The organism is Streptomyces sp. SYP-A7185 (genome assembly GCF_046103685.1).
Taxonomy (GTDB): domain Bacteria; phylum Actinomycetota; class Actinomycetes; order Streptomycetales; family Streptomycetaceae; genus Streptomyces.
This window is the reverse complement of record NZ_CP122310.1, coordinates 3314725-3370780: the sequence shown is the minus strand read 5'-3', so window position 1 is coordinate 3370780 and position 56056 is coordinate 3314725. Positions and strand designations below refer to the sequence as shown.

At 70.5% G+C, this 56056-nt stretch carries 53 protein-coding genes, 1 tRNA gene and 2 pseudogenes (2 of these 56 running past the window's edge); 22 read left to right on the top strand and 34 right to left on the bottom strand.

Annotation, left to right across the window (positions count from 1 at the left end; genetic code table 11):
* Positions 1-965, bottom strand: partial view of an aldose epimerase family protein gene (locus QBL25_RS14865; RefSeq protein ID WP_409057511.1) — the 5' portion only. The gene continues 22 nt to the left of window position 1, outside the view; the window shows 965 of its 987 coding nt (coding positions 1-965); the start codon lies at positions 963-965; its stop codon lies off the left edge, out of view.
* 37 nt (positions 966-1002) lie between these two features.
* A complete protein-coding gene (locus QBL25_RS14860) occupies positions 1003-1917 on the bottom strand; it encodes an SGNH/GDSL hydrolase family protein (RefSeq protein ID WP_409057510.1) in 915 nt (304 codons plus the stop codon).
* Between the two features lie 300 nt (positions 1918-2217).
* Between QBL25_RS14860 and QBL25_RS14855 the strand changes: the two genes are divergently transcribed.
* Positions 2218-2712, top strand: coding sequence for a DUF3145 domain-containing protein (locus QBL25_RS14855; RefSeq protein ID WP_361827740.1), 495 nt, complete (start codon positions 2218-2220; stop codon positions 2710-2712).
* Between the two features lie 108 nt (positions 2713-2820).
* On the opposite strand, the gene fabF is transcribed toward QBL25_RS14855, so the two are convergent.
* The 5 genes from fabF to fasR form a co-directional block, all read right to left on the bottom strand.
* Positions 2821-4083, bottom strand: a complete 1263-nt coding sequence (gene fabF / locus QBL25_RS14850) for a beta-ketoacyl-ACP synthase II (protein ID WP_409057509.1) — start codon at positions 4081-4083, stop codon at positions 2821-2823.
* Between the two features lie 70 nt (positions 4084-4153).
* The gene (locus QBL25_RS14845; RefSeq protein ID WP_160504853.1) at positions 4154-4402 is read right to left on the bottom strand and encodes an acyl carrier protein; all 249 of its coding nucleotides are present in this window, start codon (positions 4400-4402) and stop codon (positions 4154-4156) included.
* Between the two features lie 96 nt (positions 4403-4498).
* Complete coding sequence (locus QBL25_RS14840) at positions 4499-5530, bottom strand: ketoacyl-ACP synthase III (RefSeq protein ID WP_409057508.1); 1032 nt, start codon at positions 5528-5530, stop codon at positions 4499-4501.
* A 17-nt stretch (positions 5531-5547) separates the two neighbouring features.
* A complete protein-coding gene (locus QBL25_RS14835; protein ID WP_409057507.1) occupies positions 5548-6495 on the bottom strand; it encodes an ACP S-malonyltransferase in 948 nt (315 codons plus the stop codon).
* Positions 6496-6584: 89 nt separating this feature from the next.
* Positions 6585-7724 carry a fatty acid biosynthesis transcriptional regulator FasR gene (gene fasR / locus QBL25_RS14830; protein ID WP_409062657.1) on the bottom strand — a complete coding sequence of 380 codons (1140 nt, stop codon included), beginning with the start codon at positions 7722-7724 and terminating at the stop codon, positions 6585-6587.
* A gap of 185 nt (positions 7725-7909) precedes the next feature.
* Between fasR and QBL25_RS14825 the strand changes: the two genes are divergently transcribed.
* Positions 7910-8587 carry a pirin family protein gene (locus tag QBL25_RS14825; protein ID WP_409057506.1) on the top strand — a complete coding sequence of 226 codons (678 nt, stop codon included), beginning with the start codon at positions 7910-7912 and terminating at the stop codon, positions 8585-8587.
* Between the two features lie 293 nt (positions 8588-8880).
* On the opposite strand, the gene QBL25_RS14820 is transcribed toward QBL25_RS14825, so the two are convergent.
* Together QBL25_RS14820 and QBL25_RS14815 are read right to left on the bottom strand one after the other, a co-directional pair.
* The gene (locus QBL25_RS14820; protein ID WP_409057505.1) at positions 8881-9696 is read right to left on the bottom strand and encodes a serine hydrolase domain-containing protein; all 816 of its coding nucleotides are present in this window, start codon (positions 9694-9696) and stop codon (positions 8881-8883) included.
* 19 nt (positions 9697-9715) lie between these two features.
* Positions 9716-10249: a GNAT family N-acetyltransferase gene (locus tag QBL25_RS14815; protein ID WP_409057504.1), complete on the bottom strand. Its 534-nt coding sequence runs from the start codon at positions 10247-10249 to the stop codon at positions 9716-9718.
* A 311-nt stretch (positions 10250-10560) separates the two neighbouring features.
* Here QBL25_RS14815 and QBL25_RS14810 point away from each other — a divergent pair, with 311 nt between their 5' ends.
* On the top strand, positions 10561-11004 hold the full coding sequence (locus tag QBL25_RS14810; protein WP_409062656.1) for a MerR family transcriptional regulator: 444 nt from the start codon (positions 10561-10563) through the stop codon (positions 11002-11004).
* A 5-nt stretch (positions 11005-11009) separates the two neighbouring features.
* Positions 11010-12083 (top strand): aldo/keto reductase, encoded by a 1074-nt coding sequence (locus tag QBL25_RS14805; RefSeq protein ID WP_409057503.1) that lies wholly within the window; start codon positions 11010-11012, stop codon positions 12081-12083.
* Between the two features lie 272 nt (positions 12084-12355).
* Here QBL25_RS14805 and QBL25_RS14800 read toward each other — a convergent pair whose 3' ends face one another.
* The 7 genes from QBL25_RS14800 to QBL25_RS14770 form a co-directional block, all read right to left on the bottom strand.
* Positions 12356-13585, bottom strand: coding sequence for an acyltransferase family protein (locus QBL25_RS14800; RefSeq protein WP_409057502.1), 1230 nt, complete (start codon positions 13583-13585; stop codon positions 12356-12358).
* Positions 13582-14808, bottom strand: a complete 1227-nt coding sequence (locus tag QBL25_RS14795) for an alpha/beta hydrolase (RefSeq protein WP_409057501.1) — start codon at positions 14806-14808, stop codon at positions 13582-13584. The genes QBL25_RS14800 and QBL25_RS14795 overlap by 4 nt, the downstream gene beginning before the upstream one ends.
* Before the next feature lie 180 nt (positions 14809-14988).
* Positions 14989-15660, bottom strand: coding sequence for a response regulator (locus QBL25_RS14790; RefSeq protein WP_409057500.1), 672 nt, complete (start codon positions 15658-15660; stop codon positions 14989-14991).
* Positions 15657-17021, bottom strand: coding sequence for a sensor histidine kinase (locus QBL25_RS14785; protein ID WP_409057499.1), 1365 nt, complete (start codon positions 17019-17021; stop codon positions 15657-15659). The genes QBL25_RS14790 and QBL25_RS14785 overlap by 4 nt, the downstream gene beginning before the upstream one ends.
* A 189-nt stretch (positions 17022-17210) precedes the next feature.
* Positions 17211-18083, bottom strand: a complete 873-nt coding sequence (locus QBL25_RS14780) for a DUF4429 domain-containing protein (RefSeq protein ID WP_409057498.1) — start codon at positions 18081-18083, stop codon at positions 17211-17213.
* Between the two features lie 75 nt (positions 18084-18158).
* The gene (locus QBL25_RS14775; protein WP_409057497.1) at positions 18159-19370 is read right to left on the bottom strand and encodes an alpha/beta hydrolase; all 1212 of its coding nucleotides are present in this window, start codon (positions 19368-19370) and stop codon (positions 18159-18161) included.
* Positions 19371-19730: 360 nt separating this feature from the next.
* The gene (locus QBL25_RS14770) at positions 19731-20435 is read right to left on the bottom strand and encodes a TetR/AcrR family transcriptional regulator (protein ID WP_409057496.1); all 705 of its coding nucleotides are present in this window, start codon (positions 20433-20435) and stop codon (positions 19731-19733) included.
* Positions 20436-20551: 116 nt separating this feature from the next.
* On the opposite strand from QBL25_RS14770, the gene QBL25_RS14765 reads away from it, so the two are divergent.
* Positions 20552-22159, top strand: a complete 1608-nt coding sequence (locus tag QBL25_RS14765) for an MFS transporter (protein WP_409057495.1) — start codon at positions 20552-20554, stop codon at positions 22157-22159.
* 272 nt (positions 22160-22431) lie between these two features.
* Positions 22432-22860, top strand: a complete 429-nt coding sequence (locus QBL25_RS14760) for a peptidase inhibitor family I36 protein (RefSeq protein ID WP_409062655.1) — start codon at positions 22432-22434, stop codon at positions 22858-22860.
* Here the strand turns inward: QBL25_RS14760 and QBL25_RS14755 are convergent.
* Together QBL25_RS14755 and aceE are read right to left on the bottom strand one after the other, a co-directional pair.
* Positions 22841-23743: an ion channel gene (locus tag QBL25_RS14755; RefSeq protein ID WP_409057494.1), complete on the bottom strand. Its 903-nt coding sequence runs from the start codon at positions 23741-23743 to the stop codon at positions 22841-22843. The two genes, QBL25_RS14760 and QBL25_RS14755, sit on opposite strands and share 20 nt — an antisense overlap.
* A 213-nt stretch (positions 23744-23956) precedes the next feature.
* Positions 23957-26689 (bottom strand): pyruvate dehydrogenase (acetyl-transferring), homodimeric type, encoded by a 2733-nt coding sequence (gene aceE / locus QBL25_RS14750; RefSeq protein WP_409057493.1) that lies wholly within the window; start codon positions 26687-26689, stop codon positions 23957-23959.
* Between the two features lie 413 nt (positions 26690-27102).
* Between aceE and QBL25_RS14745 the strand changes: the two genes are divergently transcribed.
* The 6 genes from QBL25_RS14745 to QBL25_RS14720 all read left to right on the top strand — a co-directional run bounded on the left by QBL25_RS14745 (position 27103) and on the right by QBL25_RS14720 (position 31781).
* On the top strand, positions 27103-27540 hold the full coding sequence (locus QBL25_RS14745) for a DUF3052 domain-containing protein (protein ID WP_361189495.1): 438 nt from the start codon (positions 27103-27105) through the stop codon (positions 27538-27540).
* Between the two features lie 243 nt (positions 27541-27783).
* Positions 27784-28251 carry a peroxiredoxin gene (locus tag QBL25_RS14740; RefSeq protein WP_409057492.1) on the top strand — a complete coding sequence of 156 codons (468 nt, stop codon included), beginning with the start codon at positions 27784-27786 and terminating at the stop codon, positions 28249-28251.
* A gap of 153 nt (positions 28252-28404) precedes the next feature.
* Positions 28405-28980 carry a TerD family protein gene (locus QBL25_RS14735; protein WP_361827689.1) on the top strand — a complete coding sequence of 192 codons (576 nt, stop codon included), beginning with the start codon at positions 28405-28407 and terminating at the stop codon, positions 28978-28980.
* Between the two features lie 145 nt (positions 28981-29125).
* On the top strand, positions 29126-29701 hold the full coding sequence (locus QBL25_RS14730; RefSeq protein ID WP_409062654.1) for a TerD family protein: 576 nt from the start codon (positions 29126-29128) through the stop codon (positions 29699-29701).
* Positions 29702-29765: 64 nt separating this feature from the next.
* Positions 29766-30920, top strand: a complete 1155-nt coding sequence (locus tag QBL25_RS14725) for a DUF475 domain-containing protein (protein ID WP_409057491.1) — start codon at positions 29766-29768, stop codon at positions 30918-30920.
* Positions 30921-31037: 117 nt separating this feature from the next.
* Positions 31038-31781 carry a Tellurium resistance gene (locus tag QBL25_RS14720; protein ID WP_409062653.1) on the top strand — a complete coding sequence of 248 codons (744 nt, stop codon included), beginning with the start codon at positions 31038-31040 and terminating at the stop codon, positions 31779-31781.
* A 44-nt stretch (positions 31782-31825) separates the two neighbouring features.
* On the opposite strand, the gene QBL25_RS14715 is transcribed toward QBL25_RS14720, so the two are convergent.
* On the bottom strand, positions 31826-32746 hold the full coding sequence (locus QBL25_RS14715) for a TerD family protein (protein ID WP_409057490.1): 921 nt from the start codon (positions 32744-32746) through the stop codon (positions 31826-31828).
* Between the two features lie 181 nt (positions 32747-32927).
* On the opposite strand from QBL25_RS14715, the gene QBL25_RS14710 reads away from it, so the two are divergent.
* The 4 genes from QBL25_RS14710 (at position 32928) to QBL25_RS14695 (ending at position 38057) form a co-directional block, all read left to right on the top strand.
* On the top strand, positions 32928-34094 hold the full coding sequence (locus QBL25_RS14710) for an HpcH/HpaI aldolase/citrate lyase family protein (protein ID WP_409057489.1): 1167 nt from the start codon (positions 32928-32930) through the stop codon (positions 34092-34094).
* Between the two features lie 68 nt (positions 34095-34162).
* Entirely contained in the window at positions 34163-36814 is a 2652-nt protein-coding gene (locus QBL25_RS14705) for a phosphoribosyltransferase (RefSeq protein WP_409057488.1), read from the top strand.
* A 20-nt stretch (positions 36815-36834) separates the two neighbouring features.
* A complete protein-coding gene (locus QBL25_RS14700) occupies positions 36835-37701 on the top strand; it encodes an HAD family hydrolase (RefSeq protein ID WP_409057487.1) in 867 nt (288 codons plus the stop codon).
* Positions 37702-37838: 137 nt separating this feature from the next.
* On the top strand, positions 37839-38057 hold the full coding sequence (locus QBL25_RS14695; RefSeq protein WP_409057486.1) for an FmdB family zinc ribbon protein: 219 nt from the start codon (positions 37839-37841) through the stop codon (positions 38055-38057).
* 49 nt (positions 38058-38106) lie between these two features.
* On the opposite strand, the gene QBL25_RS14690 is transcribed toward QBL25_RS14695, so the two are convergent.
* The 4 genes and pseudogenes from QBL25_RS14690 to QBL25_RS14675 all read right to left on the bottom strand — a co-directional run bounded on the left by QBL25_RS14690 (position 38107) and on the right by QBL25_RS14675 (position 42214).
* Complete coding sequence (locus tag QBL25_RS14690) at positions 38107-39096, bottom strand: sugar kinase (RefSeq protein ID WP_409057485.1); 990 nt, start codon at positions 39094-39096, stop codon at positions 38107-38109.
* Between the two features lie 158 nt (positions 39097-39254).
* Positions 39255-39911: pseudogene (locus QBL25_RS14685) on the bottom strand (bifunctional 4-hydroxy-2-oxoglutarate aldolase/2-dehydro-3-deoxy-phosphogluconate aldolase); the annotation flags it as partial.
* A 58-nt stretch (positions 39912-39969) separates the two neighbouring features.
* Positions 39970-40680 carry a DUF4383 domain-containing protein gene (locus QBL25_RS14680; RefSeq protein WP_409057484.1) on the bottom strand — a complete coding sequence of 237 codons (711 nt, stop codon included), beginning with the start codon at positions 40678-40680 and terminating at the stop codon, positions 39970-39972.
* A gap of 178 nt (positions 40681-40858) precedes the next feature.
* Positions 40859-42214, bottom strand: coding sequence for a hypothetical protein (locus tag QBL25_RS14675; protein ID WP_409062652.1), 1356 nt, complete (start codon positions 42212-42214; stop codon positions 40859-40861).
* Positions 42215-42765: 551 nt separating this feature from the next.
* Between QBL25_RS14675 and QBL25_RS14670 the strand changes: the two genes are divergently transcribed.
* Positions 42766-42837 (top strand) — tRNA-Val (locus QBL25_RS14670).
* A gap of 117 nt (positions 42838-42954) precedes the next feature.
* Here the strand turns inward: QBL25_RS14670 and QBL25_RS14665 are convergent.
* A complete protein-coding gene (locus tag QBL25_RS14665) occupies positions 42955-43461 on the bottom strand; it encodes a two-component system response regulator (protein WP_409057483.1) in 507 nt (168 codons plus the stop codon).
* A gap of 368 nt (positions 43462-43829) precedes the next feature.
* On the opposite strand from QBL25_RS14665, the gene QBL25_RS14660 reads away from it, so the two are divergent.
* Positions 43830-44123 carry a hypothetical protein gene (locus QBL25_RS14660; protein ID WP_409057482.1) on the top strand — a complete coding sequence of 98 codons (294 nt, stop codon included), beginning with the start codon at positions 43830-43832 and terminating at the stop codon, positions 44121-44123.
* A 185-nt stretch (positions 44124-44308) separates the two neighbouring features.
* On the opposite strand, the gene QBL25_RS14655 is transcribed toward QBL25_RS14660, so the two are convergent.
* The 5 genes from QBL25_RS14655 to QBL25_RS14635 all read right to left on the bottom strand — a co-directional run bounded on the left by QBL25_RS14655 (position 44309) and on the right by QBL25_RS14635 (position 46629).
* Positions 44309-44695 carry a peptidase inhibitor family I36 protein gene (locus QBL25_RS14655; RefSeq protein ID WP_409057481.1) on the bottom strand — a complete coding sequence of 129 codons (387 nt, stop codon included), beginning with the start codon at positions 44693-44695 and terminating at the stop codon, positions 44309-44311.
* Complete coding sequence (locus QBL25_RS14650) at positions 44695-45381, bottom strand: hypothetical protein (RefSeq protein WP_409057480.1); 687 nt, start codon at positions 45379-45381, stop codon at positions 44695-44697. The genes QBL25_RS14655 and QBL25_RS14650 overlap by 1 nt, the downstream gene beginning before the upstream one ends.
* A 9-nt stretch (positions 45382-45390) precedes the next feature.
* Entirely contained in the window at positions 45391-45777 is a 387-nt protein-coding gene (locus QBL25_RS14645) for a hypothetical protein (protein WP_409057479.1), read from the bottom strand.
* Positions 45778-45932: 155 nt separating this feature from the next.
* Positions 45933-46241 carry a hypothetical protein gene (locus tag QBL25_RS14640; protein WP_409057478.1) on the bottom strand — a complete coding sequence of 103 codons (309 nt, stop codon included), beginning with the start codon at positions 46239-46241 and terminating at the stop codon, positions 45933-45935.
* A 40-nt stretch (positions 46242-46281) separates the two neighbouring features.
* Positions 46282-46629, bottom strand: coding sequence for a hypothetical protein (locus QBL25_RS14635; protein ID WP_409057477.1), 348 nt, complete (start codon positions 46627-46629; stop codon positions 46282-46284).
* Positions 46630-46815: 186 nt separating this feature from the next.
* Between QBL25_RS14635 and QBL25_RS14630 the strand changes: the two are divergent.
* A pseudogene (locus QBL25_RS14630) lies at positions 46816-47040 on the top strand (DUF2277 domain-containing protein); the annotation flags it as partial.
* A 92-nt stretch (positions 47041-47132) separates the two neighbouring features.
* Here the strand turns inward: QBL25_RS14630 and QBL25_RS14625 are convergent.
* Positions 47133-47753: a DedA family protein gene (locus QBL25_RS14625; RefSeq protein ID WP_409057476.1), complete on the bottom strand. Its 621-nt coding sequence runs from the start codon at positions 47751-47753 to the stop codon at positions 47133-47135.
* Between the two features lie 256 nt (positions 47754-48009).
* Between QBL25_RS14625 and QBL25_RS14620 the strand changes: the two genes are divergently transcribed.
* Positions 48010-48564 carry a superoxide dismutase family protein gene (locus QBL25_RS14620; protein ID WP_409057475.1) on the top strand — a complete coding sequence of 185 codons (555 nt, stop codon included), beginning with the start codon at positions 48010-48012 and terminating at the stop codon, positions 48562-48564.
* 222 nt (positions 48565-48786) lie between these two features.
* Here the strand turns inward: QBL25_RS14620 and QBL25_RS14615 are convergent, their stop codons facing one another.
* From QBL25_RS14615 to QBL25_RS14600, 4 genes are all read right to left on the bottom strand, one after another.
* The gene (locus tag QBL25_RS14615; protein WP_409057474.1) at positions 48787-49233 is read right to left on the bottom strand and encodes a DoxX family protein; all 447 of its coding nucleotides are present in this window, start codon (positions 49231-49233) and stop codon (positions 48787-48789) included.
* Positions 49234-49295: 62 nt separating this feature from the next.
* Positions 49296-51245, bottom strand: coding sequence for an FAD/NAD(P)-binding protein (locus QBL25_RS14610; RefSeq protein WP_409062651.1), 1950 nt, complete (start codon positions 51243-51245; stop codon positions 49296-49298).
* Positions 51246-51855: 610 nt separating this feature from the next.
* Positions 51856-53604 (bottom strand): alkaline phosphatase D family protein, encoded by a 1749-nt coding sequence (locus QBL25_RS14605; protein ID WP_409057473.1) that lies wholly within the window; start codon positions 53602-53604, stop codon positions 51856-51858.
* Positions 53605-53720: 116 nt separating this feature from the next.
* Entirely contained in the window at positions 53721-54368 is a 648-nt protein-coding gene (locus tag QBL25_RS14600; RefSeq protein WP_409057472.1) for an HNH endonuclease family protein, read from the bottom strand.
* Positions 54369-54951: 583 nt separating this feature from the next.
* On the opposite strand from QBL25_RS14600, the gene QBL25_RS14595 reads away from it, so the two are divergent.
* Positions 54952-55530, top strand: a complete 579-nt coding sequence (locus QBL25_RS14595) for a TMEM165/GDT1 family protein (RefSeq protein WP_409057471.1) — start codon at positions 54952-54954, stop codon at positions 55528-55530.
* A gap of 273 nt (positions 55531-55803) precedes the next feature.
* Positions 55804-56056: the 5' end (the start) of an HAD-IA family hydrolase gene (locus QBL25_RS14590; RefSeq protein WP_409057470.1), read on the top strand. The gene runs 413 nt beyond the window's last position; 253 of the gene's 666 nt are visible here — the first part of the coding sequence; the start codon lies at positions 55804-55806; its stop codon lies off the right edge, out of view.

The following is a 56056-nucleotide window of genomic DNA, read 5'->3' as shown; positions in this document are numbered from 1 at the left end:
ACCGTCTCCGACGTGTACACCCCGTCCGGCCGCAGTACCGTGCCCGGGAACTGCGGCCGGTTGGGGGAGTCGGGGAAGTGCTGCGTCTCCAGCGCGATCCCGTCCCCGGCGGCGAACGGCAGCGGCTCCTCGAAGTGGTCCGCCGTGTACAGCTGGAGGCCCGGCTCCGTCGTCGCCACGGTCAGCACGCGCCCGGACGGAGGATCGCTCAGCTCCGCCACCTCGGCGGGCAGAGCGGTCACCCCCTTGTCGAGCACGTAGTTGTGGTCGATCCCGCCCCCGACCTTCCGCGCGTCCCGGAAGTCGAACCGCGTCCCGTCGACGTCCTCGTACGCCCCCGTGGGAATCTGCACCCCGTCCGTCGGCGTGATGCGCTCCGCCGCGATCCGCAGCTCGTGCCCGGCCGCGCTGCCGCTGCCGGCCCCGGCGAGGTTCCAGTACGTGTGGTTGGTGAGGTTCACGACCGTCGGGGCGTCGGTCGTCGCCTCGTACGCGATCCGCAGCGCGCCCGAGGCGTCCAGCTCGTACGTCACCGACACCGCGAGCCGCCCCGGATAGCCCTCCTCGCCGTCCGGGCTCACCCGGGAGAGCCGCACGCCGTGCTCGGTCTCCGTCGCCTCCCACACCCGCTTGTCGAAGCCGGCCGTGCCGCCGTGCAGCGCGTTGGGACCGTTGTTCCGCGCCAGGCGGTACTCCGTGCCGTCGAGCGTGAACCCGCCGCCCGCGATCCGGTTCGCGTACCGGCCCACCAGCGCCCCGAAGTACGGCCCGGGGTGATCGAGGTAGTCCTGGAGGGCGTCGAAGCCCAGGGCCACCGGCTCGCACCGCCCCGAACGGTCGGGAACTTCCGCCGACTGGATGATCCCGCCGTACGTCAGGACGCGTACCCGCACCCCGCCCCTTTCCAGGGTCCAGCGATGGACGGGGGTGCCGTCGGGGAGTGTCCCGAAGAGTTCACTGCGCATGATCGCGACCCTACGCCGGGCCGCCGCGCCGCCGGGCTCAGGCCCCGGGATCCTTGGGATTCTTGGCCTTCACCTGCCGGTAGGCCAACTCGGCCAGCCGCGACTGGCCGTCCTTGCTGGGGTGGAACCAGTCCCAGTGGCTCAACTGGTCGCCGTCGAAGCGGTAGTCGAAGACCGCGCCGCCGTCGTACCGGCAGCGCAGATCCTTGGCGCACACGTCCTCGAGCACGTCGTTGTACGCGACCACGCGGTTCTGCACGCTCTCCCGCCGCTGGGTCGCCGCCGCGTCGCGCGCGTCCGGGTCCGCCAGCATCGAGGCGCAGATGCCCAGCTTCCAGATCTGCTTGCCCAGCGGGTTGGTGCGCCCCTGCGACCAGAGCCGCTTCAGGTCCGGCACGGAGGTGACGTACACCTGGGTCTTGGGCAGCTCGCGCCGCAGCGTGCGCATCGCGTCCTGGAACTGGGCGCGGAACTCCGCGACCGACGTCATGGAGTCCGCCGAGGGGCGGCACGCGTCGTTCGCGCCCGCCATCACCGTGATCAGCTCGGGCCGCTTGGCCGCGGCCTGCTCGACCTGCCCGGGCAGGTCCGCCATCCGGGCGCCGGTCTTCGCGAAGTTCCAGCTGTGCTCGGTGGCCCGCCGCTCGCCCAGGAGCCGGGTGGCGAGGCTGCGCACCCCGGAGTCCGTGCCGGTCGCCCAGGACGCCTCGGGGCAGTCGGCGAGGACCGAGCAGGCGTCGAAGCCGCGGGTGATGGAGTCGCCGACGGCCGCCAGGGAGTCCGGGTCCGTGTTCCACGTCGGGGTGGGCTTGGGGGAGGGCTTGGCCGCCGATGGCCCCTTGGGTGCCGGGGTGTTGCCGGAGGAGTCGCACGCCGTGAGTGCGGCTGCGCACAGAAGTGCCGCCGTCGCGGTGGCGACGGCGGCACGCGAGCGGTGCTTTCGGTTCCGCATCCCCGGGTCCCCTCTGTTGCCGTGCGTCGGTCCGCCGCCGTAGGCCGACCGCGCCGTTTCGGCGCCCCTGCGAGTGAATGGTGGGCGATTCCTGGCCTCGGGACCGACGGTACGTCACACTCCTTGTTCCGCCGCACGGTAGCCTCGCCACCCAGTGGCACCCTGCTCTTTCGGTTCCGCTAAATTACATCACGTCACATCTGTCCCGTTTTCGGGAGTTTCCGAATTCAGGGCGACAACGCTCGGCACGGGCGCGAGGCCGCTGGGGAAGGCGAACCTCGACCCACACTGGAGGTCCCGGTGACGACACGTGGAGTTCTTTACGTGCACTCCGCACCGCGCGCGCTGTGTCCGCACGTCGAATGGGCAGTCGCGGGCGTACTCGGCGCGCGCGTCAACCTCGACTGGATCAGGCAGCCCGCGGCGCCCGGCAGCTGGAGATCCGAGTTCTCCTGGCGCGGCTCGGTGGGCACCGCGTCCAAACTCGCGTCCGCCCTGCGCGGCTGGCAGCTGCTGCGCTTCGAGGTCACGTCCGAGCCGTGCCCCACGGCCGAGGGCGAGCGGTACAGCGCCACCCCCGAACTCGGCATCTTCCACGCGGTCACCGGGATCCACGGCGACATCCTGATCCCGGAGGACCGTCTGCGGGCCGCACTGGCCCGCTCCCAGCGCGGCGAGAGCGACCTGGAGGCCGAGCTGGCCAAGCTCCTCGGCAAGCCCTGGGACGACGAACTGGAGCCTTTCCGGTACGCGGGCGAGGGCGCCCCCGTGCGGTGGCTGCACCAGGTGGTCTGACGCACTTCCGGCGCCCGGCCCCCGGCCCGCGGCGCCCGGCACGCACGACGAAGGGCCCCCACCGCACGGTGGGGGCCCTTCGTCACGTACGAGCGGATGCTCAGACGCTCAGACGGTCCTGAACGCGAGCACCACGTTGTGGCCGCCGAAGCCGAACGAGTCGTTCAGCGCCGCGATCCTGCCCTCGGGCAGCGCGCGGGGCTCGTCGCGGATGACGTCCGCGTCGACCTCGGGGTCGAGGTTCTCGATGTTGATCGTCGGCGGGGCCACGCGGTTCTTCAGCGCGAGGACCGTGGCCACGGTCTCCACGCCGCCCGCGCCACCGAGCAGGTGACCGGTCATCGACTTGGTGCTGGCGATCGCCATGTGGTCGACGTCGTCGCCGAAGGCCTTGCGCAGCGCCTTGATCTCGGCGACGTCACCCTGCGGCGTCGAGGTCGCGTGCGCGTTCACGTGCACGATCTCGGCGGGCTTGAGGTCCGTGCCGTCGATGAGGTTCTGGAGCGCCGCGGCGATGCCGTTGCCGGAGGGCTCGGGCTGCGTGATGTGGTGGGCGTCGGCCGAGATGCCCTGGCCGACGGCCTCCGCGTAGATCTTCGCGCCGCGGGCCTTGGCGTGCTCCTCGGACTCCAGGACGATCACGCCGGCGCCCTCGCCGAGCACGAAGCCGTTGCGGTCGACGTCGTAGGGGCGCGAGGCGCCCGCCGGGTCGTCGTTGTTCTTGGACATCGCCATCATGTTGCCGAACGCGACGATCGGCAGCGGGTGGATCGCCGCCTCCGTGCCACCCGCGACGACGACGTCGGCGCGGCCGGTGCGGATCATCTCGATCGCGTAGCCGATGGCCTCGGCGCCCGAGGCGCAGGCCGACACGGGGGTGTGCACACCCGCGTGGGCGCCCAGCTCGATGCCGACGTTGGCCGCCGGGGAGTTGGGCATGAGCATCGGCACGGTGTGCGGGGAGACGCGGCGTACGCCCTTCTCCTTGAGCACGTCGTACTGGTCGAGCAGGGTCGTCACGCCGCCGATGCCGGAGGCGATGACCGCGCCGAGGCGGTGCGGGTCCACGGAGGTGTCCTCGCCGGCCTTCGCGGTGTACCCCGCGTCGGCCCAGGCCTCCTTGGCGGCGATCAGCGCGAACTGCGCCGAGCGGTCCAGCTTGCGGGCCTGCGGACGGGGCAGCACCTCGCCGGGCTCGACCGCGATCTGGCCCGCGATGCGGACCGGAAGCTCGGCGGCCCAGTCCTGCTCGAGGAGACGGACGCCGGAACGGCCCGCGAGCAGACCTTCCCAGGTCGAAGCTGCGTCGCCACCCAGCGGTGTGGTTGCGCCGATACCGGTGACGACCACGGTGCGATTGGTCGAGTTCACAGGAAATTTCTCCACGGTGTTGAGGGGATCAGCGGCGCCACCGCCGGGTGGCGACAGCAGAGCAGCCTGGTCAGGCCTGGTGCTTGAGGATGTAGCTGGTCGCGTCGCCGACCGTCTTGAGGTTCTTGACGTCGTCGTCGGGGATCTTGACGTCGAAGCGCTCTTCGGCGGCGACGACGACCTCGACCATGGACAGCGAGTCGACGTCCAGGTCGTCGGTGAAGGACTTGTCCAGCTGGACGTCCTCGACCGGGATGCCGGCGATCTCGTTCACGATCTCGGCGAGACCGGCGACGATCTCTTCCTGAGTGGCGGCCATGTTGGCGCTCCTTCTATGTATCCAGAGGGTGTGGCGCCCGCCGCGGCAGCGGCAGGTTGGTTACGCCGTACGGACCGGGTGATCCGGACGGGATGCCTAGGGGAGGGTAACGACCGTGGCGGCGTACACGAGACCCGCCCCGAAGCCGATGACGAGCGCGGTGTCGCCGCTCTTCGCCTCGCCGGTCGCCAGGAGCCGCTCCATCGCGAGCGGGATCGAGGCTGCCGACGTGTTGCCGGTGGTGCGCACGTCACGCGCGACCGTGACGTGTTCCGGCAGTTTCAGAGTCTTCACCATCGAGTCGATGATCCGCTCGTTGGCCTGATGCGGGATGAAGACATCCAGGTCGTCCGCGGTGATTCCGGCCGCGTCCAGCGCCTGCTGGGCGACCTTCGCCATCTCGAACACGGCCCAGCGGAAGACCGCCTGGCCCTCCTGCGTGATCGCAGGGAACTTGATGTTGCCCTTGCTGTCGAGCGGCAGCTTCGAGACGTCGCCGACGTGGAGGTCGTTCCACGCCACGGTCTGCTTGATCGTCTCGGACTTGTCGCCCTCGCTGCCCCAGACGGTGGGGCCGATCTCCGGCTCCTGCGACGGGCCGACGATCACGGCGCCCGCGCCGTCACCGAACAGGAAGGCCGTCGCGCGGTCCTCCAGGTCGGTCAGGTCGCTCAGCCGCTCGACGCCGATGACCAGGACGTACTCCGCGGAACCCTCGACGATCATGCCCTTGGCGAGCGTCAGGCCGTAGCCGAAGCCCGCGCAGCCGGCGGAGATGTCGAAGGCGGCCGGCTTGCCCGCGCCGATCTTGTCCGCGATCTCGGTCGCGATGGCCGGGGTCTGCTTGAAGTGCGAGACGGTCGAGACGACGACCGCGCCGATCTGCTCCGGGGTGATGCCCGCGTCGGCGATCGCCTTGCCGGAAGCCTCGACGGACATCGCGGCCACGGTCTCCTCGTCGGAAGCCCAGTGGCGGGTCGCGATGCCGGAGCGGGAGCGGATCCACTCGTCGGACGAGTCGATCGTCTCGAGGATCACCTCGTTGGGCACGACACGGGTGGGGCGGTAGCCGCCGACACCCATGATGCGCGCGTACGGGGCGCCCTTACTGGGCTTGATCTTCGACATGCTCTCCTGGCTCCTTCTCAGGCACCCGCCGCGTCGGCGGCGGATGCGGTGTCGGCGATGAGCTCACGAGCTGCGTCGAGGTCGTCGGGCGTCTTGAGGGCCACCGTCCGCACGCCGGGCAGGGCGCGCTTGGCGAGACCGGTCAGCGTGCCGCCGGGGCACAGCTCGACCATCGCCGTGGCACCGAGCCCCTGGAACGTCTCCATGCACAGGTCCCAGCGCACGGGGTTGGCCACCTGGCCGACCAGGCGGGACACGACGTCCGCGCCGGTCGCCACGGCCTGGCCGTCGCGGTTCGAGACGTACGTCAGCTGCGGGTCGGCCGGGTCGAGGGCCTTGGCGGCCTCTTCGAGCGTGGTGACCGCGGGAGCCATGTGGTGCGTGTGGAACGCGCCCGCCACCTTCAACGGTACGACGCGGCGTACGCCCTCGGGCTTGTCGTCGGCGAGCGCCGCGATCTGCTCCGCGGTGCCCGCGGCGACGATCTGGCCCGCGCCGTTCACGTTCGCCGGCGTCAGGCCGAGCTTCTCCAGGTGCGGGATGGTGACCTCGGGGTCGCCGCCGAGCAGCGCCGCCATGCCGGTCTCCGTGACCGCCGCGGCGTCGGCCATGGCCAGACCCCGGGTGCGGACGAGGCGCAGTGCCGCGTCGTCGCTGAGCACGCCCGCGAGAGCGGCCGCGGTGATCTCGCCGACGCTGTGCCCCGCGACCGCGCCGGGCCGGTTCGCGGCCAGCGCGTCACCCAGTGCCGCGGCGGAGAGCAGGCCCGCCGCCACGAGGAGCGGCTGGGCCACCGCGGTGTCGCGGATCGCGTCCGCGTCGGCCTGGGTGCCGTAGTGGGCAAGGTCGAGCCCGATGGCGTCCGACCACGCGCCGATGCGGTCGGCCGCACCGGGGAGATCGAGCCAGGGAGTCAGGAAGCCGGGCGTCTGAGCGCCTTGGCCGGGAGCGACGAGTACGAGCACTCTCACACTCTCTCTTGTGGACGGTGGAAGCCGCCCGTGGGGACAGGGACGAAGAACCGCTGGGGGAATTGTAGGGGCCCGACAAAACGCTACGGTTGGAGATCTCCGTCGGCCAGACGTCCCAGGATCAGCGCGATCCGCAGCGTGAATGCTGAACGTACGTCCGAGGGCGACCAGCCGGTGACGTCTGTCACACGTCGCAGCCGGTAGCGCACGGTGTTGGGGTGCACGAAGAGCATCCGGGCGGCGCCTTCGAGGCTGCTGGCCTGTTCCAGATAGACGCTGAGCGTCTCCAGGAGTGCCGAGCCCGCTTCCTCCAGTGGTCTGTAGATCTCCTCCACCAACTGCTCGCGCGCGGCGGGATCGCTCGCGATGGCGCGCTCCGGCAGGAGATCGTCCGCCAGGACGGGCCGCGGGGCGTCCTGCCAGGCGGCGCACGCCTTGAGTCCGGCGGCCGCCGCCTGGGCGGACCGGGTGGCGGCGAGCAGGTCGGGGACGACGGGCCCGGCGACGACGGGACCGGCCGCGTACGGGCCGATCAGACCCTTGGCGACCTGCAACGGATTGTCGCTGCCGCCCGCGATGACGACGAGACGGTCGCCGAGCACACCGGTGAGGACCTGGAGCTTGGTGTGCCGCGCGGCGCGGCGGATGGCCTCGACGGTCAGCTCGCTGTCGCCGTCGGGCGCGGTGCCGAGGACGACGCAGACGTGCTCGGGGGAGTTCCAGCCGAGCGCGGCGGCCCTGCTGACCGCCCCCTCGTCGGCCTCCCCGGAGAGCACGGCGTTCACGACGAGCGATTCGAGCCGGGCGTCCCAGGCACCGCGTGCCTCGGCCGCCTGGGCGTAGACCTGGGCCGTGGCGAAGGCGATCTCGCGGGCGTAGACGAGGAGCGCCTCGCGCAGGACGGACTCGTCTCCCGGCGCCGCGACCTCGTCGATCGCGGACTCCATCACCTCGATCGTCGTCCGCACCATCTCCACGGTCTGGCGCAGGGTGATCGCCCTGGTCAGCTCGCGCGGGGCGGTCCCGAAGACGTCGGTGGAGATGGCCTGGGGCGCGTCGGGATGGCGGAACCACTCGGTGAAGGCGGCGATGCCGGCCTGCGCCACCAGGCCGATCCAGGAGCGGTTCTCCGGTGGCATGGCCCGGTACCAGGACAGCGTCTCGTCCATGCGCGCGATGGCCTGCGCGGCGAGGCTGCCGGATGACTGCTCCAGGCGCTTCAGCGTGGCTGAGTGCGCGTGAGCCTTCCGGTGCGCGTCCTGGCGGGCGGCTTCCTCATGGCGCGCGGCTTCCTCGTGGGCTGCCTGCTGGGCGTCCGGGCGGGCTTCGTTCGCAGAGGGTTCGGGCACGGGGACAAGACTGCCTTATCGGGACGGGGACGTGCGGTGCCGGGTCTAACGTGGGGTGTGTGATTGATGTACGGCGCTCCAGCGATCGGTACCGCGGCGGGGAGCCCGGCGCCGGTGTCGAGACCTTCCACGCCTTCTCCTTCGGGCCGCACTACGACCCGGACAACCTCCGCTTCGGCGCGGTCCTGGCCTGCAACGAAGAGCGTCTCGCACCCGGCGCGGGCTTCGACGAACACCCGCACAGCCACACCGAGATCGTGACCTGGGTGGTGGAGGGCGAGCTCACCCACCGCGACACCACGGGCCACGCGTCGGTGGTGCGCCCCGGGGACGTCCAGCACCTGAGCGCGGCGGGCGGCGTCCGGCACGTCGAACGCAACGACGGGGCCGAGCCCCTGACCTTCGTCCAGATGTGGCTCTCCCCGCTGACCCCGGGCGGAGAACCGTCCTACGAGGTGGTCCACGGCATCGCGGACTCCACCCCGTACGCGGTCCCGGCGGCGGGCGCCCTCCTCCACGTCCGCCGCCTCACCCCGGGCGAACGCACCGCGATCCCGGACGCCCCCCTGGCCTACGTCCACGTGGTCCGAGGCGAAGTGACCCTGGGCCCCGAACTCCTGACCCCGGGAGACGCGGCCAGAATCACGTCCGAACAATCCCTGGAGGCGCTGGCCACGGGAGAGGGCACAGGAGCGGAACTACTGGTGTGGGAGATGACGGGGGGTGCGGGGGATTGAGGTGCGCGGGGGTGCGGGGGCTGAGGGTGCACGGGGTGCTGCGGGCGGGGCCCCGCGCTGTCGTCGCTGTGGGCAGTCGTGCCGCTGGGGCGGCACGGGTGGGCACAGCGGCGGCACCCCGCTCCCGCCGGGCCGCGGAACCGCTCCCGCCGGGCCGCGGAACCGCTCTCGCCGGGCCGCGGAATCGCTCTCGCTGGGCCGCGGAACCGCTCCCTGCGGCAACCGCACCGCGGGGCACGGCCCAAGGCAGGGCAAGGACGAAGCCACCAGCCCCCGCACAGCGCGAGCGCCCCTCAGAGCTCAGCCAACACCGCATCAGTGAACGGAGGCCAAGCCTCCACAGCCCACGGCCCGAACGCCCGATCCGCGAGAGCCACACACGCCGCCCCCGCATCAGGATCGACCCAGAGGAACGTCCCGGCCTGCCCGAAGTGCCCAAAGGTCCGAGGCGAAGACGAACTCCCGGTCCAGTGCGGCGACTTCGAGTCCCGGATCTCGAACCCGAGCCCCCAGTCGTTGGGACTCTGATGCCCGTACCCGGGAAGCACACCCTTCAGCCCCGGATACGCCACCGACATCGCCTCGCCCACCGTCCGCGGATCCAGCAACCGCGGCGCCTGCACCTCGGCGGCGAACCTCACCAGGTCGTCGACGGTGGACACCCCGTCCTTGGCGGGCGAAGCCCCTCCGTCGAGCGAGGTGGACGTCATCCCCAGCGGCTCCAGCACGGCCTGCCGCAGATACTCTCCGAAGGGAATCTCCGTCGCCTTGGCGATGTGATCCCCGAGCACCTCGAACCCCGCGTTCGAGTACAACCGCCGCGTCCCGGCGGGCGCCGTCACCCGGTGCTCGTCGAACGCCAGCCCACTGGTGTGCGCCAGCAGATGCCGCACGGTCGACCCCTCGGGCCCGGCGGGCTCATCGAGCTCGACGGCCCCTTCCTCGTACGCCACGAGCACCGCGTACGCCGCCAACGGCTTGGTGACCGAAGCGAGCGCGAAACGGTGCCCCGTGGGCCCGTGCGCCCCGACCACGGTGCCATCCGCACGCACGACGGCGGCGGCAGCGGTGGGGACCGGCCAGTTCTCGATCAACGCCAGGCTCTGCATGTGTACGAGCCTAAGCGCCCTACAGCCTCAGCCGCATCGAGGGGTCAGGCTTGCGCACGAAGCCGAGCGAGGCGTACAACGGCTCCGCCTCCGCCGACGCGTTGAGTTCCACACTCCCCGCACCACGCTCCCGGAACCAGCCGAGAAGCGCCTCCATACCGGCCCGCGCATACCCACGCCGCCGCTGATCCGGATCGGTGGCGACGCTGAACACATGCCCGATGACACCCCGCGGATTCCCCGCCCGCCCGATGCGATAGTCCAGCGTCCCCACCACCAGCGCCGCAAGCCTCCGCGACTGCTCGGAAGGCTCCGGCTGACCCGACCCCTGTGAAGGCTCAGGCTGAACCGGCCGGTCGACGACGAAGGCGGCGAAGTCTCCGTCCGGATCGGCCAGCTTGTTCCGGACGACGGCGAGCGACTCGGCGTGCCAGCCGGTGTCGGACTCGGCAGCCGCCGCCGAACCGGTGGCGAACAACGAATCGATCATCACCTGCCGCAACCTGATCAGCTCCTCGGCATCATCAGGCGTGGCACGACGCACAACACTCATGATCGGCACGCTAGTCACCGCCCCGCGCCCCGTCCTCCGATTTCCGAGGACGCCCCTGCGCTTCTTTCCGAGGACGCCCCTGCGCTTCCGGAGACAGACCTCCCTGCGCCACATATTTCTGCCCTCCCCTGCATTCCCTCCTGGTTCTGCTTGCTTGGAGCGCACTCCAAGGTTCTAGCGTGGTGGTCATGACGGTGATGGAGACGGAGACCACCCGCACCAAGGGCGCCACGCAAACCACCCCACCGGCCCCGCCCCCCGGTGCCGACACCGGCCCTGGCACCGGTACGGGCACAGGCACAGACACGGGCATGGGCACAGCCACGGGAGCTGACGCCTGTGCCTCGGCACCCACCACGCATCCCCGCCCGAACGGGCAGGACCACTACACGATCAGCGAGGTCGTCGCCTTCATCGGTCTGACCGCCCACACCCTGCGCTGGTACGAGCGAATCGGCCTGATGCCCCACATCGACCGCTCCCACACGGGCCAGCGCCGCTACCGCAACCGCGACCTGGACTGGCTCGCCTTCGTCGGCAAACTCCGCCTCACCGGCATGCCGGTGGCGGACATGGTCCGCTACGCCGAACTGGTCCGCGAGGGCGACCACACCTTCACCGAGCGCCACGAGCTCCTGGAGCAGACCCGCCGCGACGTCCGTACCCGCATAGCGGAACTCCAGGACACGCTCGCCGTACTCGACTACAAGATCAACTTCTACGCTGACGCCCGCCCGGCGCCGGAGAGGCTCTGACACCGATGACCGCAGAAACCCCCAAGACCCCCGCGCCCGCCGCGTCCCCCACCACCACCGGCGCGACCCCCGAGCGCATCGCCACGGTGCAGCTCGGGACGGACGGTCCCGAAGTCGGCGTCCAGGGGCTCGGCTGCATGGGCATGAGCTTCGCCTACGGCCCCACCGACGCCGACGAGGCCCGCGCGACCCTGGAGCGGGCCCTCGAACTGGGCGTCACCCTCTACGACACCGCCGACGCCTATGCCGCCGGCGAGAACGAGAAGTTTCTCTCCCCCTTCCTCAAGGCACACCGCGACGAGGTCGTCCTCGCCACCAAGTTCGCCCTGGCCATCGACCCGCACGACCCGACCAAGCGGATCATCAACAACGACCCCGCCTACATCCGCGCCTGCATCGACGCCAGCCTCCAACGCCTCGGCGTGGACGTCATCGACCTCTACTACATGCACCGCCGTAACCCCCAGGTTCCGATCGAGGAAACCGTCGGCGTGATGGCCGAACTCGTCGCCGCCGGCAAGGTCAAGCACCTCGGCCTCAGCGAAGTCACCGGCCCCGAACTCCGCGCCGCCCACGCCGTCCACCCCATCGCCGCCCTCCAGTCGGAGTGGTCCCTCTTCAGCCGTGACATCGAGCAGGGCGTCGTCCCCGCCGCCGCCGAACTCGGCGTGGCCCTCGTCCCCTACTCCCCGCTCGGCCGCGGCTTTCTCACCGGCTCGTTCGTCAGCGCCGACAAGGAACTCGGCGCGGACGACTTCCGCCGCCAGCAGCCCCGCTTCACGGGCGACAACGCCGCCGCCAACGCGGCCCTCCTCGAACCCATCCGCACCGTCGCCGAAGCCCACGGCGCGAGCCTCGGCCAGATCGCCCTCGCCTGGGTCCAACAGCAGGCCCAGGCCCACGGCCTCGCCGTCGTCCCCATCCCCGGCACCCGCAAGCGCACCCGCGTCCAGGAGAACGCCGCAGCCACCCGCCTCGAACTGACCCCCTCCGAACTCGCCCTCCTGAACCCCATCGCCACCCAGGTCTCCGGCGACCGCTACGCCGACATGACCTTCACCTCAGCCGGCCGCGAGTAACCCCCACCCCCACCACCCCCGGGCGGGCCACCCCCCACCTCAACGGCCCGCCCACCGGTCTCCCAGCGCCCGCCTCGCCCACCGGCCTCCCAGCGCCTGCCCCGCCCGCCGCCTCCCGGCGCGTGCCCCGCCTGATGGGTCCCGACGCGTGCCCGCCGCGCGGGCTCCCAGCGCCTGCCCCGCCCACCGCACTCCCAGCGCCCGCTCCGCCCGGAAACCCACCTGTGGGCCCGCGGCCCGTCGGCCGCACGCCCCGCACACGAGCCCGCCCCTCACGCCAACCCCAGTGCGAAGACCGCGAATCCGGCCGCCAGCAGTCCGGCGAGTGCCCTTCTGGCGTGTGTGGCCCTCTTCCACGGGGCCTCGAAGCCGCGGGTGTAGCGGCCTATCAGCAGCAGGAGCATCCCGAAGACCGGCAGCCAGGCCACCCGGGCGGCTATCCAGCCCCAGGTGTCCGGGCCCGCCGTCAGCCCCGGCACCGTGCCGCCGAGGAACGAGCCGGGCACGGCTGCCGCGAGCATCGCCGTCTGATGCCAGCACAGGATCGTCATCGCCGACAGATTGATCACGACCACCGGCGCCCACAGGGCGGGCCTGCGCAGCACCTTGCCGATGCGTTCCCGCAGCAGGATCGCCGCACCGCTCTGCGCGGCGGCCAGCGCCAGGACCAGCAGGGACGGGGGGTGGGAATTCGTCCGTGCCTCACCCGGGACGCCCACCATCGACGCCGGATAGTGGAAGACGAGAAGCAGGACCGCGAAGAGAGCCGACCCTCCGGCGAGCAGCAGCCACGCCCCACGCCTGCCCAGCTTCTTCTCACCCCAGCTGACGCCCAGTTGGTAGGCGAACATCCACCCGGGCAGCAGATTCAGCAGACTCAGCCAGGACGGCATGGCCCCGCCGAACGGGCCGTAGCGCAGAAAATCGACGACGGCGACGGACCCGAGCAGCGGCGCCGCGGCCCAGGCACCGAACCGCTCGGCTGCCTCGATGCACCAGGGCGTGAGAGCGGTGATCACCGCATAGATCCCGACGAACCACAGCGGCTGTATCACCAGCGTGGAGCCCGTGCGCAACGTCGTGCCGGGCACGCCCATCGCGTACAGCACCGGGAGCAGCGCGGCCCAGACTGCCGTCACGCCGAGGACCGGACGCCCGAGACGTGCCACCCGCCCGCCGAGCCAGCGCTTCGTCGACTCGCCGTGTGCCGCCGCCCGGCGGAAAGACAGGACGGAGGCATATCCGCCCACCAGGAAGAAGATGCCGAGCATTTGCAGCACCCAGCTGAGCGGCGCGAAGAATCCGAACGACTCCAGGGGGCTCGCATTGTGCAGCGCGCCGCCCGAGTCGAGCGTGAATCCGCCGAGCAGCCAGTGCCCGGTCGGCACGGCGAGGAGGGCCAGTGCACGCAGCCCGTCTATGGCCCGGTCACGATGAGCGGGCGTCGTGGCGTCGATCGCCGACGCGCTCTTGCGCAGGGTGGCCAGTGGGGTGAGGCTCATGACCGCTCTCCCATGGGTCGGGCGTCGGCGGCAGCCGCGCTTGTCGCGGTGCTGTGGTCCGGAGCGTCGGGGGTGGCGCCCTCCGCGATGGCGGCGAAGGCCTGGAGGGAGTCCGTCCCGGGGGCGAAATAACCGGTATGGCCCTTAGCTCGCTCCGCCGGGACGTGGCGGGCACCGAAGCCGGGATCGGCCGGGTCCTCGCCATGGCCGAGACCGAACAGCTCGACGTTCGGCACGTCACCGATCCAGTCGCTGTCGTCCTTGGCCGCCCACACGCGGGCGGAGGTGTGCAGATCGGCCACGCTGTCCGCCCGCATGCCGGGAGAGCCGAGCACCACCAGGTCGGACGCCGGCAGCCGTGGGGCCGCCAGGCCGCACACCACCGAGCCATAGCTGTGGCAGAACACGGCGGGGCGTGGAGTGCCGGACGCCGTCAGACCCTGCACGAACCGGGCGAGCCGTGGCGCGCCGGCCTCCGCGAGCCGCCCCGTAGCGGCGTCGGGGCCGAGTCCGACCGGGGTGGTGTACCCGACCCACGCCACCACGGCCGTGTCGTCACCGGCTTCGGCGTGCAGGGAGCGGGCCATCCCGGCCGGAGTGCCGTACACGTCGTTCGAGCGGTCGAAGCTGCTCAAATCGATGTCGGATCCCGGCACGACAACAGACACGTGCCGCGCGCTCGTCAAGTCGCCGTACACCTCGCCCACTTGCCCTCTGCCACGCGGATCGAACGCGAGTATCTGCCGACCGGGGCGCAGAAGCTCCTCGTAACGTGCGACCAGGGAACGGGCTCGCTCGTGGTCCTGCACGGTGAGGCTCGGGTCGCTCTCGCGGGCCTGCTGGCGGGCTTTCTCGGCGTTCATGGAGAGGGAGTTGGCCTCGAAGCGCAGAGCGATCGGAGCGCCGTCCAGATTGCCGACGACCGAAGGGTGGCGCGCGGCCAGCCCGTGCTGCCGCGCCTCGCTCAACGAGTCGAAGAAGGCGGCGACTTGGGCGGGGGCCGTGGTCGCCGGATCCGGCAGCCGCACCCCCCACGAATGGTCCGCGCGCCAGGCATGGGTGCCCGGAGGTGGGCCCGTGATCGGCTGCTGTTCCTTGCCGACCGCCCAGCCGGTCGTACCGGTCACGATCGTCGTCGTGAGCGCCGCGGCGATCAGCGTCCGCTTGCTGCGTGTCTTCCAGCTCCTGCGGGTTCCGCGGGCTTTCCAAGAACGAAGGCGCATGGCCCGTCTCCCTCCCCATCTCGTGGCACGCTCTGGCGTGACGAGGGAAAAGTAGGGAGACGGTGCCCTGCGGCACCTCACACTGGGGAGCCAACTCGCAGGTCATACCGGGGTATGTGGAGCTCATACCGAGGTATCGGGGAGAGCGGGCTGTCGCCGGTGTGTGCGGGGGAGAGGGGCTTACTGTCCACCGGGCGTGATCAGCCCCGACTCATAGGCGAAGATCACGGCCTGCGCACGGTCCCGCAGGTCCAGTTTGGACAGCACCTTGCCGATGTGGGTCTTCACGGTCTGCTCGGCCAGGACCAGATGCTCGGCGATCTCCTGGTTGGAAAGCCCGCGCGCGATCAGCACCAATACCTCGGTCTCACGCGGTGTCAGACCATTCAGCCGAGGCGACTGGTCGTTGCGCGGTCGCTGCTTGGCGAAATCAGTGATCAGACGGCGCGTCACCGACGGAGCGAGCAACGCGTCACCGGCCGCCACCACGCGTACCGCCGAGATCAGATCGGCCGGCGGGGCGTCCTTGAGCAGGAAGCCCGAAGCTCCGGCGCGCAGCGCCTCGTACACATAGTCGTCCGCGTCGAAGGTGGTGAGCATCAGGACCTTTGGCACATGGACCACCCCGGGCGGCGGATCCAGCAGGGCGCGGGTCGCGGCGATCCCGTCCATGTCGGGCATCCGGACATCCATCAGGACGACATCGGGATGGGTCTGGCGGCTGACCTCGACACCGAGCTTGCCGTTCGGCGCCTCGCCCACGACGTCGATGTCGCTCTGGGCTGCCAGGAGCGCGGCGAAGCCGCCCCGCACCATGTTCTGGTCATCGACGATGATCACGCGGATGGTCATGCGGTGCCGGAATCCTTCTTGAGGAGTGGGAGTTGGGCGGCCACACGGAATCCGCCGTCGGGCAGCGGCCCGGCGTCGACCGAACCGCCGACCAACCGTACGCGTTCGCGCATGCCGACGAGTCCGTGACCTGTGCCGCCGTGCTCCAAAGAGTCGGGTGTCTCGGTGGGTGGGCCGTTGACCACGAGGAGCAGCAGATGCTCCTCGTCCAGGCTGACGGTGATGGTGGTGTGCGCTCCCGGCGCGTGCCGCATCACGTTCGACAGGGCCTCCTGCACGATGCGGTAGGCGGACAGGTCGACCGCCGGGGTGACGTCGGCCAGCTGTGTGAGCACCGACAGTTCAGGACGTGACAGGTCGATCGGTATGCCGGCGCGCACCGTCGCCTCCACCAGGTGCGGCAGCCTGCTGAGCCCCGGCTGCGGAGTCCGCTCGCCCGGTGTGTCCTCACTGCGCAGGACGGCGAGCAACCGTCGCATCTCGGTGAGCGATTCACGGGCACTGGCCGCGATGCTTCCGAACTCCTCGCGCGCCTCGTCCGGAAGATCATGGAGGCGGTAGGGCGCGGAGTCGGCCTGCACCGTGATCACCGACATGTGGTGAGCGACGACGTCGTGCAACTCCCGGGCGATGCGTGCCCGTTCCTCGAGGAGGGTGCGCTGCGAGCGCTCGGCCTCGCTGATGGTCTCCTGCTCGACGAGCTTGCGCTGCGCGTCGCCCCGCTCGCGCAGCAGCGCGCCGAGCAGCAGCGCGACACCGCTCAGCACGATCAGTAGCACGCTCGTGTCCTGGCTGCCGTCGTCGCGGAACGCCCCGAGCACGAGACTCACGACGACGGTGACGAGCCAGATCCCCAGGAGGGTGCGACGGCTCTCGCGCAAGGACAGCAGGAGGCACACGACCACGTAACCCACGATGATCATGGCTGTCCACGGTGCGGGGCGGTCGTCCCCCATGGACAGCGTCACGATCGCCCCGAGGACGTCCGCGACGATGATGATGCACCAGGCGGCCAGCGGACGGCTGACCGCCAGCAGCAGTGGCGCGGCCTGGGCGACACCCAAGGCGCCCGCCAGACCTCCGCTCACCCCATAGTCGTTCGACAGCACCTGGGTGGTGACCGGGATGAGTGCCGCCACGAACCCCAGCGCGGTGATCAGGGGAAGCAACCGCATCCAGCGCTTGGGCGCCCGGGCCAGGATCGGCTCGGTCCGCCCCGCGGGTGTGGAGAGGAAGGCCCCTGCCCTGCCGAGGCCGTCGCGGACACCCGCGGCCGCACGCTGAAGGGTGGCCCCTCGGCCGTCCGGCTCAGAAGCCGGTGGGCGGGGGTCTTGGTCCGGTGGTGTCGATGCGCTGCTCATGGCCTGATCAGCGTAGGCGCGCAGCACACCCCGCGCCGTCGTACCGCGGTGCTGACCTGCGCCCCATACCCAGGTACGAACCGGGCTCCCCTCGATACCCAGGTATGACCGAGGCCCCACGCCGCCTCCGCCAGGCCGTAGCGACCACAGCCGCTACGGCGATCACAGCCACCACAACCACCGCAGCGGTCACAGCTCAGCCAGGAGCTCGGCCTTCTTCATGGTGAATTCCTCGTCGGTGAGCAGCCCGGCCTGGTGCAGTTCGCCGAGATGCCGGATGCGTTCCGCGATGTCAGCGGGGTCGCGGCGGGTCACCGGCGCGCTGCCGGGGACCGTCCCTGGGGTCAGGGCCGGGCCCGACGACCGCACCGCGGCGAGCACCGACGCAGCGAACGGCAGCGACTCGTGCACCGGCCCGTACCCCAGACCGAAGACGACGGCCGCGGGGTCCTGGTCGGCCTGCGCGGGCTGGGCGACCGGGGTCTCACGGCGCAGCAGCCGCAGGTGGCCCTCGAAGACCTCGGGGGAGCGCCACTCGACGCCGCTCAGGTCCGTGACCAGGAAGCTCTGGTCGCCGGCTTTCCACTTCGCGGACGAGGCGCCCGTCCAGAACCACCGGAAGGCCACCGACTTGCCGTCGAAGGACGCCTTGCCGTCGTACGCCTTGAACTGGAGCGGAGTCTCCGGTGGGGCCACCAGGTAGCGGTCCGTGGGCCCGGAGTCGCCCTCAGCGAGCTGAGCCCGCAGCTCGTCCGCGTAGTACTCGGCGAGCGTCTCGCGCTCGGCCGGCAGCACGAGCCGATACGGGTCGCAGCCGTCCTTGAGCTGGCCCGCGGCCGCCTCCATCAGCGGATCGGCGCCCGGTCTCGGCACGGCGTGCAGGACGACCGTCCCGCGCTTGCCGGGAGTGAGCGTCACCGCCGCGATCGCCTCGTGGGGAATGCGGCGTTCGCCGAGCGCCTGAAAGAGCTTCGGCGTGCGGATCCCCCGTTCGAAGCGGATGAGCACGGAGTCGGACTCGAACTCCCAGGCGGCATGAAATCCGGCCAGTACGTCACCCATGCGGCTCATCGTAGGCGGCACGCGCGCCTCCGTCCCTCCTGCGGCGTGCCGCTGTTTTGTCGATTTCTACGCGCGTCAGGCCGCTGTCGCGCCGGAAAATTCCTTCCGGCAGACGTCATCGCCGCTCGCACATCGCACCGAGCCGTACGCACCGGTGCCGATGTCGGCGAAGTTCCTGAGGCTCTCCGTACCCGGCTCGAAATAGCCGGTGTGGCCGATCGCGCCGCGTGCCGAGAGCACGCGGGCGCCGAAGTCCCGGGAGACGGGATCGGCACCATGCCCGAGCCCGCCGACCTCCATGTTTGGCACATCCTGGATCCAGTCGTCGCCGTCCCTTGTGGCCCAGATCCGGGCACCTGTGCCCAGCTGTGCCGCCGTGTCCGCACGCATGCCGGGGCTGCCCGCGACCGCGATGTCGGAAACCCGGGAGGGCAGCTGTCGTGCGGCGACCCCGCACACCACCGAGCCGTAGCTGTGGCAGTACAGCGCGACGGGCGAGTGCCCCGGCAGGGCGCGGACCAGGGAATTGAGCCGGATCGCGCCGTCGTCCGCACGCATCGACGTGGCCGCGTCCACACCGAGACCCACGGGCGCGGTGTAGTCGGCCCAGGCGATGACGGCGGTACGCGCGCGTGGGCTCGCCGTCCGCTCCGCGCCGTACAGGGCCTTGGCCATGCCGACGGGCGCCGAGTACTTGCGGTTCGTCCGCTCGAACGTCAGCACGTTCGTGTCCACCCCGGGCACCACGACCGATACGCGCGAAGCGCGGTCGAGGTCTCCGAAGACCTCCGCTATACGACCCGTCCCCATGGGATCGAAGGACAGCACCTGCCGCCCCGGGTGCATCATCACGCCGAAGCGCTTCATCCTGCGCTCCGCCTCCTGCTGCCCGAGAGGGGAGAGCCGGGCGTCGTGCATGCGCCGTCGCTCGGTCTTGCGTGCCTGGTCAAGGGCGATGTGGTTCGCGCGATAGCGCAGCTCCACGGGGGCACCGTTCATGTTGCCGACCGCTAGGGGGTAGCGGGTGGCGAGCCGGGTGCGCTGCTGTGCGTTGAGCGACGCGAAGAAGTGTGCGAGCCGGCCGGCGGGGGCACCGGGGTCGGGCAGGGCCCGGCCGTTGATGCGCCCGTGCTCCCAGGCCGAGATTGAGGCCGAGAGCGGCGATGCGGCGTCCTTGTGGTGGCGTACCGCCGTCCAGCCCGTGGTCGCCAGCATGACGAACACGACGGCGAGCGCAAGCAGTGCGCGCCAGGCGCTGAGTTGAGGGGAGGAGTCGAAGGAAGTCACTACGGAACACCCTAGGAGAATCGTGATGCCTACCGTGCACCGGGTGAGGCAGATCACGTTTCCCTTGGGGTAATTGAGGCATAGCGGGCGCACTTCGAGCGTTTTCGTCACACTCTGTACGCGCCGCGCCCACGCACCGCAGGCGGCTTTCCCGCTACTGACGGTGTATCAATGATTCACGTTACGTGTTGATTTGTTCGATGGGTCGATCCATCGCGTGAAGCTCCACGCGGCCGGCTCCGGCCAACCCGTTGCCGCCCGTCCCCACCCGTTCCCGCCCGACCCGACCCGACCCGACCCGACCCGACCCGTCCCGACCCGACCCAACCCGTCCCGATCGGACGCGGAGTACGCGCACGGTCACTCCGTGCGCCAGCTTTCCGCCAACGCGGGCCCCAGATGGTCGAGATGCGACTCGGTGATCGCTCGGATCGATTCGACGCTCCAGTCGTCGCCCGCGCCCCACAATCGTCCGGTCACGCGCATGACCCCGCTGAAGGCGGCCACCACCACGCGCGGTCGGGGGTCCTTGTCCAGGTCGAGTCCCTCACGCTCGGCGATCACGCGCGCGATCTCTTCCTCCATCTCGATGGAGCGGCGCAGGTGGGCCGCCAGCAAGGAAGGAGTGGATTCGATCATCTGGTAAGTCCGCATGTGGAGTTCGACCGGGACGACCTCCTCGATGGACCGGCCCATCGCGTCCCACGCGCCGATCACGGCTCCACGCAGAGCCACGAACGGCGTTTCGTGGGCCGGACGTTCGCGCAGCGCCTCCACGAACCGCTGCTCCACCATCTCCTGGACGGCGAAGGCGGTCTCCTGCTTGTTGGTGAAGTACCGGAAGAACGTGCGCTGCGAGACATCGACGGCCTCGGCGATCTCGTCGACGGTCGTCTCCTCGAACCCCTTGGTCGTGAAGAGCTCGAGCGCCGCGCGCAGCAGCGCGTCACGGGTGCGCTGCTTCTTGCGCTCGCGGAGTCCGGGCCGGGTGGGTTCGCCGGAGATCTCTCCAGGAGCCTCGGCCTCTGGTTTCGCGGGGTCCGCCGCTTGCTCTTCGGTCCTCACACCATGGCCTTCTTTCCACCGGTTTGACCAGCTCACCATACCTGTGACCGACGTGACAGTTACCGACTTGTGAATTGGTTTGTCAACTGTCAGCGACTGACATTAGCCTCCGACGCATGACTAGTCAGATCACCGTCGACAAGGCGGACAAGGCGCCGGAGCCCTCCGCCCCGGCCCCGGCCAAGGGGCTTCGCGGGCACCCTTGGCTGACGCTCTTCTCCGTCGCGATCGGCGTGATGATGGTCGCCCTGGACGGCACCATCGTGGCGATCGCCAACCCGGCCATCGCCAAGGACCTCGGCACCACGATGTCCGGCGTCCAGTGGATCACCAACGGCTATCTTCTGGCGCTCGCCGTCGCGCTGATCACCGCCGGCAAGCTCGGTGACCGGTTCGGCCACCGGCAGACGTTCCTGATAGGCGTGGCGGGCTTCGCCGTCGCCTCGGGCGCCATCGGGTTCTCCAGCAGTGTCGGCCTGGTCGTCGCCTTCCGCGTGCTCCAGGGCCTCTTCGGCGCCCTCCTGATGCCGGCCGCGCTCGGCCTGCTGCGCGCCACCTTCCCCGCCGAGAAGCTGAACATGGCGATCGGCATCTGGGGCATGGTCATCGGCGCCTCGACCGCGGGCGGCCCCATCGTGGGCGGTCTGCTCGTCGAGCACGTCAGCTGGCAGTCGGTGTTCTTCATCAACGTGCCGGTAGGCGTCATCGCCCTCGTCCTCGGCCTGGTGATCCTCAAGGACCACCGCGCGGAGAACGCGCCCAAGTCCTTCGACGTCCCCGGCATCGTCCTTCTGTCGGGCGGCATGTTCGCGCTGATCCTGGCCCTCATCAAGGGCTCGGAATGGGGCTGGGACGGCTCGAAGACGCTGCTCTTCCTCGCCGGCGCGGTGGTCCTCTTCGCGCTCTTCGCCTTTTGGGAGACGAAGGTCAAGGAACCGCTCATCCCGCTGGGCATGTTCAAGTCCATCCCGCTGTCCGCCGGTGTGGTCCTGATGGTCCTGATGGCGTTCGCCTTCATGGGCGGCCTGTTCTTCGTGACGTTCTATCTCCAGAACGTGCACGGCATGAGCCCGGTCGACAGCGGTCTGCACCTGCTGCCGCTGACCGCCATGATGATCGTTTCCTCGCCCATCGCCGGTGCGCTCATCACCAAGTTCGGCCCGCGCGTCCCGCTCGTCGGCGGCATGGTGGCCACGGCCGTCGCGATGTTCGGCATGTCCACGATGACGACGGACACCGCGACGCTGCCGATGTCTCTGTGGCTCGGCCTGCTCGGCCTCGGTCTCGCACCCGTGATGGTGGGAGCCACCGAGGTCATCGTCGGCAACGCCCCGCTGGAGCTCTCCGGTGTGGCGGGTGGTCTCCAGCAGGCCGGCATGCAGGTCGGCGGTGCGCTCGGTACCGCCGTGCTCGGTGCGGTCATGGCCTCCCGGGTCGACGAGGAACTTCCCGCGAACTGGGCTGACGCCAAGCTGCCGCCCATGACGCCGGACCAGCTCGACCAGGCGTCCGGCGCCATCGAGATGGGCGGAGCCCCGGTCCCGCCGAACACGCCGGAGCCGATCGCCGACGCGATCACCTCGGTCGCGCACGACACCTTCGTTTCCGGAATGGGCCTGGCCTTCACCGTCGCCGGTGCCGTCGCGGTCGTCGCGGCCCTGGTCGCCACGCTGACCAAGCGAGGCGCCAACGCCGAAGCAGGCGCCGGAGTCGGACACATCTGACCGGAGACGATCGGCTTCCGGCCGGTGGCCACCGAGACGACCGGCTTCCGGCCGGTGGCGACCCGGCCCCGATCGGAGACATTTCCGGGTGTATGCACCGCGTACGCCGAGTAAACATCTGTCTGGCGCTCACGCATCAGGGAAAGCCCCTCAGGGTTCAACTGGGGGGCTTTCGCCTATCTGGGTGACGCACATCCGTACCCCTTCCGACGGAGCTAGCGAGTGGGTCACAGTTCTGGCAAGTGATCCACACGACACGGGAGTTGAAGCAGATGCGCACGACCTTGCCCACGACCTTCGCCGTCACCGCGCTCGCCACGGTGATCCTCGCCCCCACGCAAGCCGGCGCCATGGCACCCGCGACACAGGCCGGTCTCCCGACACCCGCGAAGTACGCCGGAGCCGCCGCGCCACCCACGCTCGCCGACTGCGGGCCCGGGGAGCTCTGCCTATGGGGAAAGGCGAAGTTCAAGGGCGCCCGGCACACGTATGAGCTGTCCGCGATCGACATCGAGAGCTGTGTAGCGCTGCCGGAGGGGGGCAGCGCTCAGGCACTCGCCAATCGCACGGGCCGGCCGGTCACCACTTATCAATCCGCGGAGTGCGCCGAGACCGGGGAGTTCGACACCTATCCAGGGGGTGGCACCTGGGTTCCCGAATCTCCCTATCGCGTGCGGGCGTTCAAGGTCTGGGAGAGCTGACCGGAGGCACCTGAGGAGCATCCGCGGCCGGCGCCGGCCGCGGAACCTCCACCGGAGCCGACTGCTGAGCCTCCACCGGAGCTGACCGCTGAGCTTCTACCGGAGGCGGAGACGACCGCTGAGCCTCCGGTTCCGCCGTCGCCGGTGCTCCGCCCGACAGCGCCGTCACCTGTGCCCGCAGGGCCTGCACCTCTGTCGTCAGCGCCTCGATCGCCGCCGTCTGGCGCCGCTCCTCGACGTCGTCCCGGTCGAAGCGCGAGATGAACCAGGCCGCGATGTTGGCGGTCACCACACCCAGCAGTGCGATGCCCGACAGCATCAGGCCGACCGCCAGCACGCGGCCGAGGCCGGTCGTCGGCGCGTGATCGCCGTAGCCGACGGTGGTCATCGTGGTGAAGGACCACCACACCGCGTCGCCGAGCGTCTTGATGTTGCCGTTCGGCGACTCCCGCTCCACCGACAGGACGGCCAGCGAACCGAACATGAGGAGGCCCACGACCGCACCGGCCACATACGTCGTCAACCGAATCTGGGACGCCATCCGGGCCCGGCGTCCGACCAGCAGCAGCGTCGAGACCAACCGCAGCAGCCGCAGCGGCTGCAACATGGGGAGGAGGACAGCACAGAGGTCGAGCCAGTGCGAGCGCACGAACTGCTTGCGGTGGTCGGTGAGATAGAGGCGTACGAGATAGTCCACGGCGAACGAAGCCCAGACGATCCACTCCACCACCGTGCAGACGGTGCCGACGCCCTGGCTCGCGGCGGGCGCCACGATGGGCACGGCGTACGCGACGGCGAAGGCCACCGCGAGCGCGAGGAGCGGACCTTGGGTGCGTCGCTCCCAGCGGAGCTGCGCCGGCGGGTGCTTTACGGGGGCTTCCATCCGCGCATCGTAGGAAATGCCGGAGGGCGGCGGGAGCCATCCCCACCGCCCTCCGGGCGTCCTACGCCTTGCGAGTACCGCACCTACTACAGGCGATACCGGCAGGCAACACCGGCAAGCAGCACCCGCAAGCACTACAGCCGGGCAATACAGACAGGCCCGCTACCGGCCTGCCGCCAGCTCGGCTCAGCTCAGCTCAGCTCAGCTCAGCTCCTAAGCGTCGCCCCCAGCGGCGCCCGGGTCGGCCGCCGTGACGTCCAGCAGCTGGTAGCGGTCGATGGCCTGCTTCAGTACGGAGCGGTCCAGCTTGCCCTCGCGGGCCAGCTCGGTGAGCACGCCGACCACGATCGACTGCGCGTCGATGTGGAAGAAGCGGCGGGCCGCACCGCGGGTGTCCGCGAAGCCGAAGCCATCGGCGCCCAGGGACTGGTACGTGCCCGGGACCCAGCGGGAGATCTGGTCGGGGACGCTCCGCATCCAGTCGGAGACGGCCACGAACGGACCCTCCGCGCCGGACAGCTTCTGCGTCACGTACGGGGTGCGCTGCTCTTCCTCGGGGTGGAGGAAGTTGTGGCGCTCCACGTCGACCGCCTCGCGGCGCAGTTCGTTCCAGGAGGTCGCCGACCAGACGTCCGCCTTGACGTTCCACTCCGAAGCGAGGATCTGCTGGGCCTCGACCGCCCACGGCACCGCGACACCGGAGGCGAGGATCTGCGCCGGGATGGCGCCCTGCTCGCCCGCCTTGTAGCGGTAGATGCCCTTGAGGATGCCGTCCACGTCCACGTCGGCGGGCTCGGCCGGGTGCTGGACCGGCTCGTTGTAGACGGTGAGGTAGTAGAAGACGTCCTCGCTGTCGGGGCCGTACATCCGGTGCAGGCCGTCCTTGACGATGTGCGCGATCTCGTAACCGAAGGCCGGGTCGTAGGCGACGCAGCCCGGGTTGGTCGAGGCGAGCAGCTGCGAGTGGCCGTCCGCGTGCTGGAGGCCCTCGCCGGTCAGGGTCGTGCGGCCGGCGGTGGCGCCCAGGACGAAGCCGCGGGCCAGCTGGTCGGCCATCTGCCAGAACTGGTCGCCGGTGCGCTGGAAACCGAACATCGAGTAGAAGACGTACACGGGGATCAGCGGTTCGCCGTGGGTGGCGTAGGCCGAGCCGGCGGCGATCAGTGAGGCCGTGCAGCCGGCCTCGGAGATGCCGTCGTGCAGCATCTGACCGGTCGGGGACTCCTTGTAGGCGAGGAGCAGCTCGCGGTCGACGGCCTCGTACTGCTGGCCGAGCGGGTTGTAGATCTTCGCGCTCGGGAAGAAGGCGTCCATGCCGAAGGTGCGGTACTCGTCGGGGGCGATCAGCACGAAGCGCTTGCCGATCTCCTTGTCCCGCATGAGGTCCTTCAGGATGCGGACGAACGCCATGGTCGTGGCGATCGACTGCTGGCCCGAACCCTTCTTCGCGGTCGCGTACGTCTTGTCCTCGGGAAGCTGGAGGGGCTTCGCGCGGACGACGCGGGTCGGGACGTAACCGCCGAGGCCCTGGCGGCGGTCGTGCATGTACTGGATCTCTTCCGAGTCGCGGCCCGGGTGGTAGTACGGCGGGGCGCCGCCTTCCAGCTGTGCGTCCGTGATCGGGATGTGCAGGCGGTCGCGGAAGCCCTTGAGGTCGTCGACCGTCAGCTTCTTCATCTGGTGTGTGGCGTTGCGGCCCTCGAAGTTCGGGCCGAGCGTCCAGCCCTTGACCGTCTGCGCCAGGATGACGGTCGGCTGGCCCTTGTGGGCCTTGGCGGCGGCGTACGCCGCGTAGACCTTCTTGTGGTCGTGGCCGCCGCGGCCCAGGTGCAGGATCTGCTCGTCGGTCATGTTCTCGACCATGGCGCGCAGGCGGTGGTCGTCGCCGAAGAAGTGTTCGCGGATGTACGAGCCGGTCTCGGTCGCGTACGTCTGGAACTGGCCGTCGGGGGTGGTGTTGAGCCGGTTGACCAGGACGCCGTCGCGGTCCTGGGCGAGCAGCGGGTCCCAGCTGCGGTCCCAGACCAGCTTGATGACGTTCCAGCCGGCGCCGCGGAACTGCGACTCGAGCTCCTGGATGATCTTGCCGTTGCCGCGTACCGGGCCGTCGAGGCGCTGGAGGTTGCAGTTGACGACGAAGGTCAGGTTGTCCAGGCCCTCACGGGCGGCGATGGAGAGCTGGCCGAGCGACTCGGGCTCGTCCATCTCGCCGTCGCCGAGGTAGGCCCAGACATGCGACTTGGAGGTGTCGGCGATGCCGCGCGCCTCCATGTAGCGGTTCATCCGCGCCTGGAAGATCGCGCCGAGGGGGCCGAGGCCCATCGAGACGGTCGGGAACTCCCAGAAGTCCGGCATCAGACGCGGGTGCGGGTAGGACGAAAGTCCGTTCGGAGCCTTCGACTTCTCCTGGCGGAACGCGTCGAGCTGCTGCTCGGAGAGCCGGTCGAGGAGGAAGGCGCGGGCGTAGATGCCGGGGGACGCGTGCCCCTGGAAGAAGATCTGGTCGCCGCCGTCGCCCTCGTCCTTGCCGCGGAAGAAGTGGTTGAAGCCCACGTCGTAGAGGGAGGCGGACGAGGCGAAGGTGGCGATGTGGCCGCCGACCCCGATTCCGGGGCGCTGGGCGCGTGACACCATCACGGCGGCGTTCCAGCGGGTCGCGTTGAGGACCTTGCGCTCGATCTCCTCGTTGCCGGGGAAGAACGGCTCGTCCTTGGTGGCGATCGTGTTGACGTAGTCCGTGCTGCGCATCTCGGGTACGGCAACACGCTTTTCGCGCGCACGTTCGATAAGTCGGAGCATCAGGTAGCGGGCCCGCTCGCGGCCGCGTTCGTCGACCGCGGCATCGAGGGAGTCGAGCCACTCCTGGGTCTCTTCGGGATCGAAGTCCGGGACCTGACTCGGCAGGCCGCCAATGATGATCGGGTTGCGATCGGATCCGGAAGCCACGCTGTTCCTTCGCTGTTGGGGCTTTCGCCTGGGTTCTGCCTGGCTGTGAGACGTTCCCCATCGTGTACCGCGTAGGCGTAATCGTCATCTCTACTGAGAGGTAACCGAGGGGTCCGCCCGGCGGCCCTGGGGTAGGCTCGACCAAATCGCAACGATACGCCCATCCCGCCAAGCCGGTTCGTAAGGCCGTTCGGACCTCAGTTCCGAGCGGTGTCGTACGAGCGAAGTGCGAGCGGACAAGGATCTGGCAGGTGGGCCTTGAGTTGCGGCGACACGGCCGGGAACGTCACCGTTTCGGCGGTCTTGACGGCCGGGTACTTGCGCGATCCGGTCCGCCCGTGTGGACTACCGCCAATGTCCCGCGCACGCGCGTGGGTGAAGGCATTCCCGAAAACATGATCAGGAGGCAAGCCGTGAGCGCGACCGCGGACCACGCGGAGGAGCGGACCAACCCTGCCGCGAGGCTGGGTTTCCAGCCCGAGCAGGTGGTCCAGGAGATCGGCTACGACGACGATGTCGATCAGGAGCTCCGCGAGGCCATTGAAGGGGTGATCGGCAGCGAGCTCGTCGACGAGGACTACGACGACACTGCTGACGCCGTGGTGCTGTGGTTCCGCGAGGACGACGGCGACCTGACGGATGCGCTGGTGGACGCCACCCAGCTGATCGAAGAAGGCGGCGACCTCTGGCTGATGACGCCCAAGACAGGCCGTGACGGCTATGTCGAGCCGAGCGACATCAACGAAGCAGCCCAGACCGCCGGCCTCGCTCAGACCAAGAGCATCAACGCGGGCAAGGACTGGACGGGCAGCCGTCTGGTCACGCCGAAGGCGGCAGCCAAGAAGCGGTGAAGCTGCCGCTCAGGCAGCAGGAAGTCGACTGAGCCCATCGCCGTGAGCCCCCACCGACACATGCCGGTGGGGGCTCACGCGCGCGTGGGGGCCGGCCGAGGGGTGTCGAGGGGGCAGGGGAGGGGCAGTCGCGTGGCAGGGGAGTGACGGGGCGAAGTGCCCGCCCTGCGGGGTGATCGGACGAAACGCCCGTTGCGTAGGGTGGTCGTCACCTGAACAGCCCCACCGAAGGGATGCGAACTCATGGCGCTCGCTGGAATCGCCACCGGCACCAAGGCCCCGGACTTCGAACTGAAGGACAACCACGGCCGGACCGTGAAGCTCTCGGACTTCCGCGGCGAGAAGAACGTGGTGCTGCTCTTCTACCCGTTCGCGTTCACCGGCGTGTGCACGGGCGAGCTCTGCGCGCTCCGCGACGAGCTGCCGAAGTTCGTCAACGACGACACCCAGCTCCTCGCGGTCTCCAACGACTCCATGCACACCCTGCGCGTCTTCGCCGAGCAGGAGGGCCTGGAGTACCCGCTGCTCTCCGATTTCTGGCCGCACGGCGAGGCGTCGCGGGCGTACGGCGTCTTCGACGAGGACAAGGGCTGCGCGGTGCGCGGCACGTTCATCATCGACAAGGAGGGCGTGGTGCGCTGGACTGTCGTCAACGACCTGCCGGACGCCCGCGACCTCGACGAGTACGTCAAGGCGCTCGGCACCCTGTGATTCCTCAGGGGTGACACCCTGTGATTCTTCAGGTGCAGAGCCTGTGGCGGCCGGGAACCGGTCACTAGGATCCACTCGTTGATCCGATGGCAAGCACGACTGGCAGAGCATGACCGGGGCTCCCCGCCCCTGGACATCAATTTGGGAGGATTTGTGGGAGTCAGCCTCAGCAAGGGCGGCAACGTATCGCTGAGCAAGGAGGCGCCCGGCCTGACCGCGGTTCTGGTCGGCCTGGGCTGGGACGTCCGTACCACCACCGGTACGGACTTCGACCTCGACGCCAGCGCCATTCTGACCAACGCCGAGGGCAAGGTCAGCAGCGACGGCAACTTCGTCTTCTTCAACAACCTGAAGAGCCCGGACGGATCCGTCGAGCACACCGGTGACAACACCACCGGTGAGGGCGAGGGCGACGACGAGGCGATCAAGGTCGACCTGGCCGCCGTCCCGGCCGACGTGGACAAGATCGTCTTCCCGGTCTCGATCTACGACGCCGAGACCCGTCAGCAGTCGTTCGGCCAGGTCCGCAACGCGTTCATCCGTGTCGTGAACCAGGCGGGCGGCGCGGAGATCGCGCGGTACGACCTCTCCGAGGACGCCTCGACGGAGACCGCGATGGTCTTCGGCGAGCTGTACCGCAACGGAGCGGAGTGGAAGTTCCGCGCCGTCGGCCAGGGCTACGCCTCGGGCCTGCGCGGCATCGCGCAGGACTTCGGCGTCAACGTCTGAGCCGAGTAACGCCCTCCGTCCGTCGTCCGGCGCCGCACACCACGAGTGCGGCGCCGGACGCGCTCAAAACTCCTGTTCCCGGGCATGCTCCCGTACGACGGGAGACCGGGAATTCTTGCTCACGAACCACGGGGAGGACCACATCATGGGCGTCACGCTCGCCAAGGGAGGCAATGTCTCCCTCTCCAAGGCCGCACCGAACCTCACACAGGTCCTGATCGGCCTCGGCTGGGACGCACGCTCCACCACCGGAGCGCCCTTCGACCTCGACGCCAGCGCGCTGATGTGCACCTCGGGGAGGGTGATGGGCGATGAGTGGTTCGTCTTCTACAACAACCTCAAGAGCCCGGACGGCTCGGTCGAACACACCGGCGACAACCTCACGGGTGAGGGTGACGGGGACGACGAGTCGCTCCTGATCGACCTCTCGAAGGTGCCCGCCGACTGCGACAAGATCGTGTTTCCCGTCTCGATCCACGACGCGGACAACCGCGGGCAGACCTTCGGCCAGGTCAGCAACGCCTTCATCCGGGTGGTCAATCAGGCCGACCATCAGGAGCTGGCTCGGTACGACCTCTCCGAGGACGCCTCCACGGAGACCGCGATGATCTTTGGCGAGGTGTACCGCTATGGCGGAGAGTGGAAGTTCCGTGCCGTTGGGCAGGGGTACGCGTCGGGACTGCGGGGCATCGCTCTAGACTTCGGGGTCAACGTTTCGTAAAGCCGGGGACCGGCGCGGGGGAGACCGCTAAACGGGAGCCCGTACACACACGATTGGGTAGCCAGTGCTTCTGAAAACCTTCGGCTGGTCGTTCGCGGTTACCGCGCTCGGCTTGGTCGCGGCGGTGTTCTACGGGGGGTGGACAGGTTTCGGGATCGTGGCGATCCTGTCGATCCTCGAGATCTCGCTGTCCTTCGACAACGCGGTGGTCAACGCCGGAATCCTGAAGAAGATGAGTGCCTTCTGGCAGAAGATCTTCCTCACCATCGGTGTCCTGATCGCCGTCTTCGGCATGCGGCTCGTGTTCCCCGTCGCGATCGTGGCCATCAGCGCCAAGATCGGCCCGATCGAGGCTGTGCGTCTCGCGCTCAACGACAAGGACAAGTACCAGCAGCTGGTGACCGACGCTCACCCGTCGATCGCCGCGTTCGGTGGCATGTTCCTGTTGATGATCTTCCTCGACTTCATTTTCGAGGACCGTGACATCAAGTGGCTCGGCTGGCTGGAGCGCCCGCTGGCCAAGCTCGGCAAGATCGACATGCTGTCGGTCTGCATCGCGCTCGTCGTGCTCATGGTCTCCGCGGTGACCTTCGCCACCCACGCCCACCAGCACGGTGGCACGCATGTGGACAAGGCGCAGACGGTGCTCATCTCCGGAATCGCCGGACTCATCACCTATCTCGTGGTGGGCGGCTTGTCGGGCTTCTTCGAGAACAAACTCGAGGAAGAAGAGGAGCGCGAGCACGAGCAGGAGGAAGAGGCCAAGAAGACCGGCAAGAAGGTTCCTGCCGTCGTCATGGCCGGCAAGGCCGCCTTCTTCATGTTCCTCTACCTCGAGGTCCTGGACGCGTCCTTCTCCTTCGACGGCGTCATCGGCGCCTTCGCCATCACGAACGACATCGTCCTGATGGCGCTCGGCCTGGGCATCGGCGCGATGTACGTCCGTTCGCTCACCGTCTACCTGGTCCGCCAGGGCACCCTCGACGACTACGTCTACCTGGAGCACGGCGCGCACTACGCGATCGGCGCCCTCTCCGTGATCCTGCTCGTCACGATCCAGTACGAGATCCACGAGGTCATCACCGGCCTCGTCGGCGTCGTCCTGATCGCCTGGTCCTTCTTCTCCTCGGTCCGCCGCAATCAGAAACTCGCGGCCGCCGAGGGCAAGGACAAGGGTTCGGGCTCGGACGAGAAGACAGAGGTCTCTTCCGGCGTGTGACGCCGGGCAGAGTGAGGAACGCTTCTGAACGGGGCGGCCATCGAGGACGAGTCCTCCTGGCCGCCCCGTGGCATTCGTAAGGGGCCCATGGGGTCCCGGCACTTTTTGGGGGCGGCGATGTCCTTCTGGGACGGTTTGTGGCGTGGGCGCTCGATGGACTACGAGTCGGGCAGCGCGGCGACCAACTCCATCGAACTCACGAAGAGGCGCCCGACGGTCTCGCTCAACAAACAGGGCGCGGCCACCGGCAACCTCCGGGTCAACCTCTCCTGGCAGATGCGGACGTCCGACATCATCGGCAAGCCCAAGGGCGGCGGACTGCTGCGGCACCCCCTCAGGATGTTCCAGCCCGACGTGGTGCAGGCGCACACCCAGGGCGTGGTCAACGTCGACCTCGACCTCGGCTGCCTGTACGAGACGGTGGACGGCGCCAAGGGCGTCGTGCAGCCCCTGGGCAGCTTCTTCGGGGACCTGAACGCCCCGCCGTTCGTGAAGCTCAGCGGCGACGACCGGTTCGGTTCGCCGTCAGGCGAGACGATCTACGTGAACCTCGACCACCGCGAGTCGATCAAGCGGCTGCTGTTCTTCGCCTACATCTACGACCAGACGCCGGCCTTCGACCGCACGCACGCCAAGGTCACGCTGTACCCCAGCAACGGCCCGCGGATCGAGATCGACCTGGACGAGCGCCAGCCGCAGGCCCGCTCCTGCGCGATATTCACGCTGGAGAACGTCAAGGACGAACTGGTCGTGCGCCGTGAGGTGAAGTTCGTGTACGGCTTCCAGGCCGAGCTCGACCGGCTGTACGGCTGGGGCCTTCAGTGGGGCCGCGGCTACAAGACGAAGGTCGGCGGCACCTGAAGCCCCGGCCGGCCCGCGCCCTCCCTCGGCGTGCGAGGAACTGCTCAGCGTGCGAGGAACTGCGGGCCCTGGGGCGGCAGCCGGAAGTTCGGGTCGGGCATCGGGGCCACGGGCTGCGGATAGCCGTACGAGGGCTGGGGGAGCGGGGCCGCCTGGACGGGTGCGTGCTGCGGGTAGCCGTAGGACGGCTGCGGGGCCGGCTGGTGGCGCGGCGGCTCGGGCGGATAGCCGTACGAGGGCTGGGGGGCCGGCGCGGGGAACGGCTGCGGGGCCGGGACCTGCGGGGGCGGGGCCTGGGTGACCGGAGCCTGGGTGGCCGGGGCCGGTGCGGGCATCGGCTGCGGCTGCGCCTGCCGGTGGGGGTGCGGCTGCGGCTGCGAGGCCTCGGTGGTCGGCTCGGGAACCGCCTCGGACTCGTCCACGGAGATCCCGAAGTCGCCGGCGAGTCCCTCCAGGCCGTTGAGGTAGCCCTCGCCCAGGGCGCGGAACTTCCACACGTCGCCGCGGCGGTACAGCTCGCCGCAGATCAGGGCCGTCTCCGAGCCCGTCTGCGGGGTGATGTCGAAGTAGGCGAGAGGTTCGGCCTCGCCCGCTCCCGCGTCGTACAGCAGGATGCGCAGGGCGGTTACGTGTTTGAAGGCGACGTTCTCGGCGGAGGCGACCAGGAGGACTCGGCTGACCGCGGGATCCAGGCCCGCCATGTCCGTCTGAATCGTGTCGGTCGAGCCCTCGGAGAGGCCCTGGGCGACGCGCTTCTTGCCGAGCCGCCAGACCTTGCCGGACGGGTGGCGCGGCTGGTTGTAGAAGACGAAGTCCTCGTCGGACCGCACGCGGCCGTCGGCGCCGAGGAGCAGGGCCGACGCGTCGACGTCGGGGACGCCCTGCCCGGGGGTCCAGCGCAGCACGGCGCGGACCGCCGTGGCTTCGAGCGGGACGTTCGACCCCTTCAACATCGCGTGCGTCATGCGGTCATCCTGCCTTCCCGGGTTTGGACGGGACAACGCGGGGGTGACGGTGTGTGGCCCGTGTGTCTGTCATGGCCGAGTTACTTGAATTTCATGCCCGTGGGGAACCCTTGACACCCGTCCCTACGTACTATTACCGGCCACATCACGTCGGGTCGCGCCGACGAGTACAGGGGAAATAATGCGTCATTTCGGGCATATAGCCCCAGAGGTGCGAGAGCGTCTCTTCCATCGGGAGCCGTGCGACTTCACCGCGGACTCCTCCCCGCGCCTGCTCGCCGCCGCCCTGGGAGCCACCCTCTACAGCCCCGCCACGCGTCCCCGCCTCGCCGACGACATCCTGAAGCAGGCCGGTCGTGGCGTGATCTCGATGGTGCTCTGCCTGGAGGACTCGATCGACGACGCGGAGGTCGTCGGCGCCGAGGAGAACCTCGTCAGGCAGTTCGCCGACCTGGACCAGCGGGCCGGCGCCGAGCCTCCGCTGCTGTTCATCCGGGTCCGCTCGCCCGAACAGATAGCCGACCTGGCGGACCGCCTCGGCCCCGCCATCCGGCTGCTCTCCGGATTCGTGCTGCCGAAGTTCACCGAGGAGCGCGGCGTCGCCTTCCTGGAGTCGCTCGCCGTGGCGGAAGCCGCCAGCGGCCGTCGGCTCTTCGCGATGCCGGTCCTCGAATCGCCCGAGCTGCTGCACCTGGAGAGCCGCTCGGACACCTTGGCCGGGATCGCCCGCACCGTCGACAAATACCGCGAGCGGGTGCTCGCGCTGCGCCTCGGCGTCACCGACTTCTGTTCGGCGTACGGCCTGCGCAGACCCCCGCACATGACCGCGTACGACGTCCACATCGTGGCCTCGGTCATCGCCGACGTGGTCAACCACCTCGGCAGGGCCGACGGCACGGGCTTCACCGTGACCGGACCCGTCTGGGAGTACTTCCGCGTCCAGGAGCGGATGTTCAAGCCGCAGCTGCGCCGCAGTCCCTTCCTGGAGGGCAGGGCGGAAGAGCTGCGGCAGGCGCTCATCGAGCACGACATCGACGGACTGCTCCGCGAGATCGAGCTGGACCGGGCCAACGGCCTGCTGGGCAAGACCTGCATCCACCCCACCCACGTGCTGCCCGTGCACGCGCTCTCGGTCGTCAGCCACGAGGAATTCAGCGACGCCGAGGACATCCTGCGCCCGGAGCGGAACGGCGGCGGGGTCATGCGCTCGGCGTACACGAACAAGATGAACGAAGTCAGGCCGCATCGCGCCTGGGCCGAGCGGACCCTCCAGCGGGCCGAGGTCTTCGGCGTCGCGCGCGAGGACATCGGCTTCGTGGAGCTCCTCAGCGCCGGGCTCTCCGGCTGACCACCGCCCCGCCGGGCTCTCCGGCCGACGGCGACGAACGTAGGGAACCTAAGGACTGTGCGAGGACTGTGAACGACGACGTGGTGTGGTCAGGGACGTGGGTGGCCGAGCGGCTCGGTGTGGAACTGGCCGGGGACGCGGGGCTGAGCGGCATGCTCGGCCTCGCCCTGCGCCGCAACCCGAAGCGGGCGCACCTCCTGGTGTCGAACGTCCTCGGCAAGCACGTGCCGCAGCTCCCGTCCGTGGTGTACGCGGCCGGGCACGACCTCGGCGTACGGGCGCGCGCGCTCCTGGGCGACGCGGAGGCCCGGCGCGCGGTCGTGCTCGGGTACGCGGAGACGGCGACCGGCCTCGGCCACTGCGTGGCGGACGGCATCGGCCTCGCGCCCTACCTCCACTCCACGCGCCGCCCGGTCGACTCCGTGCGCAGCGCGGGCGGCTTCGAGGAATCCCACTCGCACGCGACCTCGCACCTGCTGCTGCCCGAGGATCCGCGGCTGCTCACCAGGGACGGCCCGCTGGTCCTCGTCGACGACGAGTTCTCCACCGGGAACACCGTCCTGAACACCATCCGCGCCCTGCACGAGCTGTACCCGCGCGAGCGGTACGTCATCGTGGCCCTCGTCGACATGCGCTCCCCGCGGGATCGGGGCCGCCTGGCCGACTTCGCCCGCGAGATCGGCGCGCGCGTCGACCTGATCACCACGGCGTCCGGCACGGTGAGCCTGCCGGACGGCGTCCTGGAGAAGGGACAGGCACTGGTCGAGGAGTACGAGGCTGCGGCCCTCCCCGCCCCGCGCCGCGAGGGCGGCTCGGTCACCCGGGTCGACCTCGGCTGGCCCGCCGGCATCCCGGACGGCGGCCGCCACGGCTTCGCCCCCGAGCACCGGGCGGCGCTCGACGCGGCGCTGCCGGGGATGGCGGACCGGATCACGGAGGCGCTGCTGCCGGGGCTGAGGAGTGTCGAGGCTTTCGGTGGTCTTGGTGGTTCTGGTGGTCTTGGCGGTTCCGGTGGGGCTGGTGGTTCCGGCGAGGCAGGGCCTGCGCAGCCCACGGAGCACTCTGAGCCTGCGGAGCCCGCCGAGCCCGCCGCAGCCTCTGAGTCCTCCGAGCGCCCGGAGCGTGACCGTGCCCGTGCCCGTGTCCTCGTCCTCGGCTTCGAGGAGCTGATGTACGCCCCGCTGGCCCTCGGCGTGGCGCTGGAGGAGCGGCTGCCCGCGGACGCCGTGGACGTGCGGTACTCCACCACGACCCGCTCGCCCGTCCTCGCCGTCGACGACCCCGGCTACGCCATCCGCAGCCGCCTCGTCTTCCCCGCCCACGACGCGCCCGCCGACGGACCCGGCGAGCGGTACGCGTACAACGTCGCGGGCGGCGGCTTCGACGCGATCGTCCTCGTCGTCGACTCCGTGGCCGACCGGCCCGAGCTCCACGCCCCGGACGGCCTGCTCGCGCAGCTCGCCGCGCACACCCCGCGGGTGCTGCTCGCCGTCGTACCGTCGTACGTCCCCGGGCAGACCCCCGCGCAAGCCCCCGAGCACGTCCCCGAAAGGCCCTCCATGCTGCCCGAGCCCCTCCGCGGCCCCGACTTCTCCTCGTACGCGGCCGAAGACGTCGGCTGGCTGCTCCAGGATCTCTCGGACGTGCGCCTGGAGGCGCCCACCGAGGAGCGCGAGGAGGCGATACAGAGCGGTGGCGCGCACTACGCCGAGTCGCTGCCGGTCGAGTACCAGCCGAGCCCGCAGTACCAAGAGCTGTTCCGCGCGGCGCTCGGCACGTCCGCCGCCCGCATCGCGCAGGCCGTCGGCACCGTCACCGAGACCGTGCTCGCCGAGCGGTCGCCCCGCCCCGTCCTCGTCTCGCTGGCCCGCGCGGGCACGCCCGTCGGCGTCCTGATGCGGCGCTGGGCGCAGCACCGGCACGGCCTCGACCTGCCGCACTACGCCGTGTCGATCGTGCGCGGCCGCGGCATCGACGCCAACGCGCTGCGGTGGCTCGCCGCCCACCACGACACGGCCGACGTCGTCTTCGTCGACGGCTGGACGGGCAAGGGCGCCATCACGCGCGAACTCGCCGACGCGGTAAGGGAGTTCGAGGAGGCCGGTGGCCCCGCCGGGTTCAACCCGGAGATCGCGGTGCTCGCCGACCCGGGGTCCTGTGTCCGCACCTACGGCACCCGCGAGGACTTCCTCATCCCCTCCGCCTGCCTCAACTCGACGGTGTCCGGCCTGATTTCGCGTACCGTCCTGCGCGCGGACCTCGTCGGCCCCGACGACTTCCACGGCGCGAAGTTCTACCGCGAACTCGCCGACGGCGATGTCTCCCTCGACTTCCTCGACGCCATAGCGGCCCACTTCGACGAGGTCTTCGACTCCGTGGACGCCGAGGTCAAGGAGCTGCTCTCGGCCGACAGGGCGCCGACCTGGGAGGGCTGGGCCGCCGTGGAGCGGATCAGTGAGGAGTACGGGATCCACGACGTGAACCTGGTCAAGCCGGGCGTCGGCGAGACGACGCGCGTCCTGCTGCGCCGCGTCCCCTGGAAGATCCTGGCGCGCGCGGGAGCGGGGGCCGACCTCGATCACGTACGACTCCTCGCGGAGCAGCGCGGCGTACCGGTCGAGGAAGTGGCCGAACTCCCCTACACCTGCGTCGGACTGATCCACCCTCAGTTCACGCGCGGAGCCACCGGCACGGACGGCAAGGCGGTGACCACCAAGTGAGTACCTCCAGTAGGTCTGGCATGTCTGGTACTTCCTCCAGTACGGCTGGCGCGCCCGGTGCGTCTCGTGCGGGTGGCGCGTCGGGTGAGGTCCTGGTCGCCAGCGACCTCGACCGCACCCTCATCTACTCCGCCGCCGCCCTCGGCCTGACCATGCCCGACGCCGAGGCGCCCCGCCTGCTGTGCGTCGAGGTGTACGAGAGCAAGCCCCTGTCGTACGTCACCGAGACCGCAGCCGGGCTCCTCGACGAGGTGGGCCGCAGTACGGTCTTCGTGCCCACCACCACGCGGACGCGCGAGCAGTACGGGCGCATCCATCTGCCGGGCCCCGCACCGAAGTTCGCGATCTGCGCCAACGGCGGGCACATCCTGGTGGACGGGGTGTCCGACCCCGGCTGGCGGGCCGACGTCGACCGCCGCCTCGCCGCGGAGTGCGCCTCGCTCGACGAGGTCCGTACGCACATGGTGCGCACCGCCGATCCTGCCTGGCTCCTGAAGGAGCGCGTGGCCGAGGACCTCTTCGCCTACCTGGTCGTCGAGCGCACCCTGCTGCCGGAGGAGTGGGTCAAGGAGCTCGCCGTGTGGGCGGAAGGCCGCGGCTGGACCGTCTCGTTGCAGGGCCGCAAGATCTACGTGGTACCGAAGCCGCTGACCAAGAGCGCTGCCGTACGGGAGGTGGCCCGGCGCGTAGATGCGCCCGAGATCCTCGCCGCCGGCGACTCGCTCCTGGACGCCGACCTGCTGCTCGCCGCCGACCGCTCCTGGCGCCCGGGCCACGGCGAACTGGCCGACACGGGCTGGACGGCCCCGGGACTGACGGTGCTGCCGGAGCGGGGCGTCGCTGCGGGGGAGGGGATCCTGCGGGGGTTCCTCGCGGCTGTGGCGTGAGCGAGGCCAGTGGGTAGGTGGGTTCGTGGTCGGGGTGCTGCCGTCGGGCCGTCTGTCGGTGGGGGCTTCCTTCCCTCCAGGGGCCTTTACGTCGAAGCCGTCTGCCCTGGTCGAGTCGCTGCCGTTAGCCTTGGCCCATGCCCCGATACGAGTACCGCTGCCGTTCCTGTGGCGACACCTTTGAGCTGAGCCGCCCGATGGCCGAGTCCGGCGACCCCGCGGCCTGCCCCGCCGGGCACGAGGACTCGGTGAAGCTGCTGTCGACCGTGGCCGTCGGAGGCACCGCCTCGGCGTCCGCCCCCGCCCCCAGTGGCGGAGGCGGAGGCGGTTGCTGCGGCGGAGGCTGCTGCGGCTGACCGGTCGGACGGCTGCACACCTCATCCCGGGGACACCCGGGACGAGGTGTCAGCGGACCACCGTTCCCGGGCCCGCTCCCAGCAGGCCGAGCTCCGAGCGCGTCGGCGCGCCCTCCCAGTCCCCGTGTGAGGCCACGGCGAAGGCGCCCGTGGTCACGGCCCGGTCCAGGCGGCCCGCCACGTCTTCCCCGTCGAGCAGCGCCGAAAGGTATCCGGCGACGAACGCGTCCCCCGCGCCCACGGCGTCCACCGCACGCACCGGGCGCGCCGGGGCGTGCAGTTCCCCGTCGGTGCCGTACGCGGTGGCCCCGTCCGCGCCGAGCTTGACCACGACCTCGCGGACGCCCTGCGCGAGCAGTCCCTTGGCCAGGGCGGCGGCCGTACCGCCGGGGGCCGTCGTCTCCGGTACGCACAGTGGCAGTTCGTCGTCCGAGGCGATGAGGACATCGACGTACGGGATCCACGAGCGCATGACCGCGGCGGACTCGGCCTCGGTCCACAGCCGTGAGCGGAAGTTGACGTCGAGGCAGACCGTGGTGCCGTGCTCCCGGGCCAGTTCGAGGGCGCGGCGGCAGGCGGCGAGCGCGGACGGGCCGAGCGCCGGGGTGATGCCGGTGAGGTGCAGGACACGGGGCGCGTCAGGCGTGGCGGCGAAGGCGCTCTCGACCGCGGCCGCCGTGAGGCGTGAACCGGCGGAACCCGCACGGTAGTAGTGCACGCGGGTCACTTCGGGAAGCCGCGGTTCGAAGAGGATCAGCCCGGTGGGCGCGTCCGGATCGCGGGTGGCCCCGCTGACGTCGACGCCCTCGGCACGCAGCGTGCGCAGCACGAGCTCGCCCGCCTCGTCCTCGCCGACCGCGCCCGCCCATCGGGCGGTGTGGCCGAGACGCGCGAGGCCGATGGCCACGTTCGACTCGGCCCCGGCGATCGACACGTCCATCGAACCGCCCAGCTTCAGCGGCCCGCTGCCGCGCAGGGCGACCATGGACTCGCCCAGGGTCAGGACGTCGGCGGCGCCTGCCCGACCCGTGACGCTCATCGGCCGGCTCCGGTGGCTCCGGGGACTGCCGTAATGGCGGCGGCCTGCGTGGCCCCGGCGGCTCCCGTGATTCCGGGGGTCTCCGCGGCCCCGGCGGCTCCCGTGGTTCCGGAGGTTTCCGCGGCCCCGGTGGTCTCCGCGGTCCCGGCCGCCTCCGCGACCGCCACGAACCGCGCCGCGCGCTTGCGGAGCGCGTCGAGGTCGCCGCCGTCCGCCGCGTCACCGATGAGCGGCGATCCGACGCCGACCGCGACCGCGCCGAGCGCCAGATACTCCTCGGCGGCGGTCGCGTCCACGCCGCCCACCGGTACGAAGGGCACGTCGGGGAAGGGGGCCCGCAACGCCTTGAGGTAGGCGGGCCCGCCCATCGCCGACGCGGGGAAGATCTTCAGGGCGGTGGCGCCCGCGGCACGTGCCGCGATCACGTCGGTGGGCGTCAGGACACCCGCGGCGACGGGCAGTTCACGCCGCAGGGCCTCGTCCACCCCGGCGCCCAGGCCCGGCGTCACGACCAGATTCGCCCCCGCGTCCGCCGCGCGCCGCGCGTCGTCCGCGGTGAGGACCGTGCCCGCGCCCAGCCAGGCCTCGCCGCCGAGCTCCGCGCGCGCCCTGCGCAGGACGCCGAGTGCGTCGGCGCCGCTGAGGGAGACCTCCACGAGCGGCACACCGGACTCGACGAGCGCCATGACCGTACGGAAGGACGCGTCCGCGTCCTTGCCGCGCACGATGGCGACCAGACGCCGGGTGCGGAGGGCGGAGCTGAAGGAGGTGGCGAGGGGTGGAGGGGTGGTGAGGGCAGGCGTGAGGTCCGACATGCCACAAGGCTCGCACAGGGGCCTCAGAGTGCCTGCTCAGGGTGGTCGGGCGGGTTGGCTAGGCCCGGTCGGACCGGCCGTTACCGTCGGCCCGGTTGGCACCGTCGGCTCGGTCGGCGCCGTCGAACCGGTCGGTGCCGTCGAACCGGCCGGTACCGTCCGTCCGGCCGACTTGGCGCTGGGCCAATCGCCCGCGTCCGGCGCGGCCCGCGTGCCCCGCTCGCCCGGCATGCCGCACCTGTCCGGCGGCGTGCCCCGCCTGTTCGGGGTGGCGTGCCCGCCAGTACGGATTGTCGTGCGGCAGGGCCGAGCCGACCCTCCCGTACATCCCGAAGATCATGAGCAGGACGCCGACCACGAAGCTGAACAGGACGTTCGGGATGCGGAAGGCGAGGAAGTTCAGGCCGGTGTCCAGCAGGGCGAGATTCACGAAGCCGCTGAGGATGAAGGCACAGCCCAGGACCATGTTGAGCGTCGACGCGAAGTTGCCGCCGATCACCATGCCGACGAAGAGGAGCAGCCCGACGCAGATCGACAGGACGCTCAGCGCGCCGTTGGTGTTCAGACCGGCGACGGTGTCGCCCCCGGTGTCGAAGAACCCGACCTTGTCGATCAGGCCGAGGATGCCGAAGGTGAGCAGGACGAGACCCATCAGACCCGCGCCGAAGCGGTAGACCGTGCTCAGACGGTGGTCGACGGGCAGATGTTCGTTGAGCGTGACGCGTCGCCCGGGCTGCCTCGCCCCTGGGCGGAGTACGTGCGTGGCCATGTCGCCTCCTCTGCGGAGTGCGTACGCGTACGTACCTCAAGGATCCGCCCGCGAGCCGCCGACCGCCACCAGACGCCGCCCGACACCGCCCGACCCCGGACGCCTCAAAGGGAAGCCGCCCCGCGCCAACCCTCCTCGGCAGTGCAGTGGCAGCTACCGCTACCGCCGCCGTGGCCGCTCAGGCGCCCTGTCCCCGCTCCTCCCGGATCTGGGAGACCACCCCGGCCACCGTCTGCCGCACGGCTTCGGTCTCGGTCAGGAAGTGCCAGTAGTCCGGGTGGCGGCCCTCCAGGGAGGCCACCGCGCGGTCCAGGCGGGCGACGGACTCGTCCAGCGGACGGGCGTGCCGCTGCTCCGGCGTCTGGCGCCCCGCCATGGCCAGGCGCTGGGCGTCACGGATCGCGAAGCGGGTGCGCTCGATCTCCTGCTGGGGGTCCTTCGCCACGGCGTTCAGCCGGTGCAGGCGGTCACCGGCGGCCGAGACCGCCTCGTCCGTCGAGTTCAGCAGGGCGCGGACCGTCGAGAGCAGGGACGTGGCGTCCGGCCAGCGCTGCTCCTCGCGCGCCTGCCGGGCCTCCTTCAGCTTGGCCTCGGCCTGCCTTACGTTCTCCGCGGCCTGGTCCGGGACGCGCTGGAGGTCCTGCCAGCAGGCGATCGTGAAGCGGCGCCGCAGCTCGCTGAGGATGGGCTCGACCTGGCCGCTGCGGGTGGTGAGCGCCTGCGCGCGCGTCCGCAGTGTCACCAGGCGGCGGTCTATCTCGGCGGCACGCTCGGGCAGCCGCTCGGCCTCGGCGCGGACGGCTTCGGCGTCCCGCAGGACGCGGTCGGCGCGCTGGAGCGTCTCCGGGACGCCGTGCTGTCCCGCGCCCTGGTTGAGTTTGGTCAGCTCGGGCCCGAGGGCCGCGAGGCGGGCGGCGAGATCGTCCGCCTTGAGGCCTGCTCCTCGTACGGCGTCGAGGGCGTTGCTGGCGGCGAGGAGGGTCTGCCGGGCGCGCTCGACGGCGGGGGCGAGCCGGGCTAGCTGCGTCTCCGCCTTATTCAGCAGCGGGCCGAGCCCCTGCTGGAAGCGGTCCAGGTCCTGCTTGGCCTTGTCCAGCTCGCCCTTGGCCTCGGTGAGCTCGGTCCGGGCGCGGGCGGCGACGGAGGCTTCCAGGTCGTCCCGGTCCAGGTCGTGCGCGTCCACCGCGCTGATGTACTGGTGGCTGGCCTCGTCGATCCGCCGCCCGATGGCCTCGAAGTCCGAGACGGCGCGCTGGGCCGCGGGCGTGGAGTCGACGGCGACGATGGTCTCGACGGAGATCCGCAGGTCCCGCTGGGCGGTGTCCAACTCGTAGAAGGCGGCTGCCGCCGCGTCCTTCGCGGCCTGGGCGTCGGCCCGCACGCTCTCCCCGCGCCCGCCGAACCACCGCCGGGTGCCACCGCCGGCGAAGGCCGCCGGGAGGGTAAGGGCGAGGAGGGGGAGAGGCAGGAGAACGAGGGCGAGGGCGTCACGCAGGGGACTCGGCCGCGCGCTCCCGCGGCGCCGCCGACGCAGATCCCCGACCGGCGGGTTTCCGTCCGACGGTTTCCCGTCCGGCGGGTTTCCGTCTGGCAGTTTCCCGACCGGCAGTTTCCCGTCCGGCGGGCTCGCGTCGGGCAGCGGTCCTCGCGGCTCGGCCAGTCCCGGCCGTTCGGTCCGTCTCGGCCGGTCGGCCAGTCCCGGCCGTTCGGTCAGTCCCCGCGGTTCCGGTAGTTCCCGCGGTTCGGGCAGTGCTGATCTGCTCGACGTGTCCGGTGTGTACGGCTGCGAAGGTGTCGCCGTCACTATCCCTCTCCCGTGCTGTCATCCGCCTTGCCCGGTGTCACATTCTCCCACCGGTTAATGACGAACACACGGGCCGGTTAGTTCGCGCTGCGCACCGCGACTTCGCCGTCTTCGCTGCGGGCGGACACGAGGTGCGGACTACCACCGTGACGAGGCACGGAAACATCCACGGCCCCGGTCGGCGCCCCTCCCGGTTCGCGGGCGGAGCCGACCCCTCCTGGGCCCGCCCATACGGGTTTGCGGCGCGGGGTCACAGTCAAGGTAGGCTGTCGAAACATCCCGGGCGCGTAGCTCAGCGGTAGAGCGCTGCCCTTACAAGGCAGATGTCGGCGGTTCGAAACCGTCCGCGCCCACAGTGATGCCGTGCACCTGAGCGGCAGAGACCGGCCCTTCATCCGTGAGCGGATGGAGGGCCGGTTTCATGTGCGGGGTGTGTGGGGCCGGGGTGTGGGGGGTCGGGGTGTGGGGGGTCAGCTCTCGATCTGTGGGTCGGATGTCCAGCGTGGGGCCGAGTGGCTGTCGTTCGTCGGCTTGGTGGACCCGGCTTCCAGCTGGGACCGGAGGTCCTGGATCTCCCGGCGCATGGACTTCAGCTGCTCGTACGTGTCGAAGAGATAGCGGACCTTGGTGCGCAGCGTGAGCGGGTCGATGGGCTTGAGTGCCACGTCGGCGACGCCCAGCAGGAAGGCCGCGGCGGCGATCTCGCGGCTGACGTCGAAACCGGTGAGCAGGATGATGGGTATGGCACGCGTCTGGTCGAGCCGGCGCACGTAGCGCACGACGTCGAGGCCGCTCACGCCCGGCATGCGCACGTCGAGCAGGATGAGCCCGACCTCCCCGCGCAGGACCACCCTGAGGGCGTGGTCGCCGTTGGTCACGCTCACCAGCGGATAGCCGAGAGGAGCCAGCGCGCTCTCCAGCGCGAACAGAGTGTCCCTGTGGTCGTCGACCACGAGGATCACGGATTTCGATGCCATGGACATGAGCCCCCTCTCTCAGTAACCACGGTATGCCGAAGTCGAGTTGGAGAGTCCCTTCGTCACCGCAGGGTGATGTTCGGGTTCATGCTGCGAGCAACATCAGTGACAGCAGCCCCACCCGTAACAGCAGCAACAATGCCGCTTGCCCCCTCCCGCCCAGGGGTGGGAGAGGGCAACTGACGTGCATCGACGACCGGTCCGGGGCCGGTTGGCCGGTCGGCGGAATCGATCGGGTGGTCGGCCAGAACCTCGGGGATCTTGGGGGAGTTGGAGGGGGTGGCAAGGGCTCAGTGAGTGTTCGGTCCGGATGCTTTCGGTGGGCGACCGTCGTGTGCCGTCGGGCCCTGCCGGAAGGGATTCGCCTCGTGAAGATCGCCAAGGCCGCTGCTGGGGTCGTCGGTGTCGGGCTCGCTCTGGGGGCCGTCTCGCCCGCTTTCGCCGCGCCGCAGCCGCCCGTCGACGGGGGCATGCAGATGCTGGACTCCGCCGCAGAAGCCACCCGGGACCTGAAGGATCCCCTCGGTGACGTCGCCGTGGACCCGGCCGCCGGCGAGGTCAGGGCTGACGACCCCGCGGCCGTCACGAACCAGGTCGGCGACGCGGCGCAGGCGCCGATCGCGATGCTCGGTGGGCTGCCTGCCGGGGCGCCGGTCGGCTGACCGGGAGGGATAACGGGAGGGATAAGGGGCGGTGCACCCCATCCCCCGACAGGACGGGGGCGGCTGATTGGGGTGCACCTCGGTGGCGCAGTGGAGCAGTGGAGCAGTGGAGCAGTGGAGCGGTGGAGCAGTGGAACGGTGGGAGCTGTAGCGCGGTGGGGGTGGTGGGGGCGGTGGTTCGGTGGCTAACACTCCATCTTCCACGTGTGCGAGTCACCGCTGTCGTTCGCCCAGCCGCTGGGAGCGGCGATCTCCTGGCCGGGGCTCAGGCACACCGTGCCGAAGCCGACCAGGCCCGGGTTCTCGTAGACCTGGACGTGGTCCTTGATGCCGGGGCCCGAGATGCCGTGGTTGGCCCAGGAGGAGTCCTGGTCCTGGATGGGGTCCTCCCAGTCGTGGTCGTCGCCCGACCAGTTCGTGCGCTGGCCGCCGAAGCCGCTGTCGGTCCAGGCGCAGAACTGGCCGCTGGGGCACGAGGCGGCCTGAGCGGTGGCGGCCGACGTGGTCACGCCCGCGCCGACCGCCAGGAGCGTGGCGGCGAGCAGGGCCGTGGACTTGTGCTTGATGGGCATCAGGCGTGCTTCTCCTTGTGGTGATGAGCGATGTCTTGATGAACGCCGGCGTGATGAGTGGCGTTGTGGTCAGTGGTGTTGCGGTCGGTGCCGTGGTCGTCCGTGGCGTGGTCGTCTGTGGCTTGCTCGTCCGTGGCGTTGCGGTCAGTCGTCTTGCCCGGGGTGGTGAGCTGGGCTCTGGCCCGGTGCAGGGCGCGTGTGCGCAGGGTTCGCCAGTCGGCCAGTTCCTCGCGGTGCTCGGCGCGCACCGAGGCGAGGCTGCGGTCGCGGTGGGCCGCCTCCGGCCTGAGGTTGTTGTGGATCGTCGAGACCCGGAACCAGCGCCGCTGGTCGCCGTAGAGGGTGCGCTGGGCCGCGGCGAGGCAGCCGTCCGTGTGGGCACGCACGACGTACCCGGTGGGGAGCTCGATGGACAGTTCCGTGCGGCCGGTGCCGAACAAGGCGTCCGCCGTACGTTGCTGGGCGGGGCCCGGTGACTTCTCGGGCCCGGCGTGCGGGCGCGGCGGCTTCAGGCCCTGCCGCTTCAGGCAGGCGTCCGTCAGCTGCTGCTGGGCCGCCCTGATGACGTCGTCCGGCGCGAGCGCGGGGGCGCGGGAGTTCGTGGCGGGCGACTGGGCGCAGGCGCTCAGGAGCAGGGCGGGGGAGAGGAGCAGCGCGGCCAGGAGGCGGCGGGGGCGGTGCGGCATCTGCGTACGTCAGCCCTGCTCGCAGCCCATGGTCGAATCGCTGACGCCGTCCAGCTTCTTGGCCCAGGCCGTCCAGTTCTCGTCGTAGTCGTCCTTGCGGATCTCTCGGTAGACGCAGCCGGATCCGGGGCCGTAACTGATGGCGTACACCGAGCCGTTGACGCGTGACTCGAAGGAGTACGCGTGGCGCTGCGTGCCGTTCTCGGCTTCCGCGTAGCCGGGTGGGCCGTAGCACCAGGCGTGGCCCATCATGCCCGGCTCGGACCAGAAGCAGACCTGGCCCGGAGCCGACACCGCGTGCCGCTCGGCGGTCTCGTGCCCGGCCGTGGCCGAGGGGGCGGTCGCGGTCAGGACGGCCGCGAAAGCGGCGGTGAAGACGGTGGTCGTGAAGCGCATACGCGGAGGCTCCCGAGGCTGGTCGATGCGTTGTGCATGACCTCAATCCCCAGCGTTTGTGCAGGTAAGCGCGCCGTCACCCGGAATGGTGACTAGTCGTACCGGAGCTGCCTCGGAGCTGCCTCGGGGGTGACGCAAGGCCGACTCGGGGCGGCTCAGCGGCCCGAGTTCGGGTGTGTCCGGCGGTAGCGGCGGTCCCAGCGCTCCTGGCGTTCCTTGCGGATGCGGTAGTCGCGGTAGGTCTTGGGGAAGCCGCCTCCGCCGCCACCTCCTCCACCCGCACCGCCGCCACCACCTGGGGCCGCGCCCGTGCCGCTTCCGCTGCTGCTGCTCTTGCCCGAGCCTCCGCGGTCGTACTGCTGGACCATGAAGTAGACGAGCGCCGCTGCTGCGAGCCACAGAAGTGGCTGGCTGAAACCCAGGCCGATCAGTGCGACAAGCAGGACGACCAGCAGAAAATTCATGGCAGCACCTCCTCGGCGTAGAGGGAGTCAACGCCCGCCGTCACCCGGTGTCAATGGATTTCTCGTGGACGTGTTTGAGTCGCGCGCGGGCCGCCACCGCGTCGGGTCCGGTCACCTCGTCCCAGAAGCGGTGACAAGTGACGAACACCGCCAACTCCCTTTCCCGGGCACGGAGTTTCTCGACTTCCGCCTGTTCGTCCGGGCTCCAGCCGGGGCTGGCGGGACGTTCCACTTTCCGCCAGCCGCGGTCGTCGCTGAAGCCGTCGAGGGGGGCCACCGACCAGGGGAGCCGCTTCAGCAGGGCCAGGAGCTCGGAGCGGACCTGATGCAGTTCCTCCTGACCCGCGAGGAGGTCGTCCGGGAAGTCGTAAGCAGGGGTTGCAGGCACCCGGTAATGCTACTCCTGTTCGAATTTCGAGTGCGAGGGCCGCCGCGCCTGATGTCGGACGAAATCAGGGAGCGCCCGGGGAAATTCATGGGCACTCGGGGAACTTCAGGGACACCTCGGGCGGGTGGGGACGCGCGTGCGCCGTACGACTTCCCGCCCGCGCCCCGTTCGCGGCAAGCTGTAAGCATGTGCCGCAGCATCAAGACGCTCCGTCCGCCCGCCATCCCCGAGGACGCCACCGAGGAGGAGGTCCGGGCCGCCGCGCTCCAGTACGTGCGCAAGGTCTCCGGTTTCCGCGCCCCGGCCGCGCACAACCGCGAGGTCTTCGACCGTGCCGTGGACGCGGTCGCCGAAGCCACCGCCGAGCTGCTCGCCGGGATCGAGGTACGCGGGGCCAAGCCCCGGACAGCCGAGCAGACCTCCGGGCAGGCCTCTGCTCGGGCCACCCCTGGGCAGGACTCTGATGGGACCTCCGGGCGAGTCCCCGAGAAAGCCTCGGCCGCCTAAGCCGTCGCCGTACGCGGGCGTCGGACCAGGAACGCCGCTCCCGCGCCCGCCGCGAACAGGGCGAGCAGGGAGACGCCCGTGGCCAGCCACGACGCGCCGAGCCACTGGCCGCCGAAGTAGCCGAGGGCGACGCTGTACCCGGCCCAGGCGACGCCGGCCAGGGCCGACCAGGGCAGGAACTCGCGCACCTTGCGGTGGGCCGCGCCCGCGGCGAGCGAGACGATCGAGCGGCCCGCCGGGGCGAAGCGCGCGATGACGACCAGGGCGCCGCCGCCCCGGGCGAGCGCCGTGCCGAGTCGTTCCTGCGCGGTGGTCAGGCGCCGCGAACGGGCGATGGCGCGGTCCAGGCGCTCGCCGCCGCGCCAGGCGAGGCGGTAGACGGCCAGGTCGCCCAGTACCGAGGCGGTAGCCGCGCAGAGCAGCAGGATCAGGATGTCCGGGACCGCGTGCGGAACGCTTCCCGCGCCCGCCGTGCCCGCCGCTGCCGCCGCGGTGGCGGCCGTGATGACGAGGACGCCGCTCGGCAGCACGGGCAGGACGATGTCGAACAGCACGGACAGGACGACTGCCGCGTAGATCCATGGGCTGCTGGTCAGTGCGCCCAGAGTCTCAAGCACCGAAATTCCCCGTAACTCCCCGGTCGACGACTTGACGCCGCGACGTCGCGGGGGAGCGGCAGGGGCGGCTTGGTGACAGCTGTACAGCGTACGCCGCGCTCTCCGCCGTAGATCCACGGGGGGCTCATATGTTCGCTACATCACGTTCACCCGGCTGCCGCCCTCGATGGGGCATCCGGCGCCGAATTCCCGTACCAACGGAGTCACCAACGCGGCGACCAGCAGGGTCGGCGGAGGGTTCGGAAGGAGCGGGGCGATGGTGGCAGGAATGCTCGCCGGGGCCGTGGCGACGGCGGTGCTCGCAGCGGGCGGCGGCGCGGTCGGCGGAGACGGGCCGTGTTACGAGAGCAAGGTCGGGGCGCGGTTCGCGCCGCCCACGGCCTTCGTCTCCTCGTCGGCGATCACGTACGACAAGAAGCTCGTCCCCGCCGGGTCCCGGATCGAGGTCGAGCAGCGCGGCGGGCCCGGCGGCATGGCGGTCACGCTCCGGGTGCAGGGGATGAAGCCCGGGCACGCGTACGGCGCGCACGTGCACCAGAAGCCGTGCGGCGCTGATCCCGCCGCGGCGGGCGGCCACTACCAGGACCGCCAGGACCCGGTCCAGCCCTCCGAGAACCCGGCCTACGTCAATCCGGAGAACGAGGTCTGGCTGGACTTCACCGCGCGCGAGGACGGCTCCGGCGAGGCGAGGGCCCGCCATGACTGGGAGTTCCGGCCGGGCGGCGCCGCATCCGTCGTGCTGCACCGCGAACAGGGCGGCGCGGGCGACCGGCTGGCGTGCTTCACCGTGCCGTTCGCCCCTGTGGGCTGACGTTTCACGGTGCCGTTCGCCCCTGCGGCCTGAAGCTTCACCGTGCCTCGCGCCCCCTGCGGCCTGTGGCACCGGACGGCGGCGAGGGGTCCGGACGTGGCGGTGCCCCCGTCCTTCGTACGCGTACGAAGGACGGGGGCACCGCCACGTGAGGGTGTGCGCGTGGCGCATATGTACGTGGCGCGTATGTACGTGTGCGCGTGGCGCGTGTGCGCGTCCGTGTCAGGCGGCCACCGGCGTGCGCTCCGACGCCTTGTCCGCGCTCTCGCCGCGCGAGGCGAAGAGCCGGTCGAGGCCGAGCGCGCCCGAGCCGGTGAAGACGAGCAGGAGCATGGCCCAGCAGAAGATCGCGGAGGCCTCTCCGCCGTTCTGTAGCGGCCACAGGGCCTCGGGCTGGTGCACCTTGAAGTAGGCGTACGCCATCGAGCCGGACGAGATGAACGCCGCAGCGCGGGTGCCGAGGCCGAGGGCGACCAGTCCGCCGCCGACCAGCTGGATGACGGCCGCGTACCAGCCCGGCCAGGTGCCGGCGTCGACCGTGCCGCCGCCCATCGCGCCACCGAGGACGCCGAAGAGCGAGGCGGCGCCGTGGCAGGCGAAGAGCAGGCCTATGACTATGCGGAAAAGCCCGAGGGCATAGGGCTGGGCGCTGTTGAGACGTCCAGTCATGGTGGGGGACTCCTTCGGTTTTCGGGGACGGTAACCGAGCGGAGGCCCAAGGTTAGGGGAACCTAATCAATGCTTGCAAGTTCAACATCTGGCCATTCGGGAGATTCCGCTCTTCTCGCGGAGGGCACCGTTCCCCTCGGGGCGGTCGCCTCTTTCGCGCCCGCCGCCGTCCGCAGCACGGCCCGCGCCACCGCGTCCGCGTCCGACAAGGTCACCGAGTCGACGCCCGGCCTGGCCCCCGCCGCCGTCACCCAGTGCACGCCCTCGGTGGGCACCCCGAAGGCGAACCTCCGTGTGTGGGCACGGCCTTGACGGTCAATCAGGCGGTAAGGGCGGGGCGTGACGTCGAGGCCTCCGGTTTCGTAGCCGTCGACGACGTGGGCGCGGCACTGGCCGGTTCGCAGGAGCTGACCGAGCAGTTCGTCCGCGGTGCGCCGCACGTCCGGTTCGGGGAGCCGGGCCTCGATCACTGTGGTGACGGACACACCCGACCCCGGCACGTCCGGGGAGTGCGCGAGGTACGTCCCGTCCGGGGCGGGCCGCACGTCGAGACGCGGGCCGAGCACGTGGAGCACGCCCGCCTCGATCAGCGCCGTCATCTCCTCGACGCGGCGCCGGGGCGGGCCGATCGACAGGAAGGCGTTGAGAGGCGTGTACCAGCGGTCGAGGTGCTCACGGCGCGAGGTGCCGGACAGGCCGCCGTGGTCGAGGATCAGACGGAGTTCGTTGCGCAGGTCGCGCAGCACGTCCAGGGCGGACTTCAGCGGGCTCGCGACATTGCCGAGCGCGGCCTGCGCGGTGTCCTCGCGCAGATACGCGAGCAGCCAGGCGCGGAAGTCGTCCGGGGAGCGGAAGACACGGCCGGAATGCGGCTGCGCGAGCCGGTCCCACGACCAGCGCATGGCCTCGGGTATCCCGAACTCGTCCAGTACGAGGGTTTCTTGAGGGCTGCGGTGCGGCGCCGCGAGGAAGGCATCGCGGAAGTCGGCGACCGTCCGCCCGGGGGAGGAGGCGAGGCCCGCGCGGCAGTCCGCGTAACGGCCCGTGTAGTAGACCGTCTCCACCTCCTTCGCGACCAGTGGCCATATCTCGTCCAGGAAGTCCGGGGCGTCGCCGCTGTCCGCGCGCTTGCGGAAGCGGGCTATGACGTCGGGGGTGAGGACGAGCGGCTGATGACGTCCGTAAGGGCCCTTGGCGTTGTCGCCGCGCGCCTGATAGGGGATGCCGCGCCGCGACCCCGCGTACAGCTTCGGCTCGTGCCCCGACGGCCGGTAGCGCAGGCCGCCGTCCGGTGCCGCGGTGAAGCGTCCGCCGCGGCCCTCGGTCAGGAGCGCCATGTGGTCGAAGAAGTTCAGGCCGAGCCCGCGGAGCAGGACGCGCTCGCCGGGGGCGATGGCCGCCAGGTCCACGTCGGCCGGGTTGGCCGGCGGGATGTGGCGCAGGCCGTGCAGCGCCGCGTGCGCGGCGAGGTCCCGCTGCCCCGCGTCGTCGACCGTGGGGAGGTGGCCCTGGGCGAGCACGACGGCACTGAGGCCGGAGAGTTCACGGCCGCTGTCGAGCAGGAGGCTCTGGGCGCCGTCACCCGGCCCGTCGAGCCGCACGGCGCGGGCCGCGTGCACCTGGACCCGGACCGTTCCGGGGGCGCGGCGCAGGGTCTCGGTGAAGACCCACTCCAGGTAGCGGCCGTAGCAGGCGCGGGTCGGGTAGTCGTCGGGGCCGAGCCCCGGGGCGTGACCGGCGGCGGCCCACGCGTACAGGCTCGGGCCCGGTCTGATGGGCCCCGCGCAGTCGACGCTCTCGTCGGTGAAGAGGGTGACCTGCGAGGCGACCGTGTTCATGAGCAACCCGGCCGGCTGGGCGGTCCGCCAGACGCGCCCCGGCCCCGGGGGCGAGGGATCGACGACGTGGACCGTCAGCCGTGCCCCCGGCGGCAGGAGTTCGGCCGCGGAGGCGCAGAGCCGCTCCAGGACGCTCGTGCCACGGGGTCCCGCGCCTACGACGGCGATTGCTATGGCGCCTGCTGCGGTGCCTGCTGCGGTGCGTGCTCCGGCGACTGCTGCGGCGCCTGCTGTGTCGTGTTCCGGTTCCGGGGTGGCCGCTGCGGATGGTGCTGACAAGGGCGTGACTCCCGGGCAGGTGAGGGGGCGTGGGGGTGGGTGGGGGTGAGGTGACGTGGGGTGCGAGGGTGCGGGGGTGAGGCGTGTGGGGGCTGGGGCTGTGGGGTGTGTGGGGGCTATGGAAGCGGACGGTCCGCCTCATCATGCCGCCGGGGCGCCCGCGGGCGAACCCCGGAACGGAGGATCACCAGACGGGTGTGGCCTGTGTCACGTGAGACTTGTGGGGCGTCGGTCGCCTTTGCGGGGCTATGGGGAGGGGGGTGAGGAGAGGAGATGGTGAGAGGTCCGAGCCTCGCGCGCGGGACCGGATGCGACGGGTGCGACGGGTGGGACGGCTGTGGGTCTGGGGGCGGCGTGTGCGTGCGGGCCCGCGGGCCCGCGTGCGCGTGCCTACGGCCCTGCGTGCCTCGGTGTGTACCTGCGTGCGTTGCGGGGTGGGGGTGGCCGCTCCTGCTACCGCCGTCGCAGGCGCTGCGTATGACGGTTTTGGTCTGACGGCTGCGCCCTACGACAGCTTCGACTCCTGGGTCGTCTCCAGGCGTACGCCGACGCCCTTCACCACCCGCGCCTGATCGAGCCGGACCTCCGCCGACCGGCCCCGCAGGGTCAGCGTCATGAGCTGATTGCCGAACCAGGGGCCGCCCGTCTTGCGCCAGTTGATGGCGGCCCGCGTGATCCGTCCGTGCCGGACGAAGCGGCGGCCGAGAGCCCGGCCCACCCTGCTCCAGCCGAAGTGGAAGCCCAGCTTTATCGACGCCGGGATCGAATTGTGGACGGGGGAGCACGTCAGCTGAAGCACCCGGGCGTCGGGATCACGGCCACCCGGCCAACTGGGCTCCGCGATGTACGCGTGGTGGACGTCGCCGGACAGCACGCACACCGTCGCCGGTGCGTCCGGGCCCGTCCCCACCTCCGCGATCAGCGAGGTCAGCGCGTCGAAGGAGGCGGGGAACGCCGCCCAGTGCTCCAGGTCCGAGCGCCTGCGCAGGTTCTCGCCGAAGCGGGCCCAGCGCTCCCCGCGCTCACCGCGGCAGAGCGCGGCGTTCCAGCCCTCGGCGTCATGGATCAGGTGCGGCAGCAGCCAGGGCAGGGAGGTCCCGATGAGGAGATGGTCGAAGCCGCCCTTTCCGCTCCCGGCGCCCGCCCCGCCCTCGGAGATCGTGTCGCCCCCAGGGCTCGTGCCACCCCCGGCGCCCGTGCCGTCCCCGGCGCCCCCGCGCCCCAGGCCGTCGAGGGCCTGTTCGCGCAGCCAGCGGGCCTCCTCCGGGTCCACCATCGCGCGGTTCTGCTCGTCCAGGACGCGCGCCGCCCGGGTGTCGATCATGAGCAGGCGTACGCGGCCGAAGTCCCGGCGGTAGCTCCACCGGGTCGCCGCCGCGTCGGCGTCCGAGGCCGCGGCGAAGGTACGCAGCGCGTCCGTACCGTCCGGCGTCGCGCGCAGCTCGGCGTACAGCTCGTCGCGTTCCAGTTCGGCCGGCGGCAGATTGCCGAGGTGCTGGTAGACCCAGTACGACATCAGGCCGCTCAGCACGCGCTCGCGCCACCAGGGTGTCGCCCGCATCTCGGCGAGCCAGGACTCGCTGGTGTTCCAGTCGTCGATCACGTCGTGGTCGTCGAAGATCATGCAACTGGGCACGGTGGAGAGGAGCCAGCGCACCTCGGGGTCGAGCCACGATTCGTAGTAGAGGTGGGTGTACTCCTCGTAGTCCGCGACCTGGTCGCCCGGAGGGTCGTTCAGGTTCCGGCGGGCCGCGAGCCAGCGCCGCGTGGCCTCGGAGGTGTTGTCCGCGTACACCTGGTCGCCCAGGAGGAGCAGGACGTCCGGACGGTCGGCCGGGGTGCCGGTGGCTATGCGCGCCGCGAGGGTGTCCAGGGCGTCGGGTCCCACCGGGTCGTGCTCGTCGCTCGGCGGGGCGGCCCAGCGGCAGGACCCGAAGGTGACGCGCAGCGCCTCGTCGCCGCCTTCGCCCGGCGTGCGGATGGTGCTGGGCGGGAAGGGCGAGCCCGGCAGCGGCCACACGGGGGCGCCGCTGTCGCCGAGCCGCACCTCGTACGCCGTCTCCGTGCCGGGACGCAGTCCCGTGACGGGGATGAGCGCGTAGTGATGGCCCGCGATCTGGAACGTGTTCGCCGTGCCCTTGGAGCCGTCGGCACAGCGCACTTCGGCGCTGCAAGGGCGGTCGGTCTCGACCCAGACCGTCGCCGTCGAACCGTCGACATACCTCAGCAGTGGACCCAGGCGCAGCCGTGCCACGATGATCACTCTCCTCCGTCGCCCCGTACGGTACGGAACGACGGAGGCCGATGGGGAGGTTCCGGGGATTCCCGCTGGTTACAGGCCGGTTACCTGACGGCTCGCGGCCGGTGGCCTCAGCAGCCGGCGAGGATCGAGGACAGCTTGGTCTTCTCCGCCGCGTTCACCGTGAGGCTGTAGTGGTGCTTCACGTCCACCCACATCCGGGCGTAGTAGCAGTGGTACGACGTGGTCGGCGGCAGCCATTCCGCCGGGTCCTGGTCGCCCTTGCTCTGGTTGACGTTGTCGGTGACCGCGATCAGCTGCGGCCGGGTGAGGTCGTTGGCGAAACCTTCCCGCTGGGCGGTGGTCCAGCTGCTCGCGCCGGACTTCCAGGCCTCGGAGAGCGGGACGACGTGGTCGATGTCCACGTCGGACGCCGCAGTCCAGGTGCCGCCGTCGTAGGGGGACTTCCAGGTGCCCGACGTGGCCGCGCAGCTGGAGTCCTGCTGGACGTTCGTGCCGTCGCGCTTGAGGACGACCTCGCGGGTGTTGCAGGCGCCGGACTGGGTCTTCCAGTGCGGGAACTTGTCGCGGCTGTAGCCGTCGGACGAGCCCTCGGCCTTCTCGGTGAGCTGCCCCAGGTAGGTGCGGGCGGTGGCGGCGGAGACCGGGGCCGGGGGTGCGGCCTGGGCGGGGGCGCCGGTGAGGAGGGCCGCCCCGGAGGCGAGCGCGGTCAGGGCGGTGAGAGTGACGAGGCGTCGACGCGCGTAGACAGCGGACATGCGAACTCCCTTGACGTGGGGGGAAATTGGCCGTTGGGGCGGCCATGCTGACGCGGTGGGGTTTCCTGCGGATGTGCGTCAAGTGACAGGGTCGCGTCAATCAGGTGGTCAGTTCAAGAGTTCTGGCGCCGTGTCATGTCCGTTCGTGTGTGCGGAAGTTGACGGAGGGGGCCAAAAGGGCGGGGGTGGGGCGCTGTGGCGGGGCGATGGGTAGTGGGTCGTGGGTGGTGAGGTTCTGGGGTGGCGGGGGAGCGTCGGAGGGGAGTGTGGCCGCTTTCGGGGAGTGGTGCGGGTCACTTCCCGGGAGGGGCGAAAGGCCCTGGTCCGGGCCGCGCGGGCGTCCCGTAGGATGGATGGCGCAGAAGGGGAGTAGCTCTTCGCCGGACCGTCGACATACTGCTCAGCTCGCCTGAGCCGGCGCCCGGAGGCGGGCCCCGTCATCGACGTGGTCGGCCAGCGAGACCTTCGGCAAGCAGTGCCCGACGTACATGACCGTGTACGTCCGTGTGTGCTGCCGTGCCGAGGTGTCGTACGTGATGTACAGATTGCTCTCGGTGGGGCGGCCCTGACCGATTGAGGAACCTTGATCAGCATCAGCGTGATGGCGCTCGTCTTCGGCGTCGTCTTCCTTGCCGAACTCCCGGACAAGACAGCGCTGGCCGGGCTCGTCCTCGGGACGCGCTACCGCGCCTCGTACGTCTTCGTCGGGGTCGCGGCCGCCTTCGTCGTCCATGTCGTGCTCGCCGTGGCGGCGGGCAGCGTGCTGACGCTCCTACCGCAGCAGCTGCTGCACGCGCTCACCGGCGTCCTCTTCCTCGGCGGCGCGGCGATGCTGCTCCTGAAGGGCGGGGACGACGAGGAAGAGGTCCGCGAACCCAAGGACCAGAGCTTCTGGAAGGTCTCCGGCGCGGGATTCATGCTGATCCTGGTCGCGGAGTTCGGTGACCTGACGCAGATCATGACGGCGAACCTGGCCGCGCGGTACGACGACCCGCTCTCCGTGGGTCTCGGCGCGGTGCTCGCGCTCTGGGCGGTCGCCGGTCTCGGCATCGTCGGCGGAAAGGCACTGATGAAGCGGGTACCGCTGTCGCTCATCACCAAGATCGCGGCGCTCCTGATGACGGCGCTCGGCGTGTGGAGCCTGTACGAGGCGATTGCCTGACGCGCTGCGGTGGTGCGGCGCTGCGCCGACTCGCATGATCTCCCGGCCCCGCCGAATGCGTTGAATTGCCTGAGGTGTCCCTTAGGTGTGCTTGAGGTGCCTTGTAAGGCTGTGACCTGCGGTGCTGGCGTCTGATGGCCCCTTTTTGTATCGTGGAGGAACAAAGTGGCTCCGCCCGTGTTCCCTGACCGGCGGGCGGAGCCGCCTTGATTTTTTTCGTACGGAATTCCTTCCTCCGCCCGTGCCTCTCCCTCTGTGCTCTGGAGTACGTCGATGACGGCCGAGACTGCCCCTGTACTGACCGCCCGAGCCCTCCTCCTGGACATGGACGGGACGCTCGTCAACTCGGACGCCGTGGTCGAGCGCTGCTGGCGGCGGTGGTCCGACAAGCACGGGCTCGACTTCGACGAGGTCATCAAGGTCGTCCACGGGCGGCAGGGGTACGCGTCGATGGCCGTGCTGCTGCCGGAGCGGGACATGGAGGAGAACTACGCGGAGAACCGCGAGATGCTGGTCGCCGAGACCG

Bases quoted from the DNA above. Each gene is read 5' to 3' on its own strand.
- QBL25_RS14860 (WP_409057510.1), bottom strand. From the start codon at position 1,917: ATGCGGAACCGAAAGCACCGCTCGCGTGCCGCCGTCGCCACCGCGACG.
- QBL25_RS14845 (WP_160504853.1), bottom strand. From the start codon at position 4,402: ATGGCCGCCACTCAGGAAGAGATCGTCGCCGGTCTCGCCGAGATCGTG.
- QBL25_RS14840 (WP_409057508.1), bottom strand. From the start codon at position 5,530: ATGTCGAAGATCAAGCCCAGTAAGGGCGCCCCGTACGCGCGCATCATG.
- QBL25_RS14820 (WP_409057505.1), bottom strand. From the start codon at position 9,696: ATGCAGAGCCTGGCGTTGATCGAGAACTGGCCGGTCCCCACCGCTGCC.
- QBL25_RS14815 (WP_409057504.1), bottom strand. From the start codon at position 10,249: ATGAGTGTTGTGCGTCGTGCCACGCCTGATGATGCCGAGGAGCTGATC.
- QBL25_RS14810 (WP_409062656.1), top strand. From the start codon at position 10,561: ATGGGCACAGCCACGGGAGCTGACGCCTGTGCCTCGGCACCCACCACG.
- QBL25_RS14805 (WP_409057503.1), top strand. From the start codon at position 11,010: ATGACCGCAGAAACCCCCAAGACCCCCGCGCCCGCCGCGTCCCCCACC.
- QBL25_RS14800 (WP_409057502.1), bottom strand. From the start codon at position 13,585: ATGAGCCTCACCCCACTGGCCACCCTGCGCAAGAGCGCGTCGGCGATC.
- QBL25_RS14795 (WP_409057501.1), bottom strand. From the start codon at position 14,808: ATGCGCCTTCGTTCTTGGAAAGCCCGCGGAACCCGCAGGAGCTGGAAG.
- QBL25_RS14790 (WP_409057500.1), bottom strand. From the start codon at position 15,660: ATGACCATCCGCGTGATCATCGTCGATGACCAGAACATGGTGCGGGGC.
- QBL25_RS14785 (WP_409057499.1), bottom strand. From the start codon at position 17,021: ATGAGCAGCGCATCGACACCACCGGACCAAGACCCCCGCCCACCGGCT.
- QBL25_RS14780 (WP_409057498.1), bottom strand. From the start codon at position 18,083: ATGGGTGACGTACTGGCCGGATTTCATGCCGCCTGGGAGTTCGAGTCC.
- QBL25_RS14765 (WP_409057495.1), top strand. From the start codon at position 20,552: ATGACTAGTCAGATCACCGTCGACAAGGCGGACAAGGCGCCGGAGCCC.
- QBL25_RS14760 (WP_409062655.1), top strand. From the start codon at position 22,432: ATGCGCACGACCTTGCCCACGACCTTCGCCGTCACCGCGCTCGCCACG.
- QBL25_RS14755 (WP_409057494.1), bottom strand. From the start codon at position 23,743: ATGGAAGCCCCCGTAAAGCACCCGCCGGCGCAGCTCCGCTGGGAGCGA.
- QBL25_RS14740 (WP_409057492.1), top strand. From the start codon at position 27,784: ATGGCGCTCGCTGGAATCGCCACCGGCACCAAGGCCCCGGACTTCGAA.
- QBL25_RS14730 (WP_409062654.1), top strand. From the start codon at position 29,126: ATGGGCGTCACGCTCGCCAAGGGAGGCAATGTCTCCCTCTCCAAGGCC.
- QBL25_RS14720 (WP_409062653.1), top strand. From the start codon at position 31,038: ATGTCCTTCTGGGACGGTTTGTGGCGTGGGCGCTCGATGGACTACGAG.
- QBL25_RS14715 (WP_409057490.1), bottom strand. From the start codon at position 32,746: ATGACGCACGCGATGTTGAAGGGGTCGAACGTCCCGCTCGAAGCCACG.
- QBL25_RS14710 (WP_409057489.1), top strand. From the start codon at position 32,928: ATGCGTCATTTCGGGCATATAGCCCCAGAGGTGCGAGAGCGTCTCTTC.
- QBL25_RS14700 (WP_409057487.1), top strand. From the start codon at position 36,835: ATGTCTGGTACTTCCTCCAGTACGGCTGGCGCGCCCGGTGCGTCTCGT.
- QBL25_RS14695 (WP_409057486.1), top strand. From the start codon at position 37,839: ATGCCCCGATACGAGTACCGCTGCCGTTCCTGTGGCGACACCTTTGAG.
- QBL25_RS14690 (WP_409057485.1), bottom strand. From the start codon at position 39,096: ATGAGCGTCACGGGTCGGGCAGGCGCCGCCGACGTCCTGACCCTGGGC.
- QBL25_RS14680 (WP_409057484.1), bottom strand. From the start codon at position 40,680: ATGGCCACGCACGTACTCCGCCCAGGGGCGAGGCAGCCCGGGCGACGC.
- QBL25_RS14665 (WP_409057483.1), bottom strand. From the start codon at position 43,461: ATGGCATCGAAATCCGTGATCCTCGTGGTCGACGACCACAGGGACACT.
- QBL25_RS14655 (WP_409057481.1), bottom strand. From the start codon at position 44,695: ATGCCCATCAAGCACAAGTCCACGGCCCTGCTCGCCGCCACGCTCCTG.
- QBL25_RS14650 (WP_409057480.1), bottom strand. From the start codon at position 45,381: ATGCCGCACCGCCCCCGCCGCCTCCTGGCCGCGCTGCTCCTCTCCCCC.
- QBL25_RS14645 (WP_409057479.1), bottom strand. From the start codon at position 45,777: ATGCGCTTCACGACCACCGTCTTCACCGCCGCTTTCGCGGCCGTCCTG.
- QBL25_RS14640 (WP_409057478.1), bottom strand. From the start codon at position 46,241: ATGAATTTTCTGCTGGTCGTCCTGCTTGTCGCACTGATCGGCCTGGGT.
- QBL25_RS14620 (WP_409057475.1), top strand. From the start codon at position 48,010: ATGGTGGCAGGAATGCTCGCCGGGGCCGTGGCGACGGCGGTGCTCGCA.
- QBL25_RS14615 (WP_409057474.1), bottom strand. From the start codon at position 49,233: ATGACTGGACGTCTCAACAGCGCCCAGCCCTATGCCCTCGGGCTTTTC.
- QBL25_RS14600 (WP_409057472.1), bottom strand. From the start codon at position 54,368: ATGTCCGCTGTCTACGCGCGTCGACGCCTCGTCACTCTCACCGCCCTG.